Below are 57671 nucleotides of genomic sequence, written 5' to 3'. Positions count from 1 at the left end.
GCCGAGCAGCGGGATCTTGTTCTCCCTGACGTGCCGGATCGCACCGACCTTGCCCTCGATGCCGCGTACGCCGAAGCCGCCGGGGACCAGGACCCCGTCGACGCCGTCGAGCTCGCGGGCGGCACCCTCGGGGGTCTCGCAGTCGTCGCTCTTGACCCAGCGGATGTTGACGCGGGCGTCGTTGGCGAAGCCGCCCGCGCGCAGCGCCTCGGTGACCGACAGGTAGGCGTCGGGCAGGTCGATGTACTTGCCGACGAGCGCGATCGTGACCTCGTTGGCCGGGCGGTGCACCCGGCGCAGGAGCTGCTCCCACTCCTTCCAGTCGACGTCCCTGAAGGGCAGGCCCAGGCGGCGCACCACGTAGGCGTCCAGGCCCTCGGAGTGCAGGACCTTGGGGATGTCGTAGATGCTGGCGGCGTCGATGGCGGAGACGACCGCGTCCTCGTCCACGTCGCACATCAGGCTGATCTTGCGCTTGAGCGAGTTGGTGATCGGCCGGTCGGAGCGGCACACGATCGCGTCGGGCTGGATGCCGATGCTGCGCAGCGCGGCGACCGAGTGCTGAGTCGGCTTGGTCTTCAGCTCGCCGCTCGGCCCGATGTACGGCAGCAGCGAGACGTGCAGGAAGAACACGTTGTCGCGGCCGACCTCGTGGCGGACCTGGCGGACGGCCTCCAGGAAGGGCAGCGACTCGATGTCGCCCACGGTGCCGCCGACCTCGGTGATGACCACGTCCACGTCGGGCCCGGCCATCGACCGGATGCGGTCCTTGATCTCGTTGGTGATGTGCGGGATGACCTGCACGGTGTCACCGAGATACTCGCCGCGGCGCTCCTTGGCGATGACGTTGGAGTAGACCTGGCCGGTGGTCACGTTGGCCGAGCCGTGCAGCTCGGTGTCGAGGAACCGCTCGTAGTGGCCGACGTCGAGGTCGGTCTCGGCGCCGTCGTCGGTGACGAACACCTCACCGTGCTGGAACGGGTTCATCGTGCCGGGGTCGACGTTGAGGTAGGGGTCGAGTTTCTGCATGGTGACCCGCAGGCCGCGCAGCTTGAGAAGGCGCCCGAGGCTGGAGGCCGTCAGTCCCTTCCCAAGGCTGGAGGCGACGCCGCCGGTGACGAACAGATGCTTGGTGTGTGCGGCGCTGCGCAAGAAGGCTCCCGTGGTCGTTACAGATCGTCGGCGCACCCTGATGAATGGCCTACAGGTCCACGGGCTCTCAGAATAACAAACGGCGCAGGCGAAGTGCCCGAACAACCCCCCACCCGCATTCTCCTCAAACCCAACCAAGCGGTAATTTGATCCGTTATGTCACTTCATGGTGTGGTACGGCGTGCCATGGGCAGCCTCGTCCACCGGCTCTGGGAGGCGGTCCGCGAGGCCGGTGCCGTCACCCCCGTCAGCCCCGCCGGCTACCGCTTCCGCCGCCTCGGCGAGGGCGCCTGCCTGTCGTTCCCGCTCGGAGCCGTCTTCGGCGAGGCGTGGATCGAGATCGGCGACCACACCCTGATCGGCGAGCGGGTCTCCATCTCCACGGGCATGGGCCCCGGGGTGGACCTGGGCCCGGACTCGATCGTGCGGATCGGCGGGGGCTGCTCCATCGGCAGGGGCAGCCACATCGTGGGCCACCAGTCGATCGACATCGGCGACGACGTCTTCACCGGCCCGTACGTCTACATCACCGACCAGAACCACGTCTACGACGACCCCGAGGCGCCGATCGGCCGTCAGTGGCCGCGCAACAACCCGGTGTCCATCGGGTCGGGCTCGTGGCTGGGCACCGGCGCGATCATCCTGCCGGGCACCCGGATCGGCAGGCAGTGCGTGGTGGCGGGCGGGGCGGTGGTACGCGGGGAGTTCCCCGACCACAGCGTGATCGCGGGCATCCCCGCCAAGGTGGTGCGCCACTACGTGGCGGGGCGGGGATGGTTGCCGCCCCACATGGAGACCGCGGAGACCGCGGAGACCGCGGAGACCGGGGGTTCCGGGGACGCGAGGGATCTTCCCGGGGCCGGGACCGGCCTTTCGGCAACCGAGACCGGAGTGATACCGCGGGAGGGGACGGATCGGGATCGTTCGACGGCCGGGAACCGTTGAAGGAGAAGAGAGAAACTACGGAGGTGCGATGCTCGCGGCACTGACGGGCCTTGGACTCTCCACCGCGGCCGGGCTCAACGCCTACATCCCGCTGCTGGTGGTCGGCCTGCTCGCCAACTTCACCGACCAGGTACGGCTGCCGCAGGAGTTCGCCTGGCTGTCCAACGGCTGGGTGCTCGGGATCATCGGCGTGCTGCTCCTGGCGGAGTTCGTGCTCGACAAGGTCCCGGTGGTCGACAGCGTCAACGACATGATCCAGACCGTCGTCCGCCCGGCCTCCGGCGGCGTGGTCTTCAGCGCCACCGAGGCGGCCGCCCGGCTGGACGGCTCGACCTGGATGACCCACAACCCCTGGCTCAGCTGGGTGCTGGGGATCGGGATCGCCCTCGCCGTGCACACCATGAAGGCGACCACCAGGCCCGTGGTGAACGCCACCACGGCCGGGGTGGGCGCGCCCGTGGTCAGCACGGTCGAGGACGCCGGGGCGCTGGGCATCAGCCTGGTGGCGATCTTCATGCCGATCCTGGTCGTCGTGGTGGTGGCGGGGCTGGCGCTGTTCGCCTGGTGGGCGACCCGCAGGATACGGCGACGGCGGCGAGCGGCCGTCCCGAGCCTGCGATGAGACCGCGCCGGCGCGACCGCGCCGGGACCACGGTGCGGGCTATGCTCGAAACACCCTGTCCAGCCCCTGTCGGGAGGTGGCTCCGATCGGCGATTTCCTCATCGTCCTGCTGGTGATCCTGCTGTTCTTCCTTCTCCTCGGAGGAGTCGGGATCTACCTTCTGGTCAAGGTCGGCAAGAAGGCCACGAAGAAGGCCAGAGCCGTCTCCACCAGGGTCGCGACCCACGTGGCGGCGATGGGCACCGGCGACGCCGCGGAGACCGAGCGGATGCGCCTCGACCTGCGGCGCGAGGTCTCCCTGACCCGCCAGGCCGTGGACCACGCGCTGCGCGACGGCTGGGGCCTGGGCGACCTGCCCCATCTCGTGGCGGAGATCTCGGCGCACGCCGAGCAGCTCGACGCCCAGCTCGCCCACTACGCCCAGGAGCGCCGGGTCTCGCCCTACATCGACCACACGGCGCTGGGCCGCCTGCGCGAGCACCACGCCAAGCTGACGACGTCCTGCGCCAGGATCAGGGCCGACCTGCGCAACGACCAGATGGCGCACTCGGCCGGGAGCATCGAGGAGATCCAGGGCCGCACCGACCTGGAGATCGAGGCCCGCCGCCGCGCCCCCGACCCCCTGGACCAGATCGACGAGCTCTACAACCGCACGATGATCAACCGCACCCACCCCGACGACTCCCGCTGACCGCCCCCTCCCGGCGACTCCCGCCGGGAGGGGGCCATCGCCGGGATCAGGCCCCTCCGGCGCGTGGGGCGGCACCGTCGGCATCAGACACCTTCGGCGCGTGGGACGGCACCGGCCGCAGCCGCCGGGGAAGAGGCGAGGTCAGGAGACCCCGGCCTCGCGCATGTCGCGTACCTCTCGCTTGAGCTCCTTGATCTCGTCGCGGAGCCGGGCGGCGACCTCGAACTGGAGGTCGGTGGCGGCCTGGTGCATCTGCTCGGTGAGCGACTCCATCAGCGCCTCCAGCTGGGCCCTGGGCATCTCTCCGGCGATCGCCCTGGCGTGCTGGCCCGCCTGCTTGACCGCGAAGCCGGGGACGGGCGCCTTGCCGCGCGACTGCTGGCGGCCACTGCCGCCGAGGAGCTGGGCGGTGTCGGCGTCCTCGCGGCTGAGCGAGTCGAGGATGTCGGCGATCTTCTTGCGGAGCGGCTGCGGGTCGATGCCGTTGGCCTCGTTGTAGGCGATCTGCTTGGCCCGGCGGCGGTTGGTCTCGTCGATCGCCCGCTCCATGGAGGGGGTGACCCGGTCGGCGTACATGTGCACCTGGCCGGAGACGTTTCTGGCCGCGCGGCCGATGGTCTGGATCAGGGAGGTCTCCGAGCGCAGGAAGCCCTCCTTGTCGGCGTCGAGGATGGCCACCAGCGACACCTCGGGCAGGTCGAGGCCCTCGCGGAGCAGGTTGATGCCGACCAGCACGTCGAACTCGCCCATCCGCAGCTCGCGCAGCAGCTCGATGCGGCGCAGGGTGTCGACCTCGCTGTGCAGGTAGCGGACCCGGATGCCGAGCTCCAGCAGGTAGTCGGTGAGGTCCTCGGACATCTTCTTGGTCAGCGTGGTGACCAGGACCCGCTCGTCCTTCTCCGTGCGGGTGCGGATCTCGTGGACCAGGTCGTCGATCTGCGACTTGGTCGGCTTGACGATCACCTCGGGGTCGATCAGGCCGGTCGGCCGGATGACCTGCTCGACCACGTCGCCCTTGGAACGGCCCAGCTCGTAGGTGCCGGGGGTGGCCGACAGGTAGACCGTCTGGCCGATCCGCTCCAGGAACTCCTCCCACTTCAGCGGGCGGTTGTCCATCGCGGACGGCAGCCGGAAGCCGTGGTCGACGAGCGTGCGCTTGCGGGAGGCGTCTCCCTCGTACATCGCGCCGATCTGCGGGACGGTCTGGTGGGACTCGTCCAGGACGAGCAGGAAGTCCTCGGGGAAGTAGTCGAGGAGGGTGTTGGGCGCGCTGCCCGGGGTGCGGCCGTCCATGTGGCGCGAGTAGTTCTCGATGCCGGAGCAGGTGCCGATCTGGCGCATCATCTCCAGGTCGTACGTGGTGCGCATGCGCAGCCGCTGGGCCTCCAGGAGCTTGCCCTGGCGCTCCATGGTCTCCAGGGTCTCGGCCAGCTCGGCCTCGATGCCCCGGACGGCGCTCTCCATCCGCTCGGCGCCCGCGACGTAGTGGGAGGCGGGGAAGATGTAGAGCTCCTCGTCCTCGGTGATCACCTCGCCGGTGAGCGGGTGCATGGTCGCGAGCTTCTCGATCTCGTCGCCGAACATCTCGATCCGCACGGCGAGCTCTTCGTACTTGGGGATGATCTCGACGGTGTCGCCGCGCACCCGGAAGGTGCCCCGGGTGAAGGCCATGTCGTTGCGGACGTACTGCATGTCGACCAGGCGGCGCAGCAGGGTGTCGCGGTCGATCTCCTGGCCGACCTTGAGCCTGACCATGCGGTCGACGTACTCCTGCGGGGTGCCCAGGCCGTAGATGCACGACACGGAGGCCACCACGATCGTGTCGCGGCGGGTCAGCAGCGAGTTGGTCGCCGAGTGGCGCAGCCGCTCGACCTCCTCGTTGATCGAGGAGTCCTTCTCGATGTAGGTGTCGCTCTGCGGGACGTAGGCCTCGGGCTGGTAGTAGTCGTAGTAGGAGACGAAGTATTCGACGGCGTTGTTGGGCAGCATCTCGCGCAGCTCGTTGGCGAACTGGGCGGCGAGCGTCTTGTTGGGCTGGATGACCAGGGTCGGCCGCTGGAGGCGCTCGATCAGCCAGGCGACCGACGCGGTCTTGCCCGTGCCCGTGGCGCCCAGCAGGACGTTGTCCTTGTCTCCGGCCTTGACGCGCCGTTCGAGCTCGGCGATCGCGGCGGGCTGGTCGCCCGATGGGGTCATGTCGGTGACGACCTCGAAGGGCGCCACCTTGCGCTGCAAATCTGTTACCGGCCTCACCTGTCCCACTGTAGGCGGCGTGACCGACAATCCTTCTTCATAGGTCCGCGTACGGGCGGACCGCCGTCAGCCGCACGGGTCCGCCGTACGGGCGGACCGCCGTCAACCACGTGGTCCGTGTACCAGCGGGCCGCCGTCAACCACGGGTCCGCCTCCAGCGGGCCGCCGTCAAGCACAGGTCCGCCTCCCAGCGGGCCGCCGTCAACCACGGGCCCGCCTCCCGGCGGGCCGCCGTCAACCGCGTGGCAAGTGATCCGCAAGTGGGATCCCCTTGACTGTCTCGCGTGCCAATGATCACAAAGCGTGATATATCGGGCTTCCGATGTGTCACCGACCCGGAGGTGTGATGTCCCGGCCAAGAGAAGCCGCGCAGTACGCGAGGGCCGCAGCCCAGGCCATAGGCCAGGGCGGCGACGTGCGCCAGATGGTCGGGCAGGCCGTGGGGCAGTACGCCGGCCAGGCCGCGGGGCAGTACGCCGGACAGGTGGCCGAGCAGTTCGTGGGCCAGGCGGCCGGGAACACCGGATCCGCGGCCGACAAGGGCTTCGCGCTCAACCCCTCCGACTTCGTGGCCGCCCGCGACCAGGGCTCGTCACTGGGCACGGTGATCGAGGCCCGCAGCGCCCCGCTCAACGAGGCCGGGGAGATCGTCAACCGGAGCTTCGGCGGCAACGGCCCCGGCGGCGAGCCGGTCCACGTCATCTCCCCCGTGGTCATCCCCAAGGGCACCACCGCCAGGGTGGTCGTCCCGCTGGTCGTGCTGGCCGGGCTCGGCCTGGTCGGGCTCGTCGCCACCGGGCTGCCCGAGGGGGCCCGGGTGCTGTTCGGCCCGCACTACTGGGCCGTGCTGGTGCTGGCCGCGGCGTTCCTGTGGTGGCGCAGGAGCGTGGTCATGGTGCCCGAGGGCTGCAAGGCCCTGATCACGAAGTTCGGCAAGCTCGTGCAGATCGCCGAGCCGGGCCGGGTGACGCTGTTCAACCCGTGGAAGCGGGTCAGCTACATCGTCAACACCACCCGCGAGTACCCCTTCAACGCCCCCATCCGCGAGGCCCCCACCCAGCAGGGCGTCAAGGCCAGCGTGGACCTGTTCCTGCAGTTCCGGATCGAGGACCCGGCCGAGTTCATCTTCGTGCTCGGTTCGGTGAGCGGCTTCCAGGCCAAGCTGCAGAACGCCATCAGCGAGGTCACCCGCTCCCTGATCTACGCCCAGCGCGCCGAGGAGATCTACGACCTGGTCGGCGAGAGCACCATGGGCATGCTGGACAACCTCAACACGCAGTTCCTGCCCGCCGTACGGCTCACCGACGTCAACATCACGCACGCGGAGCCGTCCAGCCAGGAGTACCGGATGGACCTGGCCGCCCCCGAGATGATCAGGGTCGCGAAGGAGGCGTACACCTACGAGTACGAGCTCCAGCTGCGCAAGGAGCAGAACGAGGGTGACCTGATCAAGGAGCTGGCCGGGCTGCAGGAGCAGCTGTCGGCCATCCACGCCGAGATCGCCGGGCACCAGGCGAGGATCGACACCGCGCTGGAGCGCGCCTCCCACCAGGCCAAGGCCCAGGGCGGCCAGCGGCTGGTGGAGGCGGAGTCCACCGCGAAGGCCAACGCGGCGCTGCTGGAGGCCCAGGCGCTGGACATCCGCTCGCTGAGCGCCGCCGAGGCGCCGGAGATCCTCGACTACCGCTTCCAGCAGGACCTGCTCGACAAGCTGGAGTCCGTCGCCTCGCACCTGCCGCGCCTGGTGCAGGTCGGCGACGCCGTCGACATCGACCTGCTCGCCCTCGCCAGGCAGCTGGTCGGCAACCCCGAGGCCCAGCTGTTCTCCCAGGCGGACATGGCCGCGATCAGGGCGCGGATGAGCGAGATCGGCGGCCGCGTCGAGGAGCGCGGGGCGGAGATCAGCGCCCTGCTCAACACCCCCGCCGACACCGTCGTCCCCGTCCCCGTCCCCGTCGCGGGCCAGGCCGTGCAGGAAGTTCAGGAAGAGGTCCGATGAGCGGCAGAGAGTTCTCCAAGATCAAGGAATCCCTGGCCTCCTGGTCGGAGATCCGCCAGCTGCTGCGCGGCGGCGAGTCGGGCCAGCTGGTCCCGGTGGTGATCCCCAAGGACCGCCGCGGCTTCGCCTGGGTGGCGCTGCTCCTCCTCGCCCTCTACCTGGCGGGCACGGCGGTGTTCGCCGACGGGGCGCTCTCCTTCCTGGCCGCGCTCGGAGCGGTGTTCTCCCTGGTCGCGGCGCTGGTGTGGCTGTGGCGCCGGGCGATCATCGAGATCGAGGAGGGCACCACGGGCGTGCGCAGCCGGTGGGGCGCCATCGTCGGCACGCTGCCCCCGGGGCGCCACTACCTGTGGCTGCCGTGGGACCGGGTGGACGCGGTGGTCGACACCTCCACCGAGATCCCCTACTCCGCGCCGATCGTGGCCTGCCCGACGGCGGAGAACGTCCCGCTCAAGTCGATCGAGTTCTTCCTGAAGTTCCGCATCGTCGACCCGGTGGCCTTCGTCCGTACGATCGGCGCCGGTAACTTCGACCTGGTGCTCAGCAGTGCCGTACAGGACGCGATCCGCCAGCGCAGCCGCCTGGTCAACACCGAGCGCGCCTACGACCTGCGCGGATCCGACGTCGGCGACATGCAGGAGCTCCTCACCCGCCAGCTCGGCCGGTACGGCGTGCGCATCACCGGCGCCAACATCCCCGACGTGCAGCTGCCCGACCAGTACCAGCAGCACCTGGCCACCCGCGAGAAGGTCGCCAAGGAGCTGTCGGCCTTCGAGCGCGAGTGGGAGCTCACCCGCAAGCGCAGGATCGACACCCTGCTGATGGAGATCGAACGTTCCAAAAAGACGCGGGACGCGCGTATCGTCGAGGTGAGAGCCGCCGCCAACACCGCCCGTAAGGACGTCGCCCGCATGCTGGAGGAGCACGAGACCGAGGCGCAGCGGGTGCGCTGGGAGATCGAGGCGAGGGGCCGGGCCGAGCTCACCTCCGCCGAGAACGAGGCGAAGGGGCTGCGCAGGCTCGCCGACTCCTACCGCGACAACCGCGCCGTGCTCCAGTACGAGCTCGCCCGCCGCAGGCTCGACGTGGGCGCCAGGCTCGCCGAGAGCGCCCCGCGTCCCGTCGTCGTCCGCACCTCCGGCTCCTCCGGCGACACCTCCGCCCTGTCCACCCTGCTGATGGCCCAGATCCTGCCCCAGCTGAACGGCGGCAGCGGCGGCAACGGCCAGGCCAAGCCGCAGAACCAGACCCCCTGACAAGTTCCCCGATGAGTCCCCTGATGAGAACAATCTCCAACCCCTGGGAGTCCTAGATGGTGTTCCGTAAGTTGATGGCCGCGTTCGGCGCCGGTGTCGAGGTCGACACCGTGCTGCAGAACTCGCAGGTGCGGCCCGGCGAGGTCCTGCGCGGGCAGGTCAACTTCCGCGGCGGCGGCTCCGACTACAAGGTGGAGGGCATCTTCATCGACTTCACCGCCGTCGTCGAGGTCGAGAGCGGCGACAACGAGTACAAGTCGACGTACAGCTTCCTGCGCCAGCAGATCACCGGCCCCTTCCACCTCGCCGCGGGCGCCCCGCAGTCGGCCCCCTTCGAGATCCAGGTCCCCTGGGAGACCCCGATCAGCGCCATCGGCGGCCACCCGCTGCGCGGCATGCAGCTCGGCGTCTCCACCGAGCTCGCCCTCGCCGGCGCGCTCGACAAGGGCGACCTCGACCCGCTGTTCGTCAACCCGCTGCCCGCCCAGGACCACGTCCTCGGCGCGCTGGACAACCTCGGCTTCCGTTTCAAGAAGGCCGACCTGGAGCGGGGCACCCTGCACGGCTCGCGGATGCCGTTCTTCCAGGAGATCGAGTACTACGCGGGCAACGACTACCGCCGCCACTTCAACGAGCTGGAGCTCACGTTCATCGCCGGACCCCAGGCCATGGACATCATCCTGGAGGCCGACAAGCGCGGCAGCTTCGGCTCCAGCCACGACACCTACAGCCGCTTCACCGTCCACTACAACGACCACCCGGGCCAGGTGGAGCAGTCGCTGCGCGGCGGCCTGCAGTCGATGGCCCAGAAGCGCGGCTGGTTCTAGCCTCCCTCGCGTCGCGGTCCCGGCCCGGCTACCGTCCCCCGGTGGCCGGGCCGCGGCCTGTCCGGCGTCGGCGGCCATGTCCTACCGGGAGAACCTTCGGCGGCCACGTCCCACCGGGGAACCTTTAGCGGCCACGTCCTACCGGGGGCCTTTGGCCGCCACGTCCCACCGGGGAACCTTTGGCGGCCACGTCCTACCGCGGTCGCATCAGGTCGAGGTCCTCACCCCACGCGTCCAGCACCGCGCCGTGCCCGGCGCGGCGGGCCGCCGCCTCGACCTGGGCGAAGAGGCTCCGCTGCAGGGGTACGTCGCCCGTTCCCGAGACGCGGTCCACGGCGTCCAGCAGCGCGCCGGTGTCCCAGCCGGGCAGCGGGTATCGGGCGAGTTCCCATTGCAGGTACCTGTTGTAGGGGCGGGGGCGGCGGTCGAGAGCGAAGAGCAGCTCCAGCAGGAACCCGACGCTGTCGGCGGCGTCGAGACGGGCGGCGAGCGCGTGTCCGTCACGGTCGTTCTTGACGGAGCGGTAAAGGGAGTTGGCGTAGGCGTCGAGCCATTCACCGGAGTTCCGGAACGCCTCGTCGTCGTCGAGGCGCGCCTTGGCGGCGAGGATCCGGGTGATGTCTCCGTCGAGCCGGTCGAGCACGACCCTGGCGCGGGCGAGAGCGTAGCGCTCGAAGCCGGGCATTCCGGCCGTACGGAACTCGGCGAGGGAGACGATGACGAGATCGAGTTCGAGAGTGCGGTGACCGGCGAACCGGATCAGGTCCGTCGTCGCATTGTCGGCGAGGACCACGTACAGGTCGTGGTCGGAGTGCTCAGTGATCATGCCGTCGTGGGCCTGGGAGCCTTTGAGGACGAGGCCGACGACGGCGAGGTCGGCGACGGCGAGCTCGACGAACGCCTGGTAGGTGAGGGGCCGCTGAGCGGGCATCGGTGGTCTCCGGTGGGTCGGTGGCGGGCATGCCTGCCGCGGCGGCACCCGGCCGCCGCCCGGAGGATCAACGCACGTGTGCACTTTATTTCCAGGCCGTCCGCGGGAGGTACCGGTACCGGGCGGCCTCGATCACGGCCCCGGTTTCACAGACCTCACAGGCCCTCGCAGACCTCACAGACCTCGTAAGACCTCGCAGACCTCACAGGACCTGCTGACGGCTCACCTGACGAACCGGCACGGTCGCGACGTGCGCTCATGGTGGCGCGATTCTTCGTCGTACCTCTGTCGTAGGGTTCCTGCCAGGTTCGGCCGATGGCCGAGGTGCCGAGGCGCGGGCGGGGGGACGGCCGATGGGCGCGGGTGACGACGCGGTGGTGGACGCCGCGCGGGCGGGCGACGAGTCCGCGTTCGCGGCGCTCGTCGAGCGTCACCGGGGTGAGCTGCGGGTGCACTGCTACCGGATGCTGGGCTCGTTCGACGAGGCGGAGGATCTGACGCAGGAGACGTTCCTGCGCGCGTGGAGGAACCTCGGCGGTTTCGAGGGGCGCTCGACGTTCCGGGCCTGGCTGTACCGGATCGCGACGAACGCGTGTCTCGACGTCCTCGGCGGCCGGGCGCGCCGGGTGCTCCCCCGCCACCTGTCGGAGCCGTCGGATCCGAGTGCCGCGCTGCCACCCCCCACCGACATCGCGTGGTTGCAGCCGTTCCCCGACCGGTTGTTCCCCGACAGGCTGCTTCCCGACCGGCCGTGGGAGCCGGTCGCGCCGAGCGAGACCGAGCCGGACTCCGTGGCCGTCACCAGGGAGACGATCGAGCTGGCGTTCCTGGCCGCGCTCCAGCACCTGCCGCCCCGGCAGCGGGCGGCGCTGATCCTGCGCGACGTGCTCGGCTGGCCCGCCAAGCAGACCGCGGAGCTGCTGGAGGGCAGCGTGGCGTCGGTGAACAGTGCGTTGCAGCGGGCCCGTACGACGCTGAGGGAGCACCTGCCCGAACGCCGCCTCGACTGGGCGCCGTCGGCGGAGCCCACCGAGCGGGAGCGGACGGTGCTGCGCCGCTACATGGACGCGATGGAACGCGCCGACCTCACCGCGGTCGCCGACCTGCTGGCCGAGGACGTACGGGCGGAGATGCCGCCGTGGCCCGTATGGTTCCGGGGGCGCGACGCGGTCGTGGCGACGCTGGCGGCGAGCTGGGACACGAATTCGCCCGACTACGTGGGCCGGTTCCGGATCCTGCCCGTCGGGGCCAACCGGCAACCGGCCGCGGCGGTCTACGTACGGCGCCCCGGCGAGCTCGCCTACCGCGCCTTCGGGATCGGCGTGCTGCGGATCGAGGACGACCGGATCACGGAGATGACCGCCTTCCACGATCTGGGCCTGTTCCGGGTGTTCGCCCTGCCCACGACGCTTCCGCCCGTGCGTTGACTTCCGCCCGTACGTTGACTTCCGCCCGTGCGCCGATTTTCGCTCGTGCGCCGATGAGTTTCCGCGCGGTCCGCCGTCTCAACACGGGTCAACCGAAATCGATCACGACGGAGGCACCCGATGGGCAAGATGCTGTATTCGGTCACCATGTCACTGGACGGTTTCATCGCCGGTCCGGGCGGTGACATGTCCTGGCTGGCCGAGCACCTCGGCCCCAACCCGGCGGTGGACAAGCTCATCGGCGAGATCGGCGCGCTTCTCGTCGGCAACCGCACCTTCCGCGGCGACGATCCCCACCGGGACACGGACAGGGAAGGCAAGCCGTTCGGCGGGGGGTGGACCGGACCGCAGTTCGTACTCATCCACCAGATCCCGGACACCCCGATGCCGGACATCACCTTCGTCGGTGACCTCGACAGCGGCGTCGCGGCGGCCAAGGCCGCCGCGGGCGACAAGTACGTCAACGTCCTCGGCGCCGACACCGCCCGGCAGTGCCTCGAGGCGGGCGTGCTCGACGAGATCCTCGTGTTCGTCGCACCCGTCATGCTGGGCGACGGCGTCCGGCTGTTCGACCACCCGGGCGGGACCAACGTCAAGCTCGAACGCATCGAGCTGACCCACGTGCCGCACGCGACGGGCATCCGGTTCCGCGTCGTCGGCTGAGCCCTTTCCGGCACGCGTGCCCGACCTCACAGACGGCGGCCACCCACCCGCCGGTGTCCGGCGAACCGGGCTGACAGAGGTCCCGCGCGGGCTGACGCCGCGTCTGCCGCGCGTCCTGGGGTCAGAGCGTCGAGATGGTCAACGGTTCAGGACCTCAAGGCGCCGGTCGCAGCCGGTAACGGCCGGCGCCTCCCACAGACAGAGGTCATGTTCCCGAAAGGGGCGATGACCTCCCCTCCGCCTGCGTCGGGGAAGCTCGGCTACAGCAGCGCGGCCAGCCCGCCCAGCGCGCCGATGGCGATGGTCAGACCCATCAGCAGCGCGGCGGGCATCGACTTGCCGGAGCGCAGCGCGAGCACCACCGCGACCCCTCCCAGAATCAGAGAGATCGCGGCGACGACAATCCCTCGGATCATCGATTCGGACACGGACATCAAACCTCCATATCGCAAGAAGCCCCGGACGACGGTTCGCCGGGGCCGTGGGATTTGCTGTCTTATGCCTATCAACGCCAAGGATGGCCCGCTCTGTGAAGATCGTGGTGGACCGGTCTCGGGACAGCCCGGAACGGTACCGGAACCGACGAGACGCTCGGCGACGCTCCAGACGATGGTGTTCCGCGCACTCCCGTTCTCGTTCCACCTGCGCTACGTCGGCTCAACACCTTCACGGAACCGGCGCGGAACGAGTCCGGAACGAAGACGGAATCTAGGCGGAACGCCCCCGCAGCCGGACTCGCCCTCGAAGACGTTACGGGTGCGAGCGTTCCGGGCTGTTCCGTTCCCCTTCCGTTGTCTCAGCCGATCGCGTGGGCGTCTCACATGTCGGTCGGGTACGGAAGAATCTTGAGCCTCCACAAGCAATGACTTTCTGATTGGCGGTGGCCCGGTTCCATGACTGGTCCTCTCTCTGGAACTCCCTGGGCGGAGTTCCGCGCCGAACTGCAAGACGCGCGGAGAAAAGCCGTCAATCCGTCATATGACAAGTTGCGGATCATCTCAAAGAACTACAAGGTGCCGCTGAGCAAGGCCACGCTGTCGGCGCTGCTGACCGGTAAAGGTCGTGTCGGGCCGCCGCGCTGGGACAAGGTCGTCAGCTTCCTGCTGGCCCTGAAGGAGTCCCTCAAAAACGACGGCATGGATCCGGATGCGGTGCTGGGCAGCATGGACAGCTGGCGCGAACGCTACCTGGCATGCCTGGCCACCGACGCTGCGGCCACGCCCGTCGCGGCCCAGGAGGACACTCCCGCCGCCCCGGTGCGGGTGCCGGTCCCGCCGTCGCCGACGTCTGACCACAGTGGTCAGCAGTCAGGCACGGTGCCGACCGATCAGGCACCCTCGCTTCCGACACACCCGTTCCTGACACCTCCCGCACCGCAGTCCCCCTCATCGCCACCCGTCCACGGCGAGACGCGCCCCGCATCTGTCGCCAGCAGCTACGCCGACCTCATCCAGCCTCGCTACCCCCAGTACTCCACACCGACCCCGTCACCCTCCGGCGGGAGCCTCGGTGATCCCTTCGCGTGGCCCCACACCGAACCCGCTTTTCCGCCCTCTCCCGATCTCTACGACTATCCGATCGAGGACCCCTATACGGGACTTCTGCGGCCCTCCTACATCCAGCAGGATGTTGACACTTGGCGCGTTTCCCCCGAGTCGTGGAGCATCACTTCCGCCCGGCAATCGCCCGAGGACAGACAGCTCAGCCTGTGGCAGGCCGTTTTTGGTGAGGATCCCGCGCAACCGGTGGAGAAGGAGGCCACCTACGCCGTACTCAGCCGCATCCCCAACGGCCATGAGTCGGCCTCCCGGATGGCGAAGAGCTTCGGACACCGCGGGGTCGAACTGCTCGACGGAGCCGAAGCCGGCAACGCCCTGTACGCCTTCGAACTGGCGATTCTGCTGATCAACAGCGGATCCGTCCACGAAGGCGGCGAGTTCCTGCGCATGGCAGCGCGCCTGGACAGCAAGCTCACCGTGGATTTCGAGCCCTTCCGGACCGGAGACCGGCTGTACGGAAAGATCGTCAAAGATGTCTTCGCCCGCGTCGGCACTGCTTACGAGAACGCCGGCTACCCCGTGAGGGCAGCCGAATGGGCTTTCCGCGCCGGGCTCTTCACCGGCTCCGACCCCATCGCGATGAGGATCGCCCACCATGCACGCCACGTCCGCACTCCCGACCGTCACGCTCCCTTCGACCCCGTTCAGGTCCAGCAGATCGAGAGCCTTTATTGGCGCGCCTACGCCTTCGACCCCGATGACACCCGCTTCACCTCGCAAGACGTGAGCATGCTCAGGGCCCGGCTCGCCGCCGAGGACGCCAAAGCCATCTCTCCGCTTCCAACCGGCAGGCATCGCGCCGTCACCAGCGCCTCCGCCAGCGCCACGACCTCTCACCCGGCTGCCAACGGCACCGCATCGCCCGGTGACCAGCTCAAGAACGTGCCGACGAACACTCAGCCGAGCACCGACTCCTCGCCGTACCGACGATTTCCCAGGTTCCCTCCAAAAGAATTCACCCGCTCCACGCAGTGACGCGTACGACCTCATCCTGATCGAACCTCCCGGAAAGACCTGTGACGTGGACGACTCCCCCTTCTTCGAAGGCCCCTTCGACAGTGATGAGGGCTCTGACGCCATCGCGGAACTGGAGGGGAAGGACGACATCGCGGCGACGATGGCCAAGTCGCTCGACGCGTTCGTGCGCGAGAACGAGAAGTACGCCGAGGAGGGAGCCGTGGACGAAGCGTTGGCGTTCGCGTGCCTGATCGCCGCCCGGATCTCCGGTATCGCCCCCGATGAGGCCGCCCATCACTGGCTAGACCGCAATCCCTTCACCGTCTCCGATGACCTGCACCGGCTGGCCGTCGCCGCGTTCGCTCTGGCCACCCGTTCGCGGGACAACTGGCTCAGCGAGGTCCAGGCCGGGGGTTGGCAGGCGTTCCTGGAGCACCTGAAGCCCTACCGCAAGGCCCTCCACGGTGAGCCGCAGGACCCGCCCGTTCCGTTCGTTCCGGACTTCTCCCGTCAGAAGAAGCAGTGGCTGCGGGCGTACTGGAGTATCGACGGCCAGAGCCTGTCGCACGACACCGCCTACGCGGACGTGGCGGAACGACTCGTCCTGGCCGTCAACGAGGACCCGGTCTGGCTCGCGTGGTGGCGTTCCGCCAACCTGCAGGAACTCACTGTTTTCGGGCAGCTCACGCTGGGCGCGTACGCGGAACGGATCTCTCGTGGCCGCACCACGGCTGAGGCCTGGATCGACTTCGGCCATTCCTACGAGGGCCCCGAGGAACCCGTCACCCAGCAGGTCTTCGACGATGTCCGCAAGGCTCTGGCCGCCGCAGGCCGCTATCTCGGCCTCGATCTCGTCCCTCGGCTTCCCGCCCTACCGGGGTGACTCCACGGCTTCGTCCGCCAGTCGGGGTGGGGGTGCCTTGCTGGCGAGGGTGAGCACGTGGCCGCTGACGCCCAGCAGGGAGGGGACCGTCTCCAGGCGACGCTGGGCGTCGAGCATGAGGGCGCGGCGCTCGGGGTCGTCGAGCCAGTCGTCCACGTCGCCGTACAGCCAGAAGGCTCCCTCCAGGCCGTAGCGGGTGACCTCCGGGAGCCCCGCGTCGGCGAACTCGGCCGGTACGTCGTCGGGGTCGTGCATGTAGGCGTTGAAACCGATGCCCGGCCCGGCCAGGATCCCGTCCGCGAGGGCCGCGTTCGCCGTCTCCCTCGGTTCTTCCCGCAGGTACAGCCCCTGGTAGACCATGTCGTGCACGGCCGCGTAGCGGTTGATGGTCGCGGCGGCCACCAGGCCGCCGGGCCGCACCACCCGTGCCGCCTCCGCCAGCGCGCGGACCCGGTCGGCGCGGTCGGCGAGGTGGTAGAGCGGGCCGAGGAGCAGCACCGCGTCCACGCTCTCGTCGGGCAGCGGCAGTCGCCTGGCGTCACCCTGCCTCGCGGTGACCCCGGCCAGCCGCGCCGCCCGCTCCACGTGCGATGGCATGAGGTCGATCAGCTCGACCCGGTATCCGTCGGCGGCCAGCCACTCCGCGTGCACCCCGGTGCCGCCGCCCACGTCCAGCACCCTGGCCGGAGCCGGGGGCAGCGCCCTGCGCAGCACGTCCTGCGTCCGCCAGAACTCCAGCCGCCCACGGCTCGCGCGAAGCCTGCCGTCTTCCCTGTCCTGCTCGTAGTAGGCGAGCAGTTCCGGTGTCATCGCCATGCTCGATCATGTCTTCACCCCTGGCCCGCGGGCAAACGAATTAGACGGCTTGACGAACGGTGGGACAGCCGGTGGTATTTGCCGGGAAGGTCTCACCGGGAAAACCGACACTCGCCGGGAAGGCCGACGCGTCAGGCCCGGCCCTCGCCGGTAAACCATGGCCTGAATGTCGTGCGGCTCACCCCGGTGGGCCGCATCTCGACTTACCAAGTGCCGACATATCCCCTAATGTCCATGACCATGAAAATTCGCGCGATCATGGCGACGGCCGCCGCCTCCGTCCTACTCTTTCCCGGTACGGCCACCGCTTTCGCATATCCGGTCGAGGACGCTCCGCTCCTGACCGGCAACCCCCTCTACTCCGCCGGCAAACTCCCGGGCGCGGGGTGTGCCAGGAAACCCGCCAAGGGCAGGAGTCTGGGCTCGGTCAAAAAGCACGTCAACGCGCTCATCACCTGCATGAACAACACCTGGGGCCCCTACATGAAAAAGGCCAACCTCCAGTTCGTGCCGCCCAGGGTGGAGGTGCACGGGACTCCCCTGGAGAAAGGGTACGAGCGCTACTGCTTCGGGGCCAAGATGAATCCCGCCAAGTCGGAGGCCGTCCACTGCTTCGGGACCAACCTCTCCGTACGCGTTCGTCCCGACTGGATCAAAGCATCCGACGACGTCCCGATCCTCGCGGAGCTGAGCTCCGCCTACGCCGAGCACGTGCTGAGCCTGGTCGACGTCACCGAGGGCTACAACGCCCTGCACGCCGACGACAGCGACGAGATCCTGGAGCAGCTGCGCCGCTTCAACCTCCAGGCGAAGTGCCTGGGCGGAATGACCGCGAAAAGCCTGTGGTCCGCCCTCGGCTACCCCGCCAAGGACGCCGGGCGCCTGCTGGAACTGGCCAAGGCCGAGGCCGGCTCCAAGGGCGAGTTCCGTTACTTCGGCAAGAGTGCCAACCTCGTCTACTGGACGAAGCGGGGTTACTCCACCTCCGACCCCAAGTCCTGCAAGACCTGGAACGCTCCCTCCGCCAAGGTCTCGTAACCCGCCCCCGCCGGTGTGATTCCCGCTCGTCATCAAGCCCGTCCCGTACCGAACAGGGCCTACCCGCCTGGCTCGACAACGCCGTGCTCGTACGCGTAGATGACCGCCTGGACACGGTCGCGACAGCCGGTCTTGGCGAGCAGACCGGCCACGTGGGTCTTGACGGTGGAGACGCTCAGCGCCAGGGTGCGCGCGATCTCCAGGTTGGACAGGCCCCGGGCGAGGAGCGCGAGCGTGTCACGCTCGCGCCCGGTCAGGTCGGGCAGGGGGGCGAGATGGCGGGCCCTGCCGGAGGCACGGGCGAACTCGGCGATGAGGCGGCGGGTGACCGACGGCGCGACGAGACCCTGACCGGAGGCGACCACCCGGACGGCCTCGACGAGCTGGTCGGGCTCGATGTCCTTGAGCAGGAAGCCCTGTGCCCCGTTGCGCAGCGCGTCGAAGACGTACTCGTCGAGATCGAACGTCGTCACGACCAGCACCGTTATCGGGTGCTCGACGGCGAGCCCGGCGAGCTGAGCGGTGGCGGCGATGCCGTCCAGGACCGGCATCCGTACGTCCATCAGGACCAGGTCGGGCCTGACCTGGGTGGCGACCCGCACCGCGGCCTCCCCGTCGGCGGCCTCCCCGACGATCTCGATGTCGGGCTCGGATTCGAGGATCGTGCGAAATCCCGCCCTCACGACGGCCTGGTCATCGGCGATCACGACCCTGATCGTCAACGTTCCTCCACGGGGTCATGGGTCCACGAGCTCACGAGTTCACGAGTTCACGAGTCCGCGGGAAAGTCGGCGGCGACCTGCCAGCCGCCGTCGGGATGCGGCCCGACGATGAGGCTACCGCCCGCGTGCCGGACCCGCTCGCGCATACCGACCAGGCCGTAACCACCGTCGGCCCCTCCCCCAAGCGCCCCTCCCCCGAGGGCGAGGATCCCTCCGGAGGCAAGCCCGGCGGAATTCTTACCGTCGGGCGGGCGTGGTGGCGCGGCGTTGCGTACGGTCACCCGCACGGCCCGGTCCTCGAACACGGTCACCACGGTCACCGCGGCACCGGGCGCGTGCCGCCGGGCGTTGGTCAGCGCCTCCTGCAGGAGCCGGGAGGCCGCGAGGTCGGCGGTGAGCGGCAGCGGGCGCGGCTCGCCCCGGGTGTGCGTCTCGACCGTCATGCCGCTCGCGCGAGAGCGCCGCACGATCTCCTCCATCCGGGCGAGGGCCGGAACCCGTCCGTCGCCGGTATCGGGCTCGGTACCGTTCTCGCGCATGAGCCCGACCAGGGCGCGCAGCGCGGTGAGGGTCTCGCGGCCCTGCGCCCGGATCGCGCGCAGGGTCTCGCGGGCCGCCTCGGGGTCGCGGTCGAGCTGACGGTCGGCGGCACCCGCCTGGACGACGATCGCGGACAGGTCGTGGGCGGCGATGTCGTGCAGCTCCCTCGCGATCCTGGCGCGCTCCTCCAGCACGGCGGCCCTGGCCCGTTCCTCCCGCTCGCGCTCGATGCGGGCCGCGGTCCTGGCCGCTCCCGCCCTCCGCGCCTGTATGTGGAACCCGGCCACGGCGGGTGCCGAGTAAGCGGCCACCACCGCGGCCGTCATGGCCGGACCGTCCATGTGAGTGACACCCCAGAACGTGAGCAGCCCGCCGACGTCGCCACCGGCCGCGACGATCGCCAGGCCGCCCAGCAGGTGGGCGACGCAGGAGACGGCGACGATCAGGGTGGCCCGGGGCGGCGGCAGCAGGCTCGCGACCGTGTAGGCGCACACCACCACGCCCACTCCCAGCAGCGGCGGCCGGGTGGGCAGCACGGCCCCGACCAGCGGGATCACCATCGCGACGACCAGCGCAGCACCGGGCCACCTGCGGCGTACGGCGATCGTGGCCAGATCAGCGGTGGCCAGCAGGTAACCGCAGCCGATCGCCCACACGGGCAGGGCTGCCAGCGCGGCCCGCGCCTCCCCCGACACGAAGACGAGCAGCAGCCGCGCCAGGCTGAGCACCGCCAGGACTACGGCGACCGCGGTGTCGCGACCCTGAGGCGTACGAATTCCGAGCCGCGCCGTCGCCTGGATCCACCACCTCATGCCCCTGCGCGCCCTCTTCCTCTCCCGCCGTCCCCATCACCCTCGTCGGCTCTCTCGCTGCCCCCCTCACCGGCACCGATGCCGATGCCGGTGCCGGTGCCGGTGCCGATGCGGGGACCTGCACCGCTGCCGGGAGCGGGACCGGTACCTGCGCTGGCACCGGGACCTGTGCCTGCGCCTGTGCCAGGAGCGGGACGTATGCCTGCGCCTGTGCCGCTACCAGTACTTGTGCCCGTGTCGGCACGAGTGTGGGTACGGGCGTGGGCGCGGGTACTGGCACCGCCGATTGGCAGCCACTGCCAGTATGTGACGCATCGCCACGCCCACTCCAGTGGACCGTAGCCGAACATGCGCAGCCACACGATGCTCACGGCCGCCTGGAAGACCAGAATGCAGACGCCCAGGAGCACCGCTAAATCCCATGAGGACGAGTCGCGCAACCCGATGGCCGTCCCGATCGGGACGAACAGCAGGGCGGCTCCGAAGTAGTTGGTCAGCGCCATGCGTCCCATCGGGGCCAGCACCCACGAGAGCGCGACCCCGATCCGGGTTCGCAGCAGGAGCAGGAAACCGGCGGTGTAGCAAGCGGCGGTGGCGAGCGAGAGGATCATGCCAAGTCTGATCTGCGCGATGTCGGGCGGCCCCAGCATGATCAGCCCGTAGGTCAGCAGAGCGGTGACCGCTGCCGCGACCCCGAAACCGACGAGCCGGCCGCGGCTCTCCTCCAGCCTCTCCGGCACACGCAGCTCGGCCAGCGCGAACCCCAGCGCGAACAAACCGGGCAACAGCCCCAGCCCCCCGACACCGGCCAGCACCCCCGCGACGGTCAGCAGCACTCCGGCCACGAACAGGGCACGCCCCGGCAGATAGCTGAGCGGCAACAGGACGAGCAGCCCAGTGATGGCGAACGGCAGGAGCACCTCACCTGGCTGCAACAGGTGCAGGATGCCACCCAGCACAGCCAGTGCGACGAACCGCCGGACCAGGAGCAGACGGGGACGCTCCGAACGCCGCATGGCGGACCGCAGGAAGATCCCGAAGCCCACGCCGAACAGCAGGTAGAAGATGGGATAGAAACGGCCGTAGAAGAACAGGCGCAGCGGTGTGGGCAGCTGCCCCGCGAAGGCGAACATCTCCATGGTCTGCGGGATGTTGATGAAGATGATCCCGCACAGCGCGAAGCCACGGAGCGCGTCGAGTGCGGCGATCCGCTGCTTCGGCGCGACCGGTGCGTGCCGTGCGGGCTGCGGTGGAGCCTGCGTTGCGGGTTGCGCTGGCGCCTGCCTTGCGGGCCGCGTGGGGACATCGGGATCCGGCATGGCAACACCATCGCCGAAACCGGCCGCGCACCGCTTCGGGCGAGCGACCACTTCTGCCTCCTCCGCGAGACCCAATGCGTCGGCGCCCGGCTCATCCGCAGGGCCAGGATCGCCAGGCCCTGCTGTGTCGGCAGACCTGGATACAAGCACGGCACAACGAATTGAATCACTGGGCGAGTTAGGGAGGCTAGCGAAGTTCCGGAAGGTTGAACGGGTAAGAAGGACGACTTGTGCGCTCACCACGCCGACGTGCGCGAGGAAACACGACTGCACTTTACGACCGATTCAACTATTGACGATCCTCTTGAATCCTCGGACTGTTATCCCAATGGCTGGTTCTCGCGCTCCCTCTCGGCCGCCCCGGAAGAAACGTTTTTCTCGTCATCGGACCACGAGCCTGGTTCTCGCCAAAATCGCTGACACATCACCCCGCGAGTCAACCGTCGGCCACAAGGCCCCCTCGCCGCCAGCGGATTCACCGGCCGCCCGACATCAATTCGATCGCCTGATCGGAAACGCGGGGATCCGCACACTCGCAGGACCCCCGCGCGATGAAGCCGATCTGAAGTTACAGTTCCGGTGGAAGCGTGTACACGTACTTGGGACATGAGTGGCCGAGCGCTATCGGCGGATCATACCGATTCGGTAGATCCCAGCACGAGGAAGCCGTCATCTTGATCCGACCATCCGGATAGTCCGGATTTTTGAAGGGAAGATGGACCTCGACGATAAATCCAGTCTGGAACTCCTTGATATCACAGAGGTTCGGCAAAGATTCCGCACATGTGACCTCCAGGTTATCGTCACCCTGAGTCGGATAATGAAGAACCCGGTCCCCCTTGACTCCTCGTACGATTTTCTCCTCACACTCTTCGGTGGCCGTCAGCTCGTAGCCCGGCGGGTAGGAGATGTTCAGGGTCCCGGAAAGTACTCGCGCACACAGCTTGTCAGTGACCGTTATGGTCATATTCTTCACGAATTGATAGTTCTCGTATTTCTTGAGGAAATTCTTGGTGAAGTAAGCCTGCGCCCAGACGCGATGCTTGGCGATCTTGAGTTCCTTCAGGCGCAAGGCGGGATTGGGTTTCCAGCCATGCATGCCCGAAACTTGAATCGTCATGCCCTTGTAAGGAACCCTGGTTGCCGGATTTTGCGGGACCTGCGGCTGGGCCCGATACCACGAACACGAATTCTTGGCCTCGACAACTTTTGTACACACATCATACGAGGGCCCTGTGCCACTATCGCTGGTCGAGACACCGCATACCTCCTCAACCGTTCCGTCAGGGTTGACGAAACCGGAGCAGGGATCGGAGTGATCGGTCGAATCCTCGTGCACCTGGATCGGGACCTCGATGATGCTCATATCCCCGCAGCGATCGAAGACGAACACCGATAGGGTGAATTCACTTGGCTCAACAGTTCCCAGCGCGCTGGAAGCGACAACGGACGTGGCCGCGCCTTCTACGGGCTCCTCTCTCCATGTGCGTTTGACATAGGTGGTGACGCGCACGGTACCGTCCGGCATCGACTGGATCACGGGTTCTGACAGCCGTACGGCTGACTGACTTCGTGTCACGTCCATCAGCCGTAGAGACTCCCGCTGCTGAATCAAGAGCGTGTTGAGAAGTGACAGCTTCCCCGTGTTCGACGCGTTCGTGAATACGCCGGGAGCATCCCAGATGGTGTTGGCCCCACCTTCGAGTACCGCGTCCTGCGCCTGGTAATAGTGCTCAACACGATCAAGATAGGCCGAGGCGCCGGACCTGGTCACGGCTGGGGCTGTAACACCTGCGGAGGGGTGTTCAAGCCTGCAGGTCGCGCCTTCGCCCGTGTCAGAGGCGGGTGGTGGGACGGATGCGGTCGTGGCGGTGACAGCTTCCCATTCACCAATACCGAAAGCGGTCCTGGCGCGCACCTTCATGGTGTAGGCGACATCATTGCTCAAGCCGCTGACAAGGGCATAGGAATCTTTCACCTCGATTGTCTTAACGACTGTGCCACCATCGACGACCTGGACGTCGTAACCGTCGAGCATCGCGATACTGCCGTTGTCCTCTGGCACGCCCCAGCTGACGATCACGCTCGCGTCGCCGCCTTTGGCGGTCAGATTGAGCACCTTGCCGGGCGGTCCGGCAGGAAGATAGGTGAGCGCCAGCGACAGCTGTTCGGCCACTCCCCCATCTCCGAAGGTCATGACCTCATTCTTGTTGGAGGTCAGCATCAGCCATTGGTACTCGCTGCCGGCGATGTCCACCTGCGGACCGCTCAGCGGCAGAGAATAGGGCGTGGTGTCCGTGTCGGCGTCGCCTGCCAGATCTGAGCCCTTGGTCTCACCGGTGACCTGGCTCTTCAACGGGGTGGCGGTGATGACCGCGTCCGCCGGGCAGGTCCCGGCCGGGCAGGTCGGGGTGCCGAGTTTGAGGATGCCCTCCGACACACCCGCGCCGTCGGGGAGTTCGCCGAGCTTGAATCCGATCACCGCCACCGTCTTGTCGGTGCCGCTGCCGCCGATCCGCATGACGGTCGAGTCGGTCACCGTACAGGGCGAACCGTCACAGGCCGTCGGGTCGACCTTGGCGGTCTTGATGACGAAGCTGTCCTTGAGCAGGGTCAGGTGGTCGACGGTCTCGGCAGGCGGATCCGGCGGGGTGCCGGGAATGGTGACGCTGACCGGGGCGGTCTTGGCGGTGCAGACATCCAGGGCGCACGCCTGCATCTGCCAGGTGTACGTACGACCGGCCTGGACGGCGTTCTCCGGCACCTGGAAGGACGCGCGCTCACCGCCGTTGACCGTACGCTCGCCGAACGGGCTGGAGCCGACCGGAGCGCCGGTGCTGTCGTACAGGAAGTACTTGGCGGTGACCGGCCCGCCCGACGGCCGGTTGACCATGCCCGACAGGATCGGCCGGGCCGGGTCGGCCATGCCGGTCTCGGTGTCGGCCGGCAGATAGGGCGCGTCGGTGGTGATGCGGTAGTAGGGACTCTCGCTGCAGGTGAGAGGAGTTGCCCCGTTGATGCAGGCTCTGACAGAGATCTTGAAGCTGTCGACGTTGCCGACGTCGTAGGTGATGGACGCGGTCTGGCCCGAGGGCAGGTTGGCGTTGGTGGGCGGGGTGAGGTTGAGCATCCACTGGATCTCGGTGGGGCTCAGGGCCCGGTCGTAGGCGCGGATCTCGTCGTAGGCGGCCTTGACCGAGGAGTAGCTGTAGCCGCCGCCCTTGCCGCCGCCGAGCTCGAAGGTCTGGCCGGCCTGCCAGGGAGGCGAGGTGTGGTCGTCTTCGGCGACCTGGACACCGTTGACGTACAGGCGGATCTTCTTGGCGACGGCGTCGTAGACGCCGGTCAGGTGGGTCCAGGTGTCGATCTGCGCCGCCGCGGGGGACCTGATCTCTGTCACCGTGCCGGTGGCGGTGTCGTCGCGGTACATCTCCATGTTCCACTTGCCGCTGCCCGCGTCGTAGCCCACGGCGAAGGCGCTGTTGAGGGAGCCGCTCTGACTGATCAGCCGGACGGAGCCGGTTCCCGCCTCCAGGCGGACCCAGCCGGCCGCGGAGAAGCTCCGGTCGGTCCGCAGGACCGGGTCCTCGGTGGAGGCGAAGGAGGGAAGGGCCACAGACCCGTTGAGGGACAGGGCCTTGCCGTCCTTGCCGTTGACCCACGAGTAGCGGCCGCTGACGAAGATCAGCGGGTTGTTCCTGCCGCTGGAGTCGGTGCCCTCCGTGCCCTCGGTGAAGCTCCACTTGCCGACCTCACCGCCGCCCGTGGTCCACGTCGGGAGGGGAGCCGTGGAGTCGACGACGGAGACGTAGTAGTCGAGGTTCCTGCCGTCGACGGAGGTGGACCTGTAGCCGACCTTGGCCGAGCTCTCGCGCACGATGGCGTGCTCGCCGTCCATCGAGTCGACCGACTCCGCGGTGACCGTGGGGATCTCGGGCGGCAGGATGTACTGGGTGATCAGCTTGGGCGGGGTGGCGCCGGTGCCGGTCGTCTCCGCCGAGTGGAAGACCGCGGAGTAGGCGTTGTAGCGGTCTACGCTCTCGGTGGGCCCGCTGAGCTCGACGCCGCGGTTGGGCTGGCCCCCGGTCCAGGCCTTGACCCAGTTGGTGATGGGCCAGGTCATCACGCCGGGGGTGAGGACGCCCGTGGTCGGGCAGGGGGTGCTCACGAAGTCGGCGGTGCCCCCGGGCTTGTTGGCCCAGGTCATCCTGCCGGGGGTCCAGTCGGCACCGACCCGGGTGGCGTAGACCTTGCCGTTGCCGCGCAGGTGGCACGCGGGTGACTCGGTACGCCACAACTGCATGGTGGAGGAGACGATGGGCTTGCCGACCAGGCCCGTGACGTCGAACTTCAGGTACGAACGCCAGTAGTTCATGGCGCTCACCCCGTTGCAGCCGTGGTAGGCGGCGCCGATCTTCAGCAGCGTGGCCCCCGGCTGGTCGTAGGTGTTGCAGTCGGCGCCGCTGGAGAGCAGCGTGTCGGTCTTGACGGTGAGGGTGGAGGTGGGGTCGACGACGACGGGGAAGACGGTGGCGGGGTCTGCCAGCCACCCGGCGTCGGGTTTGAGGACCAGCGTCCGTTTGCCGCCGTCCTCGACGACGGAGGTGGCGATCGGCGCGCTGCGCCGCGCGGCGGTCGTCTTGGTGTCCCGCGCGCCGGCGCCGGTACTGTCCCACATCACCGGCTTCGGCGCCTGGGCGACGACCCTGTCCCTGGCGTCGGTGAGTTCCAGGCCACCCTGCCCGGACTTCTCGAGGGTCAGGTCGGACGACTCCACCGGGATGCGGATCTCCAGCGGCCCCGTGGGGCGCTCCCGCAGCACCACGTCGTGCCGGAAACCGGTGGGCAGAGCCGTGACGACCAGGTCGGCCGCGGGTCCGGCGGCGTCTGGATAGGTGGCGACGTTGCCCTCCACCACCGGGCGGGGCAGCTTCCCCTCCCACGACAGGCTGAGGCTCCGCTTCGCGTCCCGCCTCATCACGGCGAACGGGACGCCGTCTCCGCCGAGGGAGAAGGCGAGGTCCGCCTTGGCCGCCCTGGGCTTGAGGACGCCGTCCTTCTCCACCAGCGTGGTGTCGATCCAGGCCCACGAGCCGTCCTGCCGCTTGACCTGGGCGGGCCCCGAGTACGATTCCGTCCTCAGGCTGCCGTCGGGAAAGGCCCAGGTCCGTGAGGTCTCGGTGAACGCACCGGTGGCCTCGACCGGTTTGTTCTGCTTCCTGGCCTCCGCGACCGCCGCGCGCAGCGGAGCGTCGGGGTCGTCCGGGCGGGGGAACGGCGTCGGGGCGGGCGCCGAGGGGGCGGCCGTACGCGCGGGGGCCACCTGCGCCACGGCGCCGCCCGGCACCAGGAACGACGCGGCCAGGGCCAGGACGGCCACCACCGTGGTCGCCGTCCGTCTGTTCGGTCCGCGCCGGGAAGGAGGCGCGAAAGGACGGTTCGGTAAGGGAAACCCCACCGGTTCCTCCATTGTGGAAGGGAGATTGACGGCCGGGCGCGGAAACGGGAGAGCCCGGCAGGAGATGATCACGCCAAGCATCCAGGACGATGCTGTTGATCTTGTCGTACGGAGTGTCTTAACCTTGTCCTCTGTCCGCACTTCGCGTATTCACGGGAACGAGTGGCGTATGAGGCAGTTCGAGACAGGAAACGCGCACCACCTCACTCGGCGATGAACGAGAAGAAATCCGAAACTCGGTTTCGTGTCCTCGGCCCGGTCGACATATGGCGCGACGAGCGCTCGATCAGCGTCCTGGGCCCCAAGCAGCGGACACTTCTCGCCCTTCTCGTCGTACGGGCGAACCGGGTGGTCCCCCACGACCGGCTGCTGACTGCCCTGTGGGCGGGAAAGCCTCCGGCGACCAGCAGGCGACTGCTCCACAACTACCTGTGGTCCGTACGGCGCCTGCTCGACGACGCGAACACGCTGGTGGGCACGCCTACCGGCTACACCCTGCGGTTGCGCCCCGGTGACTCCGACCTTGACGTCTTCCTCTCCGAGACGGCGACGGGCCGCTCCGCCATGGCCGCAGGAGATCCCGCGAAAGCCTCCGAGCGGCTCGGCTCGGCGCTGGCGCTGTGGCGCGGTCCCGCGCTCGACGGCACACAGCCCGATTTCCAGTCCGTCGAAGGGGCCGCGCTCGAGGAATTACGCGTCACCGCGCTTCTCGATCGCATTGACGCGGACCTCGTTCTGGGCCGCCACGCGGAATTGATCGGGGAATTACGCTTGCTGGTGGCGGAACATCCCCTGAACGAGAGTTTTCGCGGCCGGCTGATGCGCGTGTTTCACCGAATCGGCCGTACGGCGGAGGCGCTGGAGGTGTTCAGGGCCGCCAGGCAGTATTTCCGCGAGGAGCTCGGGCTGGACCCGGGAGAGGAACTCGTCCAGCTGCACCAGTCGATTCTCGCGGGAGAGCCCGTCACCGGGAGCATCCCGGCGGCCGCGGGACCCGCCCTCACTCCTCCCGCGACCGTGCCCAGGCAACTGCCGGCCGACATCGCCCGCTTCGCCGGTCGTGAGGAGAGCCTGCGACGCCTGGACCTCCTGCTCTCCGCAGATCGGAACGGCGCGTCGGCCGTGGTGATCACCGCCATCACCGGCACTCCCGGGATCGGAAAGACCGCGCTCGCGACGCGGTGGGGACACCGTGTGGCGGACCGGTTTCCGGACGGGCAGCTGTACGTGAACCTTCACGGTTACTCACAGGGGCAGCCGGTCACCGGCGCGCAGGCGCTCTACCAGCTCCTGAGAGGGCTCGAGGTCGCCACCGACGAGATTCCCCACGAGATCGACGAGCGGGCGTCGATGTACCGGTCGCTCGTGGCCGGCAGGCGGATGCTCGTGGTGCTCGACAACGTGGCCAGGGCCGAGCAGATACGTCCGCTGCTGCCCGGCTCGACGCTGTGCAAGGTGGTCATCACCAGCCGGGACTCACTGCGAGGACTCTCGGTGACGCACGACGTCCACACCCTCACCCTCGACCTGCTTTCTCCCGGTGAGGCGAGGACACTGCTCGGCGCCGTCCTGGGTGAGGATCGGATCCGCGACGAAGCCGAGGCCGTGCTCGAACTCGCCCGCCTCTGCGGTCACCTCCCCCTCGCGCTGCGGCTGGCGGCCGCGCATCTGAGCGGCCGGCCCGCGCTGCCCGTCGCCGACTTCGTCGCCAGGCTGCTCCGGGAGAACCGGCTGACGACGCTGGACATCGAAGAGGACCCGCACATAGGTGTACGGGCCGCCTTCGAGACGTCCTACGGAAGCCTTCCCGAGCCCGCCCGTCGGACCTTCAGGCTGCTGGGCCTTCATCCCGGCCCGGACATCGGCGTCGACGAGGTCGTCGCCCTGGCTCAGTCGTCCGTCGAAGACGTCCGCGCGGCTCTCGACACGCTCATCGGCGCCCATCTCGTCCAGCACGGCACCGGCGGACGTTTTGTCATGCACGACCTGCTGAGCCTGTTCGCCCGCGAGCGTGCCGAGGCCGACGACACCGGACCGGCTCGTCGTGGCGCGCTGATCCGGCTGTTCGACTGGTATCTGCACACGACCAAGGCCGCCATGGAACACGTGAACACCGACTACAGCGGGATCACGCTCGTCTCCGAGCCTCCTTCGCGCGGAATCCCGATCTTCCGCGATCGTGATTCCGCCACGAGATGGCTCGACGCGGAGTATCCGGCACTCATAGCGGCCGTCAACCACGCCGCCGAACACGAGTGGTTCGGGTACGCGTGGCAGATCGCCTACACGCTGGACTACTTCTTCTACCTCAGGGACCGCGTCGACGACTGGGTGACGGTCCACCAGACCGCCCTCTCCGCTGTGCGCCAGGCCGGTGACCGGCACGGGGAAGGGCGGGTACTGAACGCACTGGGCACGGCGAACATGTTCTCCGGGAAAATCGACAGGTGTCTTGACTACCAGCGGCAGGCCCTGGACCTCAGCAGGACGGTCGGGGACCGGAAGGAGGAGGCCTACGCCCTGGGCCAGCTCGGATACAGCCTGCTGTGGACCGGAGACTTCCGTCAGGCGATACAGAACTGCGTGAAAGCGATCGAACTGTTCAGCCTGCTCGACGACGAACACGGCGAGGCGACGGTGACCTTCACCCTGGGAATCGCCCATCTCAGGCTGGGTCATTCGCCGGAGGCTCTCCGTTGCGTCGAACGTTGCCTGGCCTTCGAGCGCAAGGAGGGCAACCGCAACGACGAGGCGTACACACTCAAGATCCTGGGCGACGTCCACGAGAGCCTCGGGGATCTGGCGACCGCCCTGGATCTTCATCAGCAGTCCGTCCAGCTGAACAGAAGCGTGGGCAACCATCGGCTCGAGGTGAGCTCCGTCAACGGCATCGGACGGATACGCCGGCGGCAGGGACGTCACGCCGAAGCCCTCGAACACCACCGGAACGCCCTCGCCTGGGCAAGGGAGGGAGGAGACCAGTACACCGAATGCGAGATTCTGCTGGACCTGGGAACGACCCTGCTGGCAACCGGCGACGGACCGGCCGCGCTGGAGAGTCAGCAGGCCGCCCTGGACGCGGCCCTCACCGTCAAGGACCCGTATCTGATGGGTCTCGCCCACGAACACCTCGGCCACGCGTTGCACGCGCTCGGCAGGACCGACGAGGCCAGGTCCCAGTGGAAGTCGGCTCTCGACATCCTCTCTCCCATGGGAGTCCCCGAGGCCGGGAAGATCGCCGAGCGGATGCGCGAGACCACGGCCCGCGCGATGTGATCGCCACGGCGGAACCCGCCGTCTCCAGAAGTGTGATCACAACGCCCGTGATCCCCGCGCGCCAGGACGCCGTACGCCTGCCTCCGGCCACGGTTCAGGCCGTGAGCAGCAGCGCCGTCACCGTGGCGGTGACCCCTGCCGCGACCAGCACGGTCCCCGTCAGCACGAACCTGAGCATCGGCACCCGCACTCCCCTGCGGCGGCACCACTCGAACCACAGCAGGGTGGCGAGGGAGGCCCAGGGGGTGATCACCGAACCGGCGTTGGTGCCGATGAGCAGGGCGAGCAGCAGGTCCCGGCTACCCTGCGGGATGGCGTGCTCCACCACCGTGTAGGCGGGGAGGTTGTTGATCAGGTTGGACAGCACCGCGCCGACGGCCGCCACACGGTAGGCCCCGTCTCCCCCCGGGCCTCCGGAGGTCCCGACGAGGGAGCTCATCACCGAGGCCAGGCCGTACCGGCTCAGGGTGGGCACCACGAGGAACAGGCCGACGACGAAGACGAGCAGCTGCCAGGGGAACAGCGCGAGAGTGAGCTTCGAGCGGTCGCGCCAGGCGAAGGCGGCGATCATCAGGGCCGCTCCGCCCAGGGCGGCGAACTGGATCGGCAGCTCCAGCAGGATCGCGGCGACGAACAGCACGCACGCCGAGACCGCGATCCTGAACAGCACCGGATCGGCGACCGGGCCGGGGACCGGCGGTTCGTAGCGGGCGGCCCCGCGCCGGCCACGGCGCCAGAAGAACAGCCACAGGAAGACCATGGTGACCGCGATGGAGACGAGCTGGGGCAACCAGAGCCGTCCGGCGAACTCTCGGGCGGACATGCCGAGCCGTTCCATGGCCAGCAGGTTCGTCAGGTTCGACACCGGCAGGAGCAGGGCGGCGGTGTTGGCCAGCCAGAGGGTCGTCATGGCCAGCGGCAGCGCGGCGATCCCGGTCCTGGCCGCGAGGGCGAGCATGACGGGCGTCAGCAGCACCACCGTGGTGTCCAGGTTCAGGAAAACGGTGACCAGCGAGGCGAAGGCCGTGCACAGCAGGAACAGCGCGACGTGGTTCCCCCGCCCCACCACCGCCAGCCGGGTCGCGATCACGTCGAAGAGCTGGGCCTCCTTGACGAGGTCCGCCAGGACGATCACAGCGGCGAGGAAGAGCAGGATGGGCGCGATCCGCTCCATCTCGCTCCAGGCCTCCTGGAGGGGGAGCAGACCGGTCGCGACGAACAGGAGGCCGAGGCCGAGAAGTCCGAAGCGGATCCGATCCAGAACACTCAATCGCCGCAGCACATCGGACATGTTCGCACGCCTCACCTGCGCGAACAGGGCCGGGGAGGGGTTGTGGCGCCTGGGCGCCGGCGCGGGTCACCGAGATCCCATCGGGGGCATCCGGCCCAGGCGGGCGCCGAGGTTCCCGGACGAGTTATCCCGCTCAGACGGTGACGCGGGACGTGAGATCGGCCCAGATGCCGTCCATCCGGGACTCCAGTTCCTCCAGGGAGCCCTCGTTCGGGACGACGATGTCGGCGATCTCCAGCCGCTCCTCGCGGGTCGCCTGGGCGGCGAGTCTCGCCCTGGCGTCCTGCTCGCTCATGCCGCGCAGCTCGATCAGCCGGGCGACGCGCACCTCGTCCGCGGCGTCGACGACGATCACCACCTCGTACATGGGAGCGAGCTTGTTCTCCGCCAGCAGCGGCACGTCGTAGATCACGATGCTGCCGGGGGCCGCCTGTTCCTGGAGCTCGCCGACCCTCGCGCCGACGAGCGGGTGGACGATGGCGTTGAGGGAGGCGAGTTTCTCGGAGTCGGCGAAGACGATCGAGCCGAGTTTCTCCCGGTTGAGCGAGCCGTCCTCGTGCAGGACGTCCGTGCCGAAGACGCCGGTCACGCGCGCCAGCCCGGGGGTTCCCGGCTCGACCACCTCTCTGGCGATCTTGTCGGCGTCGATGACCACGGCGCCACGGGCGCCCAGCCTCCGGGAGACCTCGCTCTTGCCCGACCCGATGCCGCCGGTAAGCCCCACCTTCAACATGATCCGCAGCATACGCCGTACGGACCGCGCTCCGGTGCGGTCGGCGACGGGATCTTCACATCCGGTGCCGGGACGGGAGCGCCCGAGGGCACGTCTGCCGCCCTTCGGTCCAGGATGTTCATCCCGGCACCGAATGGCGTACGGGAACGCCGCTGGGGCCCTCACAGCTCCTTGCGCATGTGCACCAGCGTCAGGTGGTCGCTCATCGGCTCCCTGCGGGTCTCCCGGTAGCCGTGGCGGCGGTAGAGGCGCAGGTTGCCCTCCGACAGGTGGCCGGTGAACAGGTCGAAGGCGAGGGCCGCGGCGGCCTCGTCGTGCAGGGCGGTCAGCAAAGATCCGCCGATGCCCGCGCCCTGCCGGTCGGGGGCGACCACCAGGCGGCCGACCAGGCAGGTCGTGCCGGACATCCGGCCACGGACCGACCCCACGATCCTCGCCCCGTCGCGGGCGACGAGCACGACGGCCGTCTCGACGGCCTTGCGGACCTGGGCGGCCGACTCCACGAGCGGCGGGATGAACGGGTCGCCGTAGAGCTGGGCCTCGCCCACGTAGGCGGCGCGCTGCACGGTCAGGATCTCGCCCGCGTCCTCGGGCTCCGCCACCTCGATCACGATCACGGCGTCACCCTAGCGGCGGGGCGGGAGACGGGCGAGGCCGGGCGGCCGCCGGGCGTTCCTGCGGCCGCCGAAAGGCCGTCACCGGGCGTTCCCGCGGACGCCAAGAGGAAGGCCGGGAAGAGGCGGGGCGACCCGGTGGGGACGCGGAGGCATCCCAGGGGCGGGAACGAAGCCACATGGCGGGAGAACCCGGGAAACGCGAGACCCCGTGAGGGGGAAGACCCAGCCGGGGACGCGAAGCCGCACGGCAGGAGAAACCGGCCGGAGACGCGAAGCCGCACGGCAGGAGAAACCGGCCGGAGACGCGAAGCCGCACAGCGGGAGAAACCGGCCGGGGACGCGGAAAGGGCCCCGCCGGAGCGGGGCCCTTCCTTCGATCTTCTACCGCGTTGTCATGACAGCGAGGTTAGTTCTGGCCGCCCGCGAGCTTCTCGCGCAGAGCCGCGAGAGCCTCGTCGGAGGCCAGGGCGCCCGCCGCCGGAGCGGAGGAGCCACTGCTGCTGCTGGAAGAGGCGCCGGTGGAACCCGAGGACGGGGTCTCGCCGGAGTAGGACGTGGGGGCTGCCTCGCCCGCCTCGGCCTCGGCCTTGCGGGCCTCCTCGACCTGCTTCTTGTGAGCCTCGAAGCGGGTCTGAGCCTCGGCGTACTGCCGCTCCCACTCCTCGCGCTGCTTGTCGAAGCCTTCGAGCCACTCGCCGGTCTCGGAGTCGAAACCCTCGGGGTAGATGTAGTTGCCCGAGTCGTCGTAGGTCGCCGCCATGCCGTACAGCGTGGGGTCGAACTCGACGTCGGCGCCGATCGCACCCTCGTTCGCCTGCTTGAGCGACAGCGAGATCCGGCGGCGCTCCAGGTCGATGTCGATGATCTTCACGAAGATCTCGTCGCCGACCTGGACGACCTGCTCGGGGATCTCGACGTGGCGCTCGGCCAGCTCGGAGATGTGGACCAGGCCCTCGATGCCCTCCTCGACGCGGACGAACGCACCGAACGGCACCAGCTTGGTGACGCGACCCGGGACGACCTGACCGATCTGGTGGGTGCGGGCGAACTGCTGCCAGGGGTCTTCCTGCGTCGCCTTGAGCGACAGGGAGACGCGCTCGCGCTCCATGTCGACGTCGAGCACCTCAACGGTGACCTCCTGGCCGACCTCGACGACCTCGGAGGGGTGGTCGATGTGCTTCCAGGAGAGCTCGGAGACGTGGACCAGACCGTCGACGCCGCCGAGGTCGACGAACGCACCGAAGTTGACGATCGAGGAGACGACGCCCTTGCGGACCTGACCCTTCTGCAGGGTGTTGAGGAACGTCTGGCGAACCTCGGACTGGGTCTGCTCGAGCCAGGCGCGGCGGGACAGAACCACGTTGTTGCGGTTCTTGTCGAGCTCGATGATCTTCGCTTCGAGCTCGCGGCCCACGTACGGCTGGAGGTCGCGGACGCGCCGCATCTCGACCAGGGACGCCGGCAGGAAGCCGCGCAGGCCGATGTCGAGGATGAGTCCACCCTTGACGACCTCGATGACCGTGCCGGTGACGATGCCGTCCTCGTCCTTGATCTTCTCGATCGTGCCCCAGGCCCGCTCGTACTGAGCGCGCTTCTTGGACAGGATCAGGCGGCCTTCCTTGTCCTCCTTCTGGAGGACGAGGGCCTCGACGTGCTCGCCAACCTCGACGACATCCGCCGGGTCGACATCGTGCTTGATCGAGAGCTCGCGCGAGGGGATGACACCCTCGGTCTTGTAGCCGATGTCGAGCAAAACTTCGTCTCGATCGACCTTGACGACGGTGCCCTCGACGATGTCGCCGTCGTTGAAGTACTTGATGGTCAGGTCGATCGCTGCGAGGAACTCTTCCTCAGAGCCGATGTCGTTGACCGCTACCTGCGGGGTGCTCGAGGTGGCCTCAGTGCTGCTCGTCATGTGTGGAGTTGCTCCGAACGCGGACAGATGTCGATGTGGCGAACGCGCGGCAGGCCTCTTACCGTCAACCGAAGAATTCATCGGTGTGATCGAGCGCGAGCCCACTCCGTCCGAGACACGCGCGAGCCCACAGCGCAGCGATCAGCATATGAGACCAGACGGGTATGGTCAATCCAACGACTCTACGCGCCCGCGTGCCGAAAGGATAACGATCTCGCTTAATAGGCGTTGATCTTCTGCCTCCGGTCCGCCCTGATATTACCGCGAAGTCCGCGTGGGATGGAGATCCGGTCGGGGTCGCCGTCGGCCGTGTAGCGCTCGCGGGGATGCTTGTCCAGCCACCCGAGCCAGTACTCGGAGCACCACTTCCGGCACTCCCCCTTCCTGCCGTTGCTCTGGATCCGCTGGACCGCGCGCCAGTCGTAGTCCTTGACGAACGGCGAGACCGACGGTTCGGCGCCGGCGAGGAAGACGCCCTTGAACCGGTAGGACACTCCGTCCCATTTTCCCTTCTGCACGGTAGATCTTTTGCGGGGCATCGCGCCGAACGGCAGCGCCAGCGTCTCCGAGGGGGGAACGCCGAGCCGCTTCAGCAGCCGCTCGACCCTGGCCACCTGCTCGGCGATCTTCTTCTTGGACAGGTGCGGCAGGTGGGGGTGGCTCCAGGTGTGGTTGGCCACCTCGAAGCCCCGCGAGGCCAGCCACCGCACGGCCCGCTCCTGGTCCTTCCGCTCGCGGAGGCCGAACGGGTGCCGGTTGACCCAGAAGGTGGCGACGGGCCGGAATCCGGGGTACTTCACGGCGACCTGGTAGATGATGCCGACCGCGCTGTCCTTGGCCGGGGTGCCGTCCGCGCCGAGGGCGAAGTGGCTGGGGTGGCCGTCGTCGAAGGTCAGCACGACCGGGTGCTTGCCCGCCGGGACGTCCATCCGCCCGGTGGCGAACTCCCGCGCGGTGACCGGCACGTAGCCGCCCCTGGCGAGCCTCTCCAGCTCCTTGCGCAGCTGGGCGGGGGTGCGGTCGATGGAGGCCAGCCTCTTGCGGGTGATCCGGTGGTACATCAGGATCGGGACCGCCCCGGCCTCGTTCGCCTCCACCTGCCGGGCGAACTCCGCCGAGGCGGTGATCGGCGGCGGCAGCTCGGCCGAGGGCAGGTGCACCGCCGGCGAGGGGGCCGCGGACGGCTTCGGCGACGAGCCGCCTCCCGCCTGGCCCGGCCGGGTCGCGCCGGGTGGCGCGGAGGCCGGCGGGAGCACCAGGAGCACCACCACCGCCACCGCGACGACCAGCACGTTCGCCAGCAAAATGATCTTCGTCAGGGGGATTGGACTCCGCACAGAACTCCCGTGCCCGTCGAGCTTCTCGGCTTGGATCACCAGCCTAGAACAGACTCGGACAGGCCCGGCCAATCAGCGAAGTCCGGCACCCCGCGGCCGGTCTCCTCGGCCGGAAGGCACCCTGGGAACACTCCGGGAAGCACCTCACGGAAGCGCCCGCTACCCCCGCCTCTCGACCCCCGGCCATCGGTCCCGGCCATCGGTCCCGGCCATCGGTCCCGGCCATCGGTCCCGGCCATCGGTCCCGGCCATCGGTCCCGGCCATCGGTCCCGGCCATCGGTCCCGGCCATCGGTCCCCTCGGGAGGCGCTCCGGAGAGCGCCCCCGAGGGTGGCCGTCAGTGCCCGGCGTCCTCCCAGGTGCGGCCGACGCCCACCGAGACGGCGAGCGGGACGCGCAGGGAGTACGCGGCGTTCATCCGGTCGGTGACGAGCTCCCGAAGGGTCTCCAGCTCACCGGGGGCCACCTCGAACACGAGCTCGTCGTGGACCTGCAGCAGCATCCGGGAGCCGAGGGCCGCCTCCTTGAGCGCGCTCTGCACGTTGAGCATGGCGACCTTGATGATGTCGGCCGCCGACCCCTGGATGGGCGCGTTGAGCGCCATCCGCTCGGCGATCTCGCGGCGCTGGCGGTTGTCGCTGTTGAGGTCGGGCAGGTAACGGCGGCGGCCGAGGATGGTCTCGGTGTAGCCGTCGTTCCTCGCCTGGGCGACGATCGCGTTGAGGAAGTCGCGGACGCCGCCGAACTCCTCGAAGTACTCCTCCTTGAGCGCCCGCGCCTCGGAGACCGGGATGTTGAGCTGCTCCGACAGCCCGAAGTCGGACAGGCCGTAGGCGAGGCCGTAGTTCATCGCCTTGATCTTGGCCCGCATCTCCCCGGTGACCTTCTCCGGCTCGACGTCGAAGACCCGGGCCGCGGTGGCCATGTGGAAGTCGTGCCCGGACTCGAACGACGCGATGAGCGCCTCGTCCCCGGACAGGTGGGCCATGACACGCAGCTCGATCTGGCTGTAGTCGGCGGTGAGCAGGGTCTCGTAGCCCTTGCCGACCACGAAGCCCTGCCGGATGCGGCGGCCCTCGGCGGTGCGGATCGGGATGTTCTGCAGGTTGGGCTTCTCCGAGCTGAGCCGCCCGGTGACCGCGATGATCTGGTTGAACGTGGTGTGGATGCGGCCGTCGTCGGCGATCTCCTTGATCAGGCCCTCGACCGTGACCTTCAGCTTGGCCTGGTCGCGGTGACGCAGCATGATCGTCGGCAGCTCGTGCTCGGTCTGGGCGGCGAGCCAGGCCAGCGCGGAGGCGTCGGTGGTGTAGCCCGTCTTGGTCTTCTTCGTCTTGGGCAGGTTGAGCTTGACGAAGAGGATCTCCTGGAGCTGCTTGGGCGAGCCCAGGTTGAACTGCTCGCCGCCCACGGAGGCGTGGGCCGCCTCGACGGCCTGCTTCACCGCGGCGCCGAACTCGGCCTCCAGGGCGCCGAGGTGCTCCCGGTCGGCGGCGATTCCGGCCCGCTCCAGCTCGGCGAGCACGGTGACGAGCGGCAGCTCCACGTCGCGCATGAGGTGGGTGCCCCCCAGCGGCTCCAGGAACGCCTCCAGCGCGTCGGCGAGCTCGCCGACCGCCAGCGCCCGCAGGGCGAGGTCGCGGGCGCCGTCGTCGTCCTCGGCGTCGAAGAGGCTGGCCTGGCCGCCGTTGTCGGCCTCGCTGCGCAGCTCGCGCCGCAGATAGACCCGCACGAGGTCCTCCAGCGGGAACGAGCGCTGCCCCGGCATCGCCAGGTAGGCGGCGAGCGCGGTGTCGCAGGTGAGGCCGCGCAGCTCCATGCCCTGCGCCCACAGCGCGAGCATCGGGCCCTTGGCGTCGTGCACGGCCTTGGGCTTCGAGGCGTCGGCGAGCCACTCGCGCAGGGCCGCCTCGTCGGACTCGGTGAGCGTGGTCGGGTCGATGAACGCGGCGCCGGGGCCGCCCTTCGCACCGGCCTCCGCTCCCGCTCCCGCCCCGGCCGCCGCGATCGCGATGCTGTCGACGCGGCCGGTGCCGCTGCCGTACGCGCCCTTGAAGGCGAGGCCCGCGCGGCCCTCGGGCAGCGCGCGCAGCCACGGGCCCACCTCGTCGGGGCCCAGGGTGACGGCCTCGACCTCGAAGCCCTCCTCCGCCTCCGCCTCGGCCGAGCCGATCGTCTTGAAAAGCCGGTCGCGGATCTCGCCGCGGAACTCCAGCGTGTCGAGGATCTTGTTGATCTCCTCGCGGTCGGGCGCGCCGATCTCCAGGGCGGCGACCTCGCGCTCCAGCGGCACGTCGCGGATCAGCTGGGTGAGCCGCCGGTTCATCAGGACCTGGTCGAGGTGGTCGCGGAGCTTGTCGCCGACCTTGCCCTTGACCTCGTCGACGCGGTTGACCAGCTCCTCCAGCGAGCCGAACTCGCGGATCCACTTGGCGGCGGTCTTCTCGCCCACGCCGGGGATGTTCTTCAGGTTGTCGCTGGAGTCGCCGCGGATGGCCGCGAAGTCGGGATACTGGGCCGGGGTGAGCTCGTACTTCTCCAGCACGGCCTCGGGGGTGAACCGGGTCATGTTGCTGATGCCGACGCGGGTCATCAGCACGGTGACCCGCTCGTCGACGAGCTGCAGCGCGTCGCGGTCGCCGGTGACGACCAGCACGTTCATGTCCTGCTCGGCGGCGCGGGTGGCGAGGGTGGCTATCAGGTCGTCGGCCTCGTATCCGGCCAGCGACAGGTGCGGCACGCGCAACGCGTCGAGCACCTCGTGGATCAGGCTCATCTGGCTGCGGAAACTGTCGGGGCTCGCGCTCCGGTTCGCCTTGTAGTCGGCGTACTCCTCGTGGCGGAACGTGGGCTCGGAGCGGTCGAAGCAGACCGCCACGTGGGTCGGCCGCTCGTCGCGGAGCACGTTGACCAGCATCGAGGTGAAACCGTAGACCGCGTTGGTCGTCTGCCCCGTGGTGGTGGAGAAATTCTCCTCCGGCAGGGCATAGAACGCCCGATAGGCCAGTGAATGCCCATCCAGCAGCAGGAGACACGGACGAGTGGGGGTCGCTTCGCTCTTCGGCACACCGAAAGCCTAGTCTCCTGGTGCGACAGAAAACCTGGCCTCGTACGACAGGAGACGCCCCCTTGACCGTGACAGACCGCGACGAAGCCGCCCGGCGCATCGAAGAGGCGCTCGGCGCATCGCACAGGAACACGCTGGTGGAACGGATGGGCATCGAGATCACCGAGGCCACCGCGGAACGCGTGGTCGGCACGATGCCGGTCGAGGGCAACATCCAACCCTACGGCCTGCTGCACGGCGGCGCCTCGTGCGTGCTGGCGGAGACCCTGGGCTCGACGGGCGCGGCGATCCACGCGGGCCCCGGCCGGATCGCCATGGGCATCGAGATCAACGCCACCCACCACCGCTCGGCCACGTCCGGGCTGGTCACCGGGGTGGCCACCCGGATCCACGGCGGCCGTACGCTCGCCACCTACGACATCGAGATCGTCGACGAGCAGGGCCGCCGGGTGTGCACCTCGCGCCTCACGTGCATGCTGCGCGACGCCTGACCGCCCCGGTCACCCCCCGATCACGTCTGCCGATCGTCCGATCACATCTCGTCCTCGATCATATTCGGACCGCCTTTTTGCCCTCTCGGCGCGACGAGTCCGCTACCGTGGGTGACGGCGATGCCCGCGGGGAGGCCGAGTAGAAAACGTACGGGGTCGGGGAAGCTCCGTATGGCGCCAAAGGCCTCCCCCGGGCTCGCCCCGTTCCGGCGACCGGGTTCTCCCCGTCCGACTGTCCGACGACGCCCGTGGCGACGACGCTCGCGGGGCCCGCGGGCGGCGCGGGATCCGTTCCCGCCCTCTCCCGCTTCTCCCCCTCTGCTTCCCGGCGTCCCCGCCCACGCTCCGGCTCCGTGATGCGCGTACGGCCCGCGCCGGGTGGGCGCGGGCCGTACGTGGCAAAGTCTGCGGAACCGGCGGAACCGTCGTAAGTCCGAGGTTCAGATGTCGGTGTGCGTCGGGTCGAGCACGCGGCGCAGGAAGGTCTTCGTCCGCTCGTGCTGCGGAGCGCTGATCACCTGTTCCGGGGTGCCGTCCTCCACGATCACGCCGCCGTCCATGAACACGACCCGGTCGGCCACGTCGCGGGCGAACGCCATCTCGTGGGTGACCACGAGCATGGTCATCCCCTCCTCGGCGAGCTTGCGCATGACCGTGAGCACGTCGCCGACGAGCTCGGGGTCGAGCGCCGAGGTGGGCTCGTCGAAGAGCATCAGCGCCGGGCTCATCGCCAGGGCCCTGGCGATGGCCACGCGCTGCTGCTGCCCGCCGGAGAGCTGGGCGGGGAAGGCGTCGCACTTCTCTCCGATGCCGACCTTGTCCAGGTTCTCCCTGGCGATCCGCTCGGCCTCCGCCTTGCCCCGCTTCAGCACCCGGCGCTGCGAGATCATCACGTTCTGCAGGACGGTCATGTGCGGGAAGAGGTTGAACTGCTGGAAGACCATGCCGACGCCGCGGCGGGCGGCGTCGATGTCGACGTCGCGGTGGGTCAGCTCCACGCCGTTGACGACGACCTTGCCCGACGTGGGCTGCTCCAGCAGGTTCACGCAGCGCAGCAGCGTGGACTTGCCCGACCCCGAGGGGCCGATGACGCAGACCACCTGGCCGGGGTCGACGGCGAAGTCGATGCCCCGCAGGACCTCGTTCTTGCCGAAGTACTTGTGCAGGTCACGGATCTCGACCGCGTGGGTCGCCGGGGCCGCCGGAGCGTCCGGAGGCACCGGGTTCGCTGGATTCGCTGGATTCACTGTCACCGTCCCCTCACCTGTCGCCCTTCCAGCCGGGACGCGAGGTAACCCAGCGGGATCGTGACCAGTAGATACGTCACACCTACGACCAGGATGGGCGTGGCGTTGGCGAAGGTCGAGGCCGTGTCGTTGCCGAACTTCGTGAGCTCGACGTAGTCACCGGAGACGCCGAGGAACAACACCAGCGAGGAGTCCTTGAGAAGGGACACGAACTGGTTGGTCGTCGGCGGGATGACGATGCGCAGAGCCTGCGGGATGACGATGCTGACCATGGCCCGTGTGTACGACATGCCCAGCGAACGCGCCGCCTCCATCTGCCCCTTGGGCACCGCCTGGAGCCCGGCGCGGAGCGTCTCGGCCATGTAGGCCGAGCCGACGATCGCCAGGCCCAGGATGCCCTGCCCGTACGTGCCTCCCGGCACCTCGAAGCCCGAGAGGGCCAGCGGCAGGAACAGGATGAGCAGGAAGATCAGCAGCGCGGGCAGGCCCCGGAAGATCTCGATGTAGACGACCGCGATCCACCGGTAGGGCCGCACGGACGACATCCGCATCAGAGCGAAGAGCAGGCCGAACAGGAAGGCGAAGACGAAGCCGCCGACCGAGTAGATGATCGTGTTCTTCAGCGCGACCGTGAACAGCTCGGGAAGCATCTGCTCGGCGATGTCGAGCCTGGTGAAGTTCTTCCCGAGATCGACCCAGTTGATGTTCAGGGCCAGGAAGACGACCACGGCGACCAGTACGACGTACTGGACGCCGCGACTGATCTGCTGTTTCTTGCGGGGACTGAGCCCACTCCCGCCGGGGGCGCCCCCGGCGGGAGTGGGCTCTGCCGTCGTCGGCTGGTCGGTCATCGATTAGCCGAGCTCGCCGGGCTTCTTACCGAACCACTTGACGAAGATCTGCTCGTAGGTGCCGTCGGCCTTGGCCTCGGTGATCGAGTCGTTGATCGCCTTGAGCAGGATCGGGTCGGCGCCCTTCTTGAGGCCGACGCCGTACTGCTCGCCGGTGTCGAGGCTGGCGGCCAGCTCGAACTTGTCGGCGATCTCGGGCTTCTTCAGCCAGGTCAGGACGACCGGGAGGTCCTGGACGATCACGTCGACCTGGCCGGACTGCAGGCCGAGCAGCTCCTTGGGAGAGTCGGCGAACTCCTTGGGGTCGAGACCCTTCTCCTTGACGTAGTCGAGGCCCGTGGTGGAGGCCTGGGCGCCGAGCTTGAGGCCCTTCGCCTTCACCTCGTCGAGGGTCTTGACGCCGCTGCCCTTCTTGGCCAGCAGAGCCTGCGTGGCGTCGAAGTAGGGCTCGGAGAAGTCGATGTTGGCCTTGCGCTCCTCGGTGATCGTCATGCCGGCGGCGGCGACGTCACACTTGTTGGTGGCCATCGCCGCGCCGCTCTTGATGATGGCGAAGTCGATGTCGACGATCTCCTGCGTCAGCCCGAGCTTCTTGGCGGCCAGGTCGACGATGTCCACGTCGAAGCCGACGACCTTGTCGCCGTCCTTGAACTGGAAGGGCTCGTACGGAAGGTTCGTGCAGGTCGTCAGCTTGCCGGGAGTGACGAGCTTGGGACCGGCCGCAGCCGCGGGAGCGCTTGCCGAGGCACCATCGCTCGGACTGGCGGAGGTGGACTCGCCACCACCGCAGGCCGAAAGGCCGAGCGCACCGGCGACGACCATGGCGCCCACCGCCATCGCACGACGGGAAACAAAACTCAGGCCCACGAAGGCCTCCTTACGGTCAATGTCGCTTCTTGTATGGATACCTCAGTGGAGGTCATGCTTCATCACCTGCATAATCATGCAGATCACCAGTACGACACAATTCGGACAACAACCGCATCGGGAGCCTCCTGCGTTCGATAGTCCTTCCCGGCGCGGGTGGGGACGCGACGCCTGCGGGGTCAGCCATCCCATGGCCTGCGACTACGCGGGATCCCGCTTGCCGCAAGCGGGGCGGGGTTGATGCCGAGCTCATACCTGGGCGGACCCGCACACTTCGGAAAACCATGCCCGCCCCGCCCTCTCGGGATCTTGGAAGCATATTGAACCAGCGCCTCCGCCTCGGCTACGTTGCCTAACGTGCGCAAAATCCGGATTATGCTCCCCGGCGCCGCTCTCGCTTGCGCCATCCTCACCAGTTGCACCGGGGCCGGGACCGGACCCGCGGCAGCCACCTCCCCTCCGGCAACCCCGCTGCCCCCTTACAGTCTGACACCCCGTTCCGTACGCGACTTCGAGGTCCCGCTCAAGCAGGCGGTCGCCGCGGTCGGCAAACTTAAAATCACCCCGATTGGGCTACGCACCGGCATGTGCTGTGTAGTGGGCACTCACGCCGAATGGCCAGCTAAGGGCCAGTACGTCTACGTCCGGGTTCAGATCCAGAACGCTGACCGCGACCGACAGGAGTTCGACGGGACAGCTCAGTTCCTTCTCACCGCAGACGGCCAGGCCCACAAGATCGACATCAACGCGATGAATGTCAAACGCCAGGGCTTCAAGATCTCCATGGGGGCGGGCAACGTGCTCGAGATGGACCTGATCTACGACATTCCCAAGGAGACGGCCGTCAAGGCGATCCGCTTCACTGGCACGGTCACCAGCGCGGTCGGCGGCCTCAAGATGGACACCCAGCAGCGAGACATTCCATTGCCTCCGTCCTCCCGATGAGGTAAGCACCGATGGCGGGACAGCGCGCAGCGCGCCCTGCTCCGTTGGGGCAGTGGCGGTCAGTCTCTGGATCAGTCCGCGAACCGATATGCGTACCTGATGGCGGCGCATGCCATCCCGGTGTACCGCCGCCTAGGAGCTGTTCGGGGTTTGGATCATGTGGGTGAGGTGAGGAGTTTCAGCCACATGATCGAGCCGCGCAGGTGGAGTCCGGCCTCGTAGCTTTCCGGGGTTTTGTCGTAGCGGGTGGCTAACCCGCGCCAGGTCTTGATCTTCTGGAAGCAGCGTTCGACGGTGTTGCGCTGCCGGTAAAGGTCCGGGTCGAAACCGACGGGCCGCCCGCCAGCCGAGCCTTTCCTCTTCCGATTGGCCTGCTGGTCGTTCTTTTCCGGAATGACCGCGGTGATCCGGCGTCGGCGCAGGTAGACGCGGTTGCCCTTGGAGGAGTAGGCCTTGTCGGCGGCCACCGCGGCCGGGCGGGTACGCGGCCGGCCGACCCGGCCGGGGACGCGGATCTTGTCCAGGACGGTGACGAAGTGCGGGCAGTCGGCTGCCTGCCCAGGCGTGAGCACGAAAGCGAGCGGCCGCCCGGCCGCGTCGACCACGGCATGGACCTTGCTGCTCAGCCCGCCCCGGGATCGGCCGAGCCCGGCAGCCGCCGCGCGGGCCCTTCGGCGTCGCCGCGTAGCGGCACGATCCGGCGCGGACGACGTGTCCGCGTTGTCCGCGCTGGGTGTGACCTGCGATGCATCACTCGCAGCACCGGTGGCTGCTCCGCCAGCGGAGCCCCCTTTTCCTCGGTCAGCGCCTGTTCCAGCGCATCCAGAGTCTCCCCGGCCACCGCCAGCCCGGCCGACTCCTGATGCGCCCGCACGATTGTTGAGTCCACGCTGACCACCTCCAGCCCGACCTGCCCGCGCGAAGCGGCCTCGGCGATCAGCGCCTCCATCAACCCCTGAAACACCCCGGCTTTAGCCCAGCCGTTGAACCGGGAGTAGAGGGTGGACCACGGCCCATACCGTTCCGGCACGTCACGCCAGCCCGACCCGGTGCGAAACCGCCACAAGATCCCGTTGAACTGATCACGCACCCGCCGAGGAAGCGGCCCAGTAGCCGCCACCGGCAGATACGGCTCGATCAACGCCCACTCGGCATCCGTCACATCAAAGCGCGCCACCTCCGAGTTCTACCAGCCACAACCAGCCCACCACCCGGGCCTCACATAGATCCGAACCTCAAACAGCTCCTAGTGCACCGCGTCTAAAGTTCGTCGGCTAAGTCTGGAATGGGCTGCATGGCGCGGACGGGACGGCCCAAGACTCCGGTGACGCTTTCCGCTGATGAGCGTGCCACGTTGGAACGTTGGACCCTGCGTGCGAAGTCCTCACAAGTCCTGGCGATGCGGTCGAAGATCGTGCTGGCGTGTGCGGACGGTCTGGACAACATCGAGATCGCCGCCGCCCTGCGGATCCACCGCGACACGGTCTCCGAATGGCGGCGGCGGTTCGTCTGGCTCCGACGGAGGGGCTGATGGACGAGCAGCGCCCCGGCCGCCCGCCCTCAGTCACCTTGGATCAGGTCGAGCAGGTGGTGGTGACGACCTTGGAGCAAGTGCCGAAGAACGCCACCCACTGGTCGAGGACCTCGATGGCCGCCCGCAGCGGACTGTCGAAGTCCACGATCGGGCGGATCTGGCGCGACTTCAGCCTCAAACCCCACCAGGCCGGCACTTTTAAGCTATCGACCGATCCGCTGTTCGTGGAGAAGATCGTCGACGTTGTGGGGCTGTATCACAACCCGCCCGAGCGGGCCGTGGTGTTGTGCGTGGACAAGAAGTCCCAGATCCAGGCCCTGGACCGCTCACAGCCGGTGCTGCCGATGATGCCGGGCATGCCCGAGCGGCGCACCCATGACTATCCGCAACGGGATCACCAGCCTGTTCGCCGACTTCAACGTCGCCGACGGCACCGTCATCGGTGAACTGCACCGCCGGCACCGCGCCGCCGAGTTCAAGAAGTTCCTGATCACGATCGACAAGAGCGTCCCCGCGGACCTGGACGTCCACCTGATCTGCGACAACTACGGCACCCACAAGACCCCGACGATCAAAGCATGGCTGGCCCGCCATCCCCGCTTCCACCTACACTTCACCCCGGCCGGCTCCTCCTGGATCAACCAGGTCGAGCGCTGGTTCGGCTTCCTGACCGACCAGATGATCCGGCGCGGAGTGCACAAAAGCGTGCAAGCCCTGGAGGCCGACACCCGCACCTGGATCGACGACTGGAACGATAACCCGCGCCCGTTTGTCTGGAAGAAGACCGCCGAGGAGATCCTCGAATCCTTAGCCAGATATTGCCGACGAATTTCTGACGTAGGACATTAGAGCCAATTGCCGCTTTGACCAGCGCAACACCATCGGAAGTTTGTCTACAGTATGATCACCCTCACCGCCAGGGCGATGAGGCAGGCCGAGGTCCTCATCTTCATGCTGTCCACCCCGGCGTACGTGGTGTGCCACGGCAAGATCCCGGCTCGAGGTAGAGACGAAGGCCAAGCCCCCTTCTTCCACTATGCGAGCCTGCCTTCGACGTGCGACTGGTACCCGGAAGCCTGCAGCTCGAACAGCCGAGCGTATTCCCCGGGGTTCGTCATCAGCGTGTCATGGTCGCCGCATTCCAGGATCCGTCCGCCAGACAGGACAATGATGAGATCGGCGTCACGCACGGCGCCAAGCCGATGGGAGATGAGCACACTCGTCCGTCCGGCACGGTGCCTCTTGAGCGAGGTGTGGATCTCATGTTCCGCTTCGGCGTCGAGGCCCGCTGAAGGCTCATCGAGGATCATCAGGTCGGGCTGCTCACGAAGAAAAGCGCGAGCCAGCGCGAGCCGCTGCCACTGCCCCTCGGATAGGATGACTCCAGTTTCGGGATTGACCTTGTCCGACTCCATGAAAAACATACGCGACAGCAATGTCTCATAGCCTCGAGGCAGGCTGGACAGTTTGTCATGAATTCCTGCTCGCTTCGCGGCCTCCCGGATCCGCCCAGTGTCCTCAATGGCATCCAAATCTCCGAGAATAATGTTCTCTTCGGCCGTCATATCATAGTGCATATAATCCTGGAATACCGCACCGATCCGGCTACGCAGATCGGCGACCGCGACGTGCCGAATATCAACGCCATCCCACAGGATTGCACCTCGGGTAGGATCATAGAAGCGACACAGCAGTTTGACCAGAGTGGATTTTCCGGCGCCGTTCACTCCGACTAAAGCAAGCGCCTTCCCATACGGGATGTGCAGACTGACCCCCCTCAGCACCCACGGGTGATCGTCGGAGTAGCGAAACCACACATCGCGCAGCTCAATGCCTCGGCGAATCATGGGTAACGATCGTACCGCCTCAGCAATCTCCAGGTCGGGGCCCCCGGTGGTCACCGCGAGATAATGGTCGAGCATCAACAACGCCTGATGAGTGCGAGCGATCTCGCCTGCCATGAGAGCTAATGCTCCTTGGACACCCACCACCGCAGCGATAAAGATCGTGATATCACCGACCGAAAGCCGTCCCGCGAACGCGGCACTGACCGCCCACAGCAATCCCCCCGCGGACGTCATCGCCGCCAACAGTCCGATCCCTGTCTGAAGGAAGAACTCCCGCTTGTCGATACCTCGCTTCGCGGCATTGGTCGCACGTCGTTCAGTCAGCATACGTTCACGTAGGAAAGCTCCTACACCGAACAGGCGCACTTCCTTGGCAGCCTCCACACTGGACAGTAACTGGCTGTAGAAGATTTCCCGCCGTTCGGCCGGGCCAGTCTCCCAGAACATTCGAGCCCGTCGCCTTGACAACGTGATCTCAGCGATCAGCGTTGGCACCCCTGCCAACAACACAAGCGCAGCCATGAAGGGATTAAGCAGCAATAGCGAACCGAGAAACCCTGCCACGGTGACAACTGACCGGCCAAATCCAAGCATGCCATCGACGACCTGGTTGGGCATTACACCGCCTGCCTGCTGCGCCAACCTCAACCGGTCCAAAAAATACGGGTTCTCGAACCGCCCCAGCCCTATGAAGCCACCCACCGCAGTAAACAGTCTGTCCTGTGCCAGTAGTCCGACCTGGCGCCCCATCTCCGCGCGAAGATACTGCGTGATCTGCGGCACAGTGGTGGCGAGCACACCAGCCACCCCTAAACCAGCCATAGGCAGGATGATCACACTGAAACTGGCGCCAGCCGTCAAGGCGTCGATGAGCATCTTGGTGAACCAAGCACTTACAACGGGAATGACACCGCCGGCGAGGCTGACGGTTACGTAAAACAGCATCGACCTGGGCGCAGCCTCTACGGCCAGCAGAAAGGCAGGAAGGATTCTCCTGATCACGGCCGAGGCCCGCCCCCCTCTTCTCATGCTCCCATCCCGGCCGACCTCAGCACGTTCGTGTGTCTCATCGAACACTGTGGACGCTATCCAAACTTTCATCGACGGGGCGGAACAGCATCACGATGTCGTCGAACATGATGACCAGTCCTCCCATCACCAGGCCTCCAGCAACCGCCACTGCCGCCGTCCACCCCTGAGCGGGAGCCATGAGCATCGTGGTTACGGCACCAACCGTGGCGGCGCTCACGAGAACAACATTCCGCAGAACGTGCCGCAGGCCAAGCGGAGCGGTCGACCTACCGAAACATTGACAGGAGGCACGCACGCCTCGGCGGATCACTGAAAGGATGCCCACACCAAAAACCGTGAGCATAATCGCCGCGGCCACGAACCCCGTCACAGCTGTCAACGGCGTCGGTACTGCGAGTAACAGAAAGACGGCACATTCGGTGACCACTACGATCACAGCGGCCGTCTTAACCAGCACCGCCGGCAGCAAACGCATGTCACCAATCGAATCCACGAAGGCCTCGAACGCCGCACGACTCACCACTTTACTGATGAACGAGGCAAGGAACACCACCCCGATCAAGCAGCGGGCTCCCACCGCCAAGTACTCCACAAACCGCCTCCTCACATAGTCGTACGACAGGAAACCGAAGCTCCAAGGTCGCACAGACCATCAGAACCCGCCACATACCCGAAGCGCAAGTCGCACGGTGACATACATGTTGCCCTGCCCCACTCAAGCAATATCATCGTGAATCCCTACATTCCAGTAGGGAAATAGGTACCCCCAGAAGGAGCGCTGAATCCACTGGCGACTCGCCTAACCATACCCGCGGAGCTAGAGAGATTACCCCTACAACAACCACAATAAACACTCGCCTCAATCGTTACAGAAAGACAATGCATTGGAACGCAGGGTAGTGACAGGTCAACCAAAATGCCTATACATGAGAAAATTCTACAAGTCAATAGCTTGACTTGCAATTCCCTCTTTATGTATCGTGATCATCGACGCCTTTGAAGTTTTCGATTTTTCTGAATATTAAAATAATCCAGTCATACCGAAAGGGGTGTCTATTAAATTGGAAATCTATACCGCCTTCACGATTCTTTCTGCCGTGCTTATCGCACTGAACACGTTCTTCACACTAGGCGTGGCCCGCAAACTGGAAATGCACTCCAAGCTCCTAAGAGAGATAGCCACGCACGGAAATCGTGCCTCCAAATCTCTTCAAGCCGGCGACAAGGTACGGGGCTTTTCCATAAGCACCCCGGACGGCAGGAAGCTCGAATCGGACAATCTCCAGGACGAAACGATCATCGCCTTTTTCTCACCAAAATGCCCTCCATGCGTCGAAGCCGTCCCAGAACTGGTCGACTACGTCAAAAAGACGCAAAAAGAGCGCACATCGGTGATCTCAGTCCTCATAGGAAGTTCTCCTCTTGAAGGCAAGGAGATGGCTGGCCAGCTTTCGCCCTTTAGCGATGTGATCTCGGGCCCCAACAGCAAAGAGATCGCAGATGCGTTCGAAGTCGATTCCATGCCGGCAATTTTCACAGTCAACGGATCGGGATTCGTCAAGGTAGCCGCTCGATCAGCCGCCGACCTTCCCGTTACCGCATAGTCGTGATCACAAGTCGCGAAGGAGGTGAAAAAATGACCAACGTCACGAGATTCATCAAGAACAACCTTATCGCCTACCTGATTCCTCAGGAGTCGGCGAAGGCTTACTGGGCGGGGAAGTGTTACTGCCTCGACAACAACCAGTACAACAACTGGTGTCGTCGCGTCGGCAACGACGTTCTTTGTGACTGCGCATTCTACTGCGGTCAGTGCTGCACGTCATAATTTGATAAAGAGAATGACCACTGGGCTGTCGGCTATCGTGCCGGCAGCCCAGCTGCACGGGAGGTGAGCTGCCATGGAAGTCGCCCTCGGAGTCGTCACGTTCTTTCTGGGGCTATTTGTGGTGGTGCGCGCCAACTTTATTCTTGTGACAATAGACGGGTCCAGCATGGAGCCTCATCTAAGAAACGGGCAAAAAGTTCTCGTCAGCCGAATCCATCGACGGTGGATTCAGCGAGGAACCTGCGTACTTCTGGACACCTCAAAGCTGTCGGCTCGGGTAAGAAGAGCAACGGGCGGCGTCCGCATGGTGAAGCGAGTGGCCGCGATCCCGGGCGAAAATGTCCCCGAGCATCTTGTCGAGCAGATCGCCTCGCAACTCTGCCCTGTAGTTCCCATGGAGCAGTTTTTCCTACTGGGCGACAATCGTAACCGTAGCTATGATTCCCGAGACATGGGATACGTTCCCAGAGCCAGCATCGTAGGAGTTATCGTCCACACCCTCATGAGTGATATATAGACGAAGGAGCCGATGTCGATCTCACCGGCCGGAGATCATAGCCGTGATATGAACGATGACGCATCCGGCTAACAGCGAGGTAGATCAGCCGGATGCCTGACCTTGATAACCGTGCTGTCTGGCATCACAAATCAAGGCCCAGCAAAAAGAGGCCCAGCCACCGGCTGGACCTCTTGGACACTACTCAGTGCTCCAGCCCGGCCCCTAGGTAGGCGGCCTGGACGGCGGGGTCGTCCAGCAGGTCCGACGCCGGAGCGCTCTTCACGATTCTTCCCGTCTCCAGGATGTACGCGCGATGCGCGACCTGTAGCGCCTGGGTGGCGTTCTGCTCGATCAGCAACACCGTCGTACCGCGCCGGTTGATCTCCTCGATGATCGAGAAGATCTGCGCGACCAGCATGGGCGCCAGGCCCATCGACGGCTCGTCCAGCAGCAGCACCTTGGGCTTGCTCATCAGCGCCCGCCCCATGGCGACCATCTGCTGCTCACCGCCCGACATGGTGCCGCCCATCTGCGTCTTACGCTCGGCCAGGCGGGGGAAGAGCTCGTAGACCTCGTCGAGGTCCTTGCTCAGGTCACCCTTGCGAGCGTAGGCGCCCATGAGCAGATTCTCGTGCACCGTCATGCCGGGGAACACCCCGCGCCCTTCGGGAGACTGCCCGATCCCCGCGATCACCCTTTTGTAGCCGGGCATCTTGGTGATGTCCTGGCCGTCGAAGGTGATCGACCCGGACGTCAGGCCACGCAGCCCGGAGATCGTCCGCAGGGTCGTCGTCTTGCCGGCGCCGTTGGCGCCGATGAGCGTGACGATCTCTCCCTCGGCCACTTCTAGAGACACGCCCTTGAGCGCCTGAATCTTTCCGTAATGGACGTTGATGTCATTGACTTCAAGAAGCATCTGCGGGAACTCCCAAGTACGCCTCGATGACCTTGGGATTCCGCTGCACGTCGGCAGGGAGCCCCTCAGCGATCTTCTGTCCGAAGTCGACCACCGCGACCCGGTCGCTGATACCCATCACCAAGCTCATGTCGTGCTCGATGAGCAGGACGGTACGGCCGGAATCACGGATCCTGCGGATCAGGCCCTGCAGCTCGACCTTCTCGTTGGGGTTCATGCCCGCCGCCGGTTCGTCGAGCAGCAGCAGCTTGGGGTTGGTCGCCAGCGCCCGGGCGATCTCCAGACGACGCTGGTCACCGTACGGGAGGTTCTTTGCCACTTCCCGTGAACGGCCGGAGATGCCGACGAAGTCGAGGAGTTCCTCGGCCAGCGCGTGACCTTCGCGCTCCTCGCGCCGGTGCAGCGGCAGTCCTAGACCCGCACTGATCATGCCTGTCCGGTGGTGCGCGTCGGCGCCCACCAGCACGTTCTCGATCGCCGTCATGTTATGGAAAAGCCGGATGTTCTGGAAGGTCCTGGCGATGCCACGCTTGGTAATCTTGAAACGCTTCATGCCGTCGATCCGGTCGCCGTCGAAGTGGATCTCGCCGCGCGTCGGCCGGTAGACACCGGTGATCACGTTGAACACCGTGGTCTTGCCCGCGCCGTTCGGTCCAATCAGCGCGAAGATCTCTCCCTCGCGCACGTCCAGCTCCACCTCACGCAGAGCGGTCACACCACCGAACTGCATGAGCACCTTGTCCAGGCGCAGAAGCTCCCTGGGCTCGCTCATTTCGCCACCTCCGCGGCCTCGACGCTGTCCGGGCCACCGACTTCGGCTCCCAGACTGCCCATACCGCCCGTTCCGTCTTTCAGCTCGGCCTTACGCCGCCTCGACGGCAACAGGCCCTCCGGCCGGAAAACCATCATCGCGACCAGGACGGCGCCGAAGACCATGATGCGGTACTCCTCGAAACCGCGGAACCGCTCCGGCAGCCAGGCCACCATGAACGCGCCGAGCATGACACCCGGAATGTTTCCGGAACCTCCGAGCACCACCGCCGCCAGGATCGTCGCCGACAACATGAACGGGAAGTCCTGCGGCACGATCGAGACGGTCTTGCCCGCCCAGAACACACCGGTGGCCCCGCCGATGGCCGCGCCGATCGCGAACGCGAGCAATTTGAACTTGTACGTCGGGACACCCATCACCTCGGCGGCGTCCTCGTCCTCACGGATGGCCGCCCACGCACGGCCCACCCGGCTGTTGTTCCACCGGACGGACAGGATGATGACGACCGCGCAGAGCAGCACGAGCAGGTAGTAGTACGGCTTCGAATCCAGCAGGCCGTACTTGAAGACCTCTTCGCCGAAGAAGAAGACGCCCTCGATGTTCGGCGGGTGCGGGATGCCGGCGATGCCGTTGGTGCCGCCGATCGCCTCGGTGTTCATCGCCGTGATACGGACGATCTCCCCGAAGCCCAGTGTGACGATCGCCAGATAGTCGCCGCGCAACCGCAGCGTGGGCGCGCCCAGGATGATCCCCGACACCGCCGCCATCAGCACGGCGATCGGCAGGATCACCCAGAAGTTCCAGCCGGACTCGGTGCCCAGATAGGCCAGGAAGTAGGCGCCGATCGCGTAGAACGCGACGAATCCCAGGTCCAGGAGACCCGCCTGACCGACCACGATGTTGAGGCCGAGCGCGAGCAGGACGTAGACGCCGATCGGGAAGAACAGCAGGCTCTGCCACTCCACATGCGGCGACATGAAACTCGCGACCGGGAGGGAGGGCAACGACAACGCGAGGACGAGCAGCGCGACGTAGACGATGGCGCGCTGCCAGCCGGACGCCTTGTACCACCACCAGTTGCGCACCGCGTCGAAAGGGCCGGAGACGGTCTGTCGGAGCTTGTTCATGCGCGTGCCACCTGAAGGGATTCACCGAGGATGCCGGTCGGGCGGAACAGAAGCACCAGGACCAAAATGACGAAAGCCACCACGTCAAGCCAGGCCGTGCCGAAGAAGGCGGCCCCGTAGTTCTCCACCAGCCCCAGCACGAAGCCGCCGAGCAGTGCTCCGCGGATGTTTCCGATGCCGCCGAGCACGGCGGCGGTGAAGGCCTTGATACCGAGCAGGAAGCCCACGTTGAACTTGGTGACCTCGTACTCGAGCAGGTACAGCATGCCCGCGATACCGGCCATCGCCCCACCGATGAGGAAGGTCAGACGGACGATCCTGTCGATGTTCACGCCCATCAGAACCGCGGTCTGGGGATCCTGGGCAGTCGCCCGGATACCACGCCCCATCTTCGTACGGTTCACCAGCAGGTCCAGCAGGATCATCATGACCACCGCGGCCAGGAAGACCAGCAGCTGGTCGTTGCGGACAACGACATCACCGATCGAGAAGGCCTCGTCGCGCGCCAGGAAGCGCTTGACGCCGACGATGTTCTTCCCCTGCCCCGGGCGGTCGAACAGCCACGGGATGACCACGAGCGCGAAGAACTCCATCAGGAACAGTGAGGCGCCGATGGCGGAGATCAGCGCCGCCAGCCGCGAGGAGCCACGCTTGCGAAGCGGCCGGTAGGCGATCTGCTCAAGGAGCACGGCTGCCCCGCCCGAGGCGGCCATGGACATCAACGCCATGAGGATCAACAGCCCGACGAGGCCGAGGCCGGTGGCCGGAGCGACGACTCCAAGACCGGTGAGCACGGCGAGCGAGGCCACCGTGCCAATCATGAAGATCTCAGAATGCGCGAAGTTAATCAGCCGCAGGACGCCGTAGACCATGGTGTAGCCAAGAGCGACCAGGCCGTAGATCGACCCCTTGATGAGGCCGTCGACCGTTTGAGGCCAGAACTGGGTGACCAGATTATGGAAGTTTTCGAACACGTTCGTCGCTTTCAGGAATGAGGAGTGGCCCTTGCTACGTGAGAGGCGGGGGCGCCGCGGCGCCCCCGCCCTCGCGCGGCACGATGACCGGCAAGTCCAGGACGGACTAGCTGAGCGCCGCGTCCTTGGCGTCACCCACGGAGACGACCTGGCCGTCCTTTACCTGGTAGATGTAGACGCTGGTGTCGGCCACCTCACCCTTCTCGGTGAACTTGATCTGCTTGCCGAGACCCGTGAAGTCGGCCGTCTTGAGGTAGTTGTTGATGTCCTCGGTCGTGACCTTGCCCTCGCCGATCGCCTTGAGGAACGCGGTAGCCGCGTCGTACCCCTCGGTGGCATAGATCTCGGGGAGCTGACCCGAGAACTTCGATTTGAAAGTCTCGGTGAACTTCTTGGAGTTGGCGTCGGCTTCCGCCCACGCGTAGGCGATCTTGCACGGGCAGGAGAGCAGAGTCCCCTCGGCCTGCTCGGTGCCAGCGCCCTCGATGAGGTTGGTGTGCAGCGAACCGTCACCGGACATGACCCGGGCCTTCACGCCCTTGTCCCGAAGCTGCTTGATCAGCGGGCCGGCCTGGGCGTAGTAACCACCGAAGAAGATGAAGTCGGGGTTGAACGCCGCGACCTTGTTAACCGTGGAGGAGAAGTCCGTCGCGGTGGCCTCGAACGAGTCACCCTGGACCTCGCTCTTGCCCTGGAGCGCCTTGGTGACGGCCTGGGCGAGGCCCTGACCATACGGCGACTTGTCGTCGATGACGAACGCCTTCTTCGGAGCTACGGCGCGCGCCACGAACTCCGCGGCGGCCGGCCCCTGAACATCGTCATTGGCGACGACACGGTGCCAGTACTTCATCCCCGCGTCGGCCAGCGCCGTACGGGTCGCCGACGGCGAGATGTTCGGGACCTTGGCCTCTTCCAGGATCGGCTGCACCTGCTGCGACTCACCGGAGAACGCCGGGCCGATGATGCCGACGACCTTGTCCTGCTGGATGGCGGTCTTGGCGAGGTTGGCCGCGGTGCTCGGGTCGGCCTTCGAGTCATAGGGAATGAGTTCAACCTTGACCTTGGGGTTGGTCGCGTTGTACTCGTCGATCGCAAGCTGCGCGCCGTTCCTCGGCGGAATGACGATGGCGGCGTTGTCGCCGGTCAGGTCGCCGATGAAACCGATCTTCAAAGTGGTCGGAGCCGCGGCCGTGTTGCCGCCTTCCGCCGTGGTCCCGGTGCCGCTCTCGCCGCAGGCGGCGAGGACAAGGGAGAGCGCCACACCGGCGGCAAGCACTCCACCGAGGCGTGCAGTCTTAGGCCGCAAGGTTGCCTTCCTTTCGCCCGGCCCTTCGTCAGGACCGAGTTCACAGAGCTCTTCCCTGGCGGGTGGCCAGGGGTTGTGTCGGTTAGTACAGCTAGCGGATGTCACGGGTCGATACAGGACGGCCCACCGTTACCGCTTCGTTATAACACCGATCCTTTTCGGCTATCAGATACAAAAGCCGTGGTCACTGGCAACCTTACGGCCTCCACAGGGATCACTTCGACCGCCCGGGAGCCCGCGCCGCGCCCTCGGAACGCACCCCGTAGGCACGGCCCCCAAGGAGCCAAGGACCCCGATCAGCCCTCCGGGGCCTCCGGGGCCTCTACCTCGGGCTCCGCCCCGTCCGCGACCACGATCTGCGCCACCTGCCGCATGCTCAGCCGGCGGTCCATCGAGGCCTTCTGGATCCAGCGGAACGCCTGCGGCTCGCTCCACCCGTGCCGCTCCATCAGCAGGCCCTTGGCCCGCTCCACCAGCTTGCGCGTCTCCAGCCGCTCCGAGAGCGTCCCGACCTCCCGCTCCAGCGCGGCGATCTCCTGGTGCCTGCTGACCGCCATCTCGATCGCCGGGACCAGGTCCGACTTCGTGAACGGCTTCACCAGGTACGCCATCGCGCCGGCGTCCCTCGCCCGCTCGACCAGGTCGCGCTGCGAGAAGGCCGTGAGGATGAGACACGGCGCGATCCGCTGCGACACGATCTGCTCGGCCGCCGAGATCCCGTCCAGGATGGGCATCTTCACATCCAGGATCACCAGATCCGGCCGCTGCTCCATCGCCAGCTTGACCGCGGACTCCCCGTCCCCGGCCTCCGCGACGACCGCATACCCCTCCTCCTCCAGCATCTCCTTGAGGTCGAGGCGGATCAGCGCCTCGTCTTCCGCGATCACCACTCGCCGCTGCGTACTCACGAGCAAGAGAGTACCGACGTCCGCTAGATTGGGACCACGCCGGTGCCCGAGAGTGATCTACTTCTAGGTAAGCTCTTACCCGGCGCCCAAGATCCGGACAAATGACGGAAAACGCCCCGATAGACCAACGGCAGAGTCGATGGATTCAAAATCCATTCAGTGTGGGTTCGAATCCCACTCGGGGCACCATCCTTCGAGCCGATCGGTCCGGGATCGGCTGATCTAGGCGCCTTCCGCCGTCTCCCGCCATCTCCCGCACGACATGTACGCGACCGGTGGCCCCGCGCGTCCTCGCGCATTCCTGTGAAACCGTCGGCCGTGCTCCCCGTACCCGGCCCCGTGGACCGACGTGGACCGACGTGGACCGGCAGGTGGCCGAAGCTTGTGGTGACTCCGGACACCAAGGCACGAATGGCGGCTCCGCGAGCGGAGTAGGTTGCTCGGAAGTGGCGTGAAGCGGGGTATCGGGAGGTGGCGGCGTGGGAGCTGCGGGCGACGGCCGGACGGAGCGGGGCGATCTCGGTGTCGGGCGGGTGTGCCTTCCCGAGCGGGTGAGGCTGAGCGGGCACGGGGTGGTGCTGCGCGAGTGGGAGGACGGCGACCTGCCGGCCATGGTGGGGCTGTTCGACGACCCCGAGGTCGCGTACTGGACGCCGCTGGCCTCGCCGTTCGACCCGGAGGCGGCGCGGGTCTACCTGGAGCGGGCCCGGCGGCGGCGGGCGGCCGGGGAGCGGGTGCAGCTGGCGATCACCGTGGACGGGGGCGAGCCCGCGGGCGAGGTGCTGCTGATGCTGAGCGGGCTGGGCCTGGACGTCGCGGAGATCGGCTACGGGCTGGGAGCCGCCTACCGGGGGCGGGGGCTGGCCTCCGGCGCGGTGCGGGTGATGACGGAGTTCGCCAGGAAGACGGTGGGGGTGTCCCGGCTACTGCTGGAGATCGAGGCCGGCAACGCGGCGAGCGTGGCGGTGGCCCGCGCGGCGGGATACCGCCTGACGGACGCGCCGCCCGTCCCCTCTGAGGAGAAGGGACGGTCGATGGTGTTGCGGACGTGGGAGTACGAGGAGGCCGATACTCGCGGGTAATCGGGGTGTGTTGTTGATCTCGACTCGGTCAGACAGATATGTATGAATGTCATTAATCCTGATGAAAGGTAAGCGGTCCAGGAGACACCTGGCGCGTTCCCCGGCCGCGGAGCGCGTCTCAGCCCCCTGCCGAAAGTGAGACACGTGTGACGTCCTCGCCTGGCCAGTCCCTAAGCAGCACACAGCTTTCCGACGCCAAGCGAGCACTGCTGGAGAAACGGCTGCGCCGTCGCGTGCCGGATCCGGTGTTCACGATCCCCCGGCGACCGCCGGGACGGGACGCTCCGCTGTCGTTCGGGCAGGAGCGGCTGTGGTTCATGGACCAGTTCGCTCCCGGCA

44 protein-coding genes, 1 tRNA gene and 2 pseudogenes (2 of these 47 running past the window's edge) are annotated in these 57671 nt (G+C 67.2%); 20 read left to right on the top strand and 27 right to left on the bottom strand.

Annotated features, from left to right (window positions below; all coding sequences use genetic code 11):
- Positions 1-1152, bottom strand: the 5' portion of a protein-coding gene (gene pyrG, locus ABT053_RS03635; RefSeq protein ID WP_350967271.1) for a CTP synthase. The gene continues 519 nt to the left of window position 1, outside the view; 1152 of the gene's 1671 nt are visible here — the first part of the coding sequence; it begins with the start codon at positions 1150-1152; its stop codon lies beyond the left edge, outside the window.
- A gap of 156 nt (positions 1153-1308) precedes the next feature.
- On the opposite strand from pyrG, the gene ABT053_RS03630 reads away from it, so the two are divergent.
- The 3 genes from ABT053_RS03630 to ABT053_RS03620 all read left to right on the top strand — a co-directional run bounded on the left by ABT053_RS03630 (position 1309) and on the right by ABT053_RS03620 (position 3410).
- Positions 1309-2097 (top strand): acyltransferase, encoded by a 789-nt coding sequence (locus ABT053_RS03630; protein ID WP_350967270.1) that lies wholly within the window; start codon positions 1309-1311, stop codon positions 2095-2097.
- A 28-nt stretch (positions 2098-2125) separates the two neighbouring features.
- Positions 2126-2719, top strand: a complete 594-nt coding sequence (locus ABT053_RS03625; protein WP_350967269.1) for a DUF4126 domain-containing protein — start codon at positions 2126-2128, stop codon at positions 2717-2719.
- Between the two features lie 76 nt (positions 2720-2795).
- Entirely contained in the window at positions 2796-3410 is a 615-nt protein-coding gene (locus ABT053_RS03620) for a hypothetical protein (RefSeq protein ID WP_350967268.1), read from the top strand.
- Positions 3411-3551: 141 nt separating this feature from the next.
- Here the strand turns inward: ABT053_RS03620 and uvrB are convergent, their stop codons facing one another.
- Positions 3552-5663: an excinuclease ABC subunit UvrB gene (gene uvrB, locus ABT053_RS03615; RefSeq protein WP_350967267.1), complete on the bottom strand. Its 2112-nt coding sequence runs from the start codon at positions 5661-5663 to the stop codon at positions 3552-3554.
- Positions 5664-6009: 346 nt separating this feature from the next.
- On the opposite strand from uvrB, the gene ABT053_RS03610 reads away from it, so the two are divergent.
- From ABT053_RS03610 to ABT053_RS03600, 3 genes are read left to right on the top strand one after another with little or no spacing between them, the layout of a single operon-like run.
- The gene (locus tag ABT053_RS03610; RefSeq protein WP_350967266.1) at positions 6010-7662 is read left to right on the top strand and encodes an SPFH domain-containing protein; all 1653 of its coding nucleotides are present in this window, start codon (positions 6010-6012) and stop codon (positions 7660-7662) included.
- A complete protein-coding gene (locus ABT053_RS03605) occupies positions 7659-8918 on the top strand; it encodes an SPFH domain-containing protein (protein WP_350967265.1) in 1260 nt (419 codons plus the stop codon). Before ABT053_RS03610 ends, ABT053_RS03605 begins: the two co-directional genes overlap by 4 nt.
- A 56-nt stretch (positions 8919-8974) precedes the next feature.
- Positions 8975-9745, top strand: coding sequence for a sporulation protein (locus ABT053_RS03600; protein WP_344750215.1), 771 nt, complete (start codon positions 8975-8977; stop codon positions 9743-9745).
- A gap of 193 nt (positions 9746-9938) precedes the next feature.
- On the opposite strand, the gene ABT053_RS03595 is transcribed toward ABT053_RS03600, so the two are convergent.
- Positions 9939-10676 carry a hypothetical protein gene (locus ABT053_RS03595; protein ID WP_350967264.1) on the bottom strand — a complete coding sequence of 246 codons (738 nt, stop codon included), beginning with the start codon at positions 10674-10676 and terminating at the stop codon, positions 9939-9941.
- Between the two features lie 353 nt (positions 10677-11029).
- Here ABT053_RS03595 and ABT053_RS03590 point away from each other — a divergent pair, with 353 nt between their 5' ends.
- Positions 11030-12103, top strand: coding sequence for a sigma-70 family RNA polymerase sigma factor (locus tag ABT053_RS03590; protein WP_350967263.1), 1074 nt, complete (start codon positions 11030-11032; stop codon positions 12101-12103).
- Between the two features lie 120 nt (positions 12104-12223).
- A complete protein-coding gene (locus ABT053_RS03585) occupies positions 12224-12766 on the top strand; it encodes a dihydrofolate reductase family protein (RefSeq protein ID WP_350967262.1) in 543 nt (180 codons plus the stop codon).
- Positions 12767-13026: 260 nt separating this feature from the next.
- Here the strand turns inward: ABT053_RS03585 and ABT053_RS03580 are convergent, their stop codons facing one another.
- On the bottom strand, positions 13027-13182 hold the full coding sequence (locus ABT053_RS03580; RefSeq protein WP_350967261.1) for a hypothetical protein: 156 nt from the start codon (positions 13180-13182) through the stop codon (positions 13027-13029).
- Positions 13183-13752: 570 nt separating this feature from the next.
- Between ABT053_RS03580 and ABT053_RS03575 the strand changes: the two genes are divergently transcribed.
- Both ABT053_RS03575 and ABT053_RS03570 read left to right on the top strand, forming a co-directional pair.
- The gene (locus ABT053_RS03575; RefSeq protein ID WP_350967260.1) at positions 13753-15300 is read left to right on the top strand and encodes a hypothetical protein; all 1548 of its coding nucleotides are present in this window, start codon (positions 13753-13755) and stop codon (positions 15298-15300) included.
- 46 nt (positions 15301-15346) lie between these two features.
- On the top strand, positions 15347-16165 hold the full coding sequence (locus ABT053_RS03570; RefSeq protein WP_350967259.1) for a DUF4259 domain-containing protein: 819 nt from the start codon (positions 15347-15349) through the stop codon (positions 16163-16165).
- Here ABT053_RS03570 and ABT053_RS03565 read toward each other — a convergent pair.
- Entirely contained in the window at positions 16154-16981 is an 828-nt protein-coding gene (locus ABT053_RS03565; RefSeq protein ID WP_350967258.1) for a class I SAM-dependent methyltransferase, read from the bottom strand. The two genes, ABT053_RS03570 and ABT053_RS03565, sit on opposite strands and share 12 nt — an antisense overlap.
- A gap of 234 nt (positions 16982-17215) precedes the next feature.
- On the opposite strand from ABT053_RS03565, the gene ABT053_RS03560 reads away from it, so the two are divergent.
- Positions 17216-18019: a hypothetical protein gene (locus ABT053_RS03560; protein ID WP_350967256.1), complete on the top strand. Its 804-nt coding sequence runs from the start codon at positions 17216-17218 to the stop codon at positions 18017-18019.
- Between the two features lie 59 nt (positions 18020-18078).
- On the opposite strand, the gene ABT053_RS03555 is transcribed toward ABT053_RS03560, so the two are convergent.
- The 4 genes from ABT053_RS03555 to ABT053_RS03540 form a co-directional block, all read right to left on the bottom strand.
- Positions 18079-18741 (bottom strand): response regulator, encoded by a 663-nt coding sequence (locus ABT053_RS03555; protein WP_350967255.1) that lies wholly within the window; start codon positions 18739-18741, stop codon positions 18079-18081.
- Positions 18742-18788: 47 nt separating this feature from the next.
- Positions 18789-20093 (bottom strand): sensor histidine kinase, encoded by a 1305-nt coding sequence (locus tag ABT053_RS03550; protein ID WP_350967254.1) that lies wholly within the window; start codon positions 20091-20093, stop codon positions 18789-18791.
- Positions 20090-21463: a DUF418 domain-containing protein gene (locus tag ABT053_RS03545; RefSeq protein WP_350967253.1), complete on the bottom strand. Its 1374-nt coding sequence runs from the start codon at positions 21461-21463 to the stop codon at positions 20090-20092. The genes ABT053_RS03550 and ABT053_RS03545 overlap by 4 nt, the downstream gene beginning before the upstream one ends.
- A 517-nt stretch (positions 21464-21980) precedes the next feature.
- Positions 21981-26795 carry a LamG-like jellyroll fold domain-containing protein gene (locus ABT053_RS03540; RefSeq protein WP_350967252.1) on the bottom strand — a complete coding sequence of 1605 codons (4815 nt, stop codon included), beginning with the start codon at positions 26793-26795 and terminating at the stop codon, positions 21981-21983.
- A gap of 288 nt (positions 26796-27083) precedes the next feature.
- Between ABT053_RS03540 and ABT053_RS03535 the strand changes: the two genes are divergently transcribed.
- Positions 27084-30146: a BTAD domain-containing putative transcriptional regulator gene (locus ABT053_RS03535; RefSeq protein WP_350967251.1), complete on the top strand. Its 3063-nt coding sequence runs from the start codon at positions 27084-27086 to the stop codon at positions 30144-30146.
- Between the two features lie 94 nt (positions 30147-30240).
- Here the strand turns inward: ABT053_RS03535 and ABT053_RS03530 are convergent, their stop codons facing one another.
- From ABT053_RS03530 to polA, 6 genes are all read right to left on the bottom strand, one after another.
- On the bottom strand, positions 30241-31437 hold the full coding sequence (locus ABT053_RS03530; RefSeq protein WP_350967250.1) for an SLC13 family permease: 1197 nt from the start codon (positions 31435-31437) through the stop codon (positions 30241-30243).
- A 133-nt stretch (positions 31438-31570) separates the two neighbouring features.
- A complete protein-coding gene (coaE, locus tag ABT053_RS03525; protein WP_350967249.1) occupies positions 31571-32170 on the bottom strand; it encodes a dephospho-CoA kinase in 600 nt (199 codons plus the stop codon).
- A gap of 161 nt (positions 32171-32331) precedes the next feature.
- Complete coding sequence (locus tag ABT053_RS03520; protein ID WP_350967248.1) at positions 32332-32787, bottom strand: GNAT family N-acetyltransferase; 456 nt, start codon at positions 32785-32787, stop codon at positions 32332-32334.
- Positions 32788-33193: 406 nt separating this feature from the next.
- Positions 33194-34702 (bottom strand): 30S ribosomal protein S1, encoded by a 1509-nt coding sequence (gene rpsA / locus ABT053_RS03515; RefSeq protein WP_350967247.1) that lies wholly within the window; start codon positions 34700-34702, stop codon positions 33194-33196.
- A gap of 218 nt (positions 34703-34920) precedes the next feature.
- Positions 34921-36039, bottom strand: a complete 1119-nt coding sequence (locus tag ABT053_RS03510) for a polysaccharide deacetylase family protein (protein WP_350967246.1) — start codon at positions 36037-36039, stop codon at positions 34921-34923.
- A gap of 337 nt (positions 36040-36376) precedes the next feature.
- Entirely contained in the window at positions 36377-39106 is a 2730-nt protein-coding gene (gene polA, locus ABT053_RS03505; protein ID WP_350967245.1) for a DNA polymerase I, read from the bottom strand.
- 146 nt (positions 39107-39252) lie between these two features.
- On the opposite strand from polA, the gene ABT053_RS03500 reads away from it, so the two are divergent.
- Complete coding sequence (locus ABT053_RS03500; RefSeq protein WP_350967528.1) at positions 39253-39597, top strand: PaaI family thioesterase; 345 nt, start codon at positions 39253-39255, stop codon at positions 39595-39597.
- A 440-nt stretch (positions 39598-40037) separates the two neighbouring features.
- On the opposite strand, the gene ABT053_RS03495 is transcribed toward ABT053_RS03500, so the two are convergent.
- The 3 genes from ABT053_RS03495 to ABT053_RS03485 are packed head-to-tail and all read right to left on the bottom strand — an operon-like array spanning position 40038 to position 42532.
- A complete protein-coding gene (locus ABT053_RS03495; protein WP_350967243.1) occupies positions 40038-40817 on the bottom strand; it encodes an amino acid ABC transporter ATP-binding protein in 780 nt (259 codons plus the stop codon).
- 29 nt (positions 40818-40846) lie between these two features.
- A complete protein-coding gene (locus tag ABT053_RS03490; protein WP_350967241.1) occupies positions 40847-41695 on the bottom strand; it encodes an amino acid ABC transporter permease in 849 nt (282 codons plus the stop codon).
- 3 nt (positions 41696-41698) lie between these two features.
- Positions 41699-42532 (bottom strand): ABC transporter substrate-binding protein, encoded by an 834-nt coding sequence (locus tag ABT053_RS03485; RefSeq protein WP_350967239.1) that lies wholly within the window; start codon positions 42530-42532, stop codon positions 41699-41701.
- A 387-nt stretch (positions 42533-42919) separates the two neighbouring features.
- Here ABT053_RS03485 and ABT053_RS03480 point away from each other — a divergent pair, with 387 nt between their 5' ends.
- Positions 42920-43507, top strand: coding sequence for a DUF4352 domain-containing protein (locus ABT053_RS03480; protein WP_350967238.1), 588 nt, complete (start codon positions 42920-42922; stop codon positions 43505-43507).
- Positions 43508-43662: 155 nt separating this feature from the next.
- Here ABT053_RS03480 and ABT053_RS03475 read toward each other — a convergent pair.
- Positions 43663-44684, bottom strand: a pseudogene (locus ABT053_RS03475) (IS5 family transposase).
- Between the two features lie 117 nt (positions 44685-44801).
- On the opposite strand from ABT053_RS03475, the pseudogene ABT053_RS03470 reads away from it, so the two are divergent.
- Positions 44802-45890: pseudogene (locus ABT053_RS03470) on the top strand (IS630 family transposase).
- A gap of 185 nt (positions 45891-46075) precedes the next feature.
- Here ABT053_RS03470 and ABT053_RS03465 read toward each other — a convergent pair.
- Both ABT053_RS03465 and ABT053_RS03460 read right to left on the bottom strand, forming a co-directional pair.
- The gene (locus ABT053_RS03465; protein ID WP_350967237.1) at positions 46076-47890 is read right to left on the bottom strand and encodes an ABC transporter ATP-binding protein; all 1815 of its coding nucleotides are present in this window, start codon (positions 47888-47890) and stop codon (positions 46076-46078) included.
- A 64-nt stretch (positions 47891-47954) separates the two neighbouring features.
- Entirely contained in the window at positions 47955-48512 is a 558-nt protein-coding gene (locus ABT053_RS03460; RefSeq protein WP_350967236.1) for a MauE/DoxX family redox-associated membrane protein, read from the bottom strand.
- Positions 48513-48981: 469 nt separating this feature from the next.
- On the opposite strand from ABT053_RS03460, the gene ABT053_RS03455 reads away from it, so the two are divergent.
- Positions 48982-49524, top strand: a complete 543-nt coding sequence (locus tag ABT053_RS03455) for a TlpA disulfide reductase family protein (RefSeq protein WP_350967235.1) — start codon at positions 48982-48984, stop codon at positions 49522-49524.
- A gap of 297 nt (positions 49525-49821) precedes the next feature.
- Positions 49822-50265 (top strand): S26 family signal peptidase, encoded by a 444-nt coding sequence (locus ABT053_RS03450; RefSeq protein ID WP_350967233.1) that lies wholly within the window; start codon positions 49822-49824, stop codon positions 50263-50265.
- A 184-nt stretch (positions 50266-50449) separates the two neighbouring features.
- Here the strand turns inward: ABT053_RS03450 and ABT053_RS03445 are convergent, their stop codons facing one another.
- From ABT053_RS03445 to ABT053_RS03420, 6 genes are all read right to left on the bottom strand, one after another.
- On the bottom strand, positions 50450-51163 hold the full coding sequence (locus ABT053_RS03445; RefSeq protein ID WP_350967232.1) for an ABC transporter ATP-binding protein: 714 nt from the start codon (positions 51161-51163) through the stop codon (positions 50450-50452).
- On the bottom strand, positions 51153-51935 hold the full coding sequence (locus ABT053_RS03440; RefSeq protein ID WP_350967231.1) for an ABC transporter ATP-binding protein: 783 nt from the start codon (positions 51933-51935) through the stop codon (positions 51153-51155). The genes ABT053_RS03445 and ABT053_RS03440 overlap by 11 nt, the downstream gene beginning before the upstream one ends.
- Positions 51932-53062, bottom strand: a complete 1131-nt coding sequence (locus ABT053_RS03435; RefSeq protein WP_350967230.1) for a branched-chain amino acid ABC transporter permease — start codon at positions 53060-53062, stop codon at positions 51932-51934. The genes ABT053_RS03440 and ABT053_RS03435 overlap by 4 nt, the downstream gene beginning before the upstream one ends.
- A complete protein-coding gene (locus ABT053_RS03430) occupies positions 53059-54036 on the bottom strand; it encodes a branched-chain amino acid ABC transporter permease (RefSeq protein ID WP_350967229.1) in 978 nt (325 codons plus the stop codon). The genes ABT053_RS03435 and ABT053_RS03430 overlap by 4 nt, the downstream gene beginning before the upstream one ends.
- A 106-nt stretch (positions 54037-54142) precedes the next feature.
- Positions 54143-55297 carry a branched-chain amino acid ABC transporter substrate-binding protein gene (locus tag ABT053_RS03425; RefSeq protein WP_350967228.1) on the bottom strand — a complete coding sequence of 385 codons (1155 nt, stop codon included), beginning with the start codon at positions 55295-55297 and terminating at the stop codon, positions 54143-54145.
- 341 nt (positions 55298-55638) lie between these two features.
- The gene (locus tag ABT053_RS03420) at positions 55639-56250 is read right to left on the bottom strand and encodes an ANTAR domain-containing response regulator (protein ID WP_350967227.1); all 612 of its coding nucleotides are present in this window, start codon (positions 56248-56250) and stop codon (positions 55639-55641) included.
- Positions 56251-56363: 113 nt separating this feature from the next.
- Here ABT053_RS03420 and ABT053_RS03415 point away from each other — a divergent pair.
- The 3 genes from ABT053_RS03415 to ABT053_RS03405 all read left to right on the top strand — a co-directional run.
- A tRNA-Leu gene (locus tag ABT053_RS03415) sits at positions 56364-56439 on the top strand.
- A 290-nt stretch (positions 56440-56729) separates the two neighbouring features.
- Positions 56730-57332 carry a GNAT family N-acetyltransferase gene (locus tag ABT053_RS03410; RefSeq protein ID WP_350967226.1) on the top strand — a complete coding sequence of 201 codons (603 nt, stop codon included), beginning with the start codon at positions 56730-56732 and terminating at the stop codon, positions 57330-57332.
- Positions 57333-57478: 146 nt separating this feature from the next.
- On the top strand, positions 57479-57671 hold the 5' portion of the coding sequence (locus ABT053_RS03405; RefSeq protein WP_350967225.1) for a non-ribosomal peptide synthetase. 6677 nt of this gene lie beyond the right edge of the window; only the first 193 of its 6870 coding nucleotides appear in the window; the start codon lies at positions 57479-57481; the stop codon falls past the right edge of the window.

This window comes from Streptosporangium sp. NPDC002524, assembly GCF_040295985.1.
In the GTDB taxonomy this organism is placed as follows: Bacteria; Actinomycetota; Actinomycetes; order Streptosporangiales; family Streptosporangiaceae; genus Streptosporangium.
Note: the sequence above shows the minus strand (reverse complement) of the source record. Positions and strands in the feature narration are given on the sequence as shown.

Coding starts and splice junctions, on each gene's coding strand:
- ABT053_RS03490 (WP_350967241.1), bottom strand. CDS start 41,695: ATGACCGACCAGCCGACGACGGCAGAGCCCACTCCCGCCGGGGGCGCC.
- ABT053_RS03485 (WP_350967239.1), bottom strand. CDS start 42,532: ATGGCGGTGGGCGCCATGGTCGTCGCCGGTGCGCTCGGCCTTTCGGCC.
- ABT053_RS03445 (WP_350967232.1), bottom strand. CDS start 51,163: ATGCTTCTTGAAGTCAATGACATCAACGTCCATTACGGAAAGATTCAG.
- ABT053_RS03630 (WP_350967270.1), top strand. CDS start 1,309: ATGTCACTTCATGGTGTGGTACGGCGTGCCATGGGCAGCCTCGTCCAC.
- ABT053_RS03605 (WP_350967265.1), top strand. CDS start 7,659: ATGAGCGGCAGAGAGTTCTCCAAGATCAAGGAATCCCTGGCCTCCTGG.
- ABT053_RS03500 (WP_350967528.1), top strand. CDS start 39,253: ATGGGCATCGAGATCACCGAGGCCACCGCGGAACGCGTGGTCGGCACG.
- ABT053_RS03440 (WP_350967231.1), bottom strand. CDS start 51,935: ATGAGCGAGCCCAGGGAGCTTCTGCGCCTGGACAAGGTGCTCATGCAG.
- ABT053_RS03600 (WP_344750215.1), top strand. CDS start 8,975: ATGGTGTTCCGTAAGTTGATGGCCGCGTTCGGCGCCGGTGTCGAGGTC.
- ABT053_RS03560 (WP_350967256.1), top strand. CDS start 17,216: ATGACCATGAAAATTCGCGCGATCATGGCGACGGCCGCCGCCTCCGTC.
- ABT053_RS03585 (WP_350967262.1), top strand. CDS start 12,224: ATGGGCAAGATGCTGTATTCGGTCACCATGTCACTGGACGGTTTCATC.
- ABT053_RS03530 (WP_350967250.1), bottom strand. CDS start 31,437: ATGTCCGATGTGCTGCGGCGATTGAGTGTTCTGGATCGGATCCGCTTC.
- rpsA (WP_350967247.1), bottom strand. CDS start 34,702: ATGACGAGCAGCACTGAGGCCACCTCGAGCACCCCGCAGGTAGCGGTC.
- ABT053_RS03580 (WP_350967261.1), bottom strand. CDS start 13,182: ATGATCCGAGGGATTGTCGTCGCCGCGATCTCTCTGATTCTGGGAGGG.
- ABT053_RS03450 (WP_350967233.1), top strand. CDS start 49,822: ATGGAAGTCGCCCTCGGAGTCGTCACGTTCTTTCTGGGGCTATTTGTG.
- ABT053_RS03535 (WP_350967251.1), top strand. CDS start 27,084: ATGAACGAGAAGAAATCCGAAACTCGGTTTCGTGTCCTCGGCCCGGTC.
- coaE (WP_350967249.1), bottom strand. CDS start 32,170: ATGTTGAAGGTGGGGCTTACCGGCGGCATCGGGTCGGGCAAGAGCGAG.
- ABT053_RS03595 (WP_350967264.1), bottom strand. CDS start 10,676: ATGCCCGCTCAGCGGCCCCTCACCTACCAGGCGTTCGTCGAGCTCGCC.
- ABT053_RS03565 (WP_350967258.1), bottom strand. CDS start 16,981: ATGGCGATGACACCGGAACTGCTCGCCTACTACGAGCAGGACAGGGAA.
- ABT053_RS03625 (WP_350967269.1), top strand. CDS start 2,126: ATGCTCGCGGCACTGACGGGCCTTGGACTCTCCACCGCGGCCGGGCTC.
- ABT053_RS03590 (WP_350967263.1), top strand. CDS start 11,030: ATGGGCGCGGGTGACGACGCGGTGGTGGACGCCGCGCGGGCGGGCGAC.
- ABT053_RS03435 (WP_350967230.1), bottom strand. CDS start 53,062: ATGAACAAGCTCCGACAGACCGTCTCCGGCCCTTTCGACGCGGTGCGC.
- ABT053_RS03610 (WP_350967266.1), top strand. CDS start 6,010: ATGTCCCGGCCAAGAGAAGCCGCGCAGTACGCGAGGGCCGCAGCCCAG.
- ABT053_RS03550 (WP_350967254.1), bottom strand. CDS start 20,093: ATGAGGTGGTGGATCCAGGCGACGGCGCGGCTCGGAATTCGTACGCCT.